This window comes from Burkholderia savannae, assembly GCF_001524445.2.
GTDB lineage: Bacteria > Pseudomonadota > Gammaproteobacteria > Burkholderiales > Burkholderiaceae > Burkholderia > Burkholderia savannae.
In genome coordinates this window covers 4,113,082-4,170,752 of the sequence record NZ_CP013417.1, presented here as the reverse complement: position 1 = coordinate 4,170,752, position 57,671 = coordinate 4,113,082, and the positions used below count along the sequence as shown (strand labels likewise).

The 57,671-nt window shown below is 67.9% G+C and carries 46 protein-coding genes and 4 pseudogenes (1 of these 50 running past the window's edge); 17 read left to right on the top strand and 33 right to left on the bottom strand.

All coding sequences use genetic code 11. The features are described 5' to 3' along the window. The first annotated feature begins 324 nt into the window (after positions 1-324). Positions 325-3,252, top strand: a complete 2,928-nt coding sequence (gcvP, locus tag WS78_RS20420; protein ID WP_038752967.1) for an aminomethyl-transferring glycine dehydrogenase — start codon at positions 325-327, stop codon at positions 3,250-3,252. Here the strand turns inward: gcvP and WS78_RS38255 are convergent. Further along, on the bottom strand, positions 3,243-3,368 hold the full coding sequence (locus WS78_RS38255; protein ID WP_081989990.1) for a ubiquinol-cytochrome C reductase: 126 nt from the start codon (positions 3,366-3,368) through the stop codon (positions 3,243-3,245). The two genes, gcvP and WS78_RS38255, sit on opposite strands and share 10 nt — an antisense overlap. A 35-nt stretch (positions 3,369-3,403) precedes the next feature. On the opposite strand from WS78_RS38255, the gene WS78_RS20410 reads away from it, so the two are divergent. The 5 genes from WS78_RS20410 (at position 3,404) to WS78_RS20390 (ending at position 9,990) form a co-directional block, all read left to right on the top strand. Beyond that, positions 3,404-4,522 (top strand): alginate lyase family protein, encoded by a 1,119-nt coding sequence (locus WS78_RS20410; protein WP_038752971.1) that lies wholly within the window; start codon positions 3,404-3,406, stop codon positions 4,520-4,522. 33 nt (positions 4,523-4,555) lie between these two features. Next, positions 4,556-5,944, top strand: coding sequence for an L-serine ammonia-lyase (locus WS78_RS20405; RefSeq protein WP_038752973.1), 1,389 nt, complete (start codon positions 4,556-4,558; stop codon positions 5,942-5,944). A 452-nt stretch (positions 5,945-6,396) separates the two neighbouring features. Then, positions 6,397-7,095, top strand: coding sequence for an endonuclease/exonuclease/phosphatase family protein (locus WS78_RS20400; RefSeq protein ID WP_197419451.1), 699 nt, complete (start codon positions 6,397-6,399; stop codon positions 7,093-7,095). 95 nt (positions 7,096-7,190) lie between these two features. Further along, entirely contained in the window at positions 7,191-8,894 is a 1,704-nt protein-coding gene (locus WS78_RS20395; protein WP_059578009.1) for a thiamine pyrophosphate-binding protein, read from the top strand. Positions 8,895-8,925: 31 nt separating this feature from the next. Beyond that, positions 8,926-9,990 (top strand): glycosyltransferase family protein, encoded by a 1,065-nt coding sequence (locus WS78_RS20390; protein WP_059578146.1) that lies wholly within the window; start codon positions 8,926-8,928, stop codon positions 9,988-9,990. A gap of 96 nt (positions 9,991-10,086) precedes the next feature. Here WS78_RS20390 and WS78_RS20385 read toward each other — a convergent pair whose 3' ends face one another. Beyond that, on the bottom strand, positions 10,087-11,112 hold the full coding sequence (locus WS78_RS20385) for a helix-turn-helix domain-containing protein (protein ID WP_038752979.1): 1,026 nt from the start codon (positions 11,110-11,112) through the stop codon (positions 10,087-10,089). 306 nt (positions 11,113-11,418) lie between these two features. Here WS78_RS20385 and adh point away from each other — a divergent pair, with 306 nt between their 5' ends. Beyond that, positions 11,419-12,939, top strand: a complete 1,521-nt coding sequence (gene adh / locus WS78_RS20375) for an aldehyde dehydrogenase (protein WP_059578005.1) — start codon at positions 11,419-11,421, stop codon at positions 12,937-12,939. Between the two features lie 40 nt (positions 12,940-12,979). Further along, positions 12,980-13,438 (top strand): annotated as a pseudogene (locus WS78_RS36075) (LysR substrate-binding domain-containing protein); the annotation flags it as partial. A 1-nt stretch (position 13,439) separates the two neighbouring features. On the opposite strand, the gene eutC reads toward WS78_RS36075, so the two are convergent. Genes eutC through eat form a run of 3 tightly spaced genes read right to left on the bottom strand, consistent with a single transcriptional unit; the run spans position 13,440 to position 17,092 of the window. Continuing rightward, positions 13,440-14,231 carry an ethanolamine ammonia-lyase subunit EutC gene (gene eutC, locus WS78_RS20365; RefSeq protein WP_059578001.1) on the bottom strand — a complete coding sequence of 264 codons (792 nt, stop codon included), beginning with the start codon at positions 14,229-14,231 and terminating at the stop codon, positions 13,440-13,442. Beyond that, positions 14,228-15,625 carry an ethanolamine ammonia-lyase subunit EutB gene (locus WS78_RS20360; RefSeq protein WP_038752984.1) on the bottom strand — a complete coding sequence of 466 codons (1,398 nt, stop codon included), beginning with the start codon at positions 15,623-15,625 and terminating at the stop codon, positions 14,228-14,230. Before WS78_RS20360 ends, eutC begins: the two co-directional genes overlap by 4 nt. Before the next feature lie 57 nt (positions 15,626-15,682). Then, a complete protein-coding gene (eat, locus tag WS78_RS20355) occupies positions 15,683-17,092 on the bottom strand; it encodes an ethanolamine permease (RefSeq protein WP_038752986.1) in 1,410 nt (469 codons plus the stop codon). Between the two features lie 529 nt (positions 17,093-17,621). On the opposite strand from eat, the gene WS78_RS20345 reads away from it, so the two are divergent. Beyond that, complete coding sequence (locus WS78_RS20345) at positions 17,622-18,743, top strand: acyltransferase family protein (RefSeq protein WP_059577998.1); 1,122 nt, start codon at positions 17,622-17,624, stop codon at positions 18,741-18,743. Between the two features lie 36 nt (positions 18,744-18,779). On the opposite strand, the pseudogene WS78_RS37700 reads toward WS78_RS20345, so the two are convergent. Beyond that, positions 18,780-18,989 (bottom strand): annotated as a pseudogene (locus WS78_RS37700) (antibiotic biosynthesis monooxygenase); the annotation flags it as partial. 43 nt (positions 18,990-19,032) lie between these two features. Between WS78_RS37700 and WS78_RS38375 the strand changes: the two are divergent. Next, a pseudogene (locus WS78_RS38375) lies at positions 19,033-19,371 on the top strand (aminotransferase class I/II-fold pyridoxal phosphate-dependent enzyme); the annotation flags it as partial. An 88-nt stretch (positions 19,372-19,459) separates the two neighbouring features. Continuing rightward, positions 19,460-19,711, top strand: a complete 252-nt coding sequence (locus WS78_RS38370) for a hypothetical protein (RefSeq protein WP_226377244.1) — start codon at positions 19,460-19,462, stop codon at positions 19,709-19,711. A gap of 133 nt (positions 19,712-19,844) precedes the next feature. Here the strand turns inward: WS78_RS38370 and WS78_RS20330 are convergent, their stop codons facing one another. From WS78_RS20330 to WS78_RS20315, 4 genes are all read right to left on the bottom strand, one after another. Then, a complete protein-coding gene (locus tag WS78_RS20330; protein ID WP_038752990.1) occupies positions 19,845-21,308 on the bottom strand; it encodes a mechanosensitive ion channel in 1,464 nt (487 codons plus the stop codon). Positions 21,309-21,714: 406 nt separating this feature from the next. Then, complete coding sequence (locus WS78_RS37165) at positions 21,715-21,963, bottom strand: hypothetical protein (protein ID WP_059577996.1); 249 nt, start codon at positions 21,961-21,963, stop codon at positions 21,715-21,717. 246 nt (positions 21,964-22,209) lie between these two features. Beyond that, positions 22,210-22,596, bottom strand: coding sequence for a zinc ribbon domain-containing protein (locus WS78_RS20320; RefSeq protein ID WP_059577993.1), 387 nt, complete (start codon positions 22,594-22,596; stop codon positions 22,210-22,212). Between the two features lie 12 nt (positions 22,597-22,608). Then, positions 22,609-25,224: a heavy metal translocating P-type ATPase gene (locus WS78_RS20315; RefSeq protein ID WP_394335883.1), complete on the bottom strand. Its 2,616-nt coding sequence runs from the start codon at positions 25,222-25,224 to the stop codon at positions 22,609-22,611. A gap of 241 nt (positions 25,225-25,465) precedes the next feature. Here WS78_RS20315 and cadR point away from each other — a divergent pair, with 241 nt between their 5' ends. Together cadR and WS78_RS20295 are read left to right on the top strand one after the other, a co-directional pair. Further along, on the top strand, positions 25,466-25,897 hold the full coding sequence (cadR, locus tag WS78_RS20300; RefSeq protein WP_038752994.1) for a Cd(II)/Pb(II)-responsive transcriptional regulator: 432 nt from the start codon (positions 25,466-25,468) through the stop codon (positions 25,895-25,897). Between the two features lie 103 nt (positions 25,898-26,000). Then, on the top strand, positions 26,001-26,621 hold the full coding sequence (locus WS78_RS20295; RefSeq protein ID WP_038752996.1) for a PadR family transcriptional regulator: 621 nt from the start codon (positions 26,001-26,003) through the stop codon (positions 26,619-26,621). 131 nt (positions 26,622-26,752) lie between these two features. Here the strand turns inward: WS78_RS20295 and WS78_RS36070 are convergent, their stop codons facing one another. From WS78_RS36070 to WS78_RS20275, 6 genes are all read right to left on the bottom strand, one after another. Then, entirely contained in the window at positions 26,753-27,019 is a 267-nt protein-coding gene (locus tag WS78_RS36070; protein WP_157131158.1) for a hypothetical protein, read from the bottom strand. A 78-nt stretch (positions 27,020-27,097) separates the two neighbouring features. Continuing rightward, a complete protein-coding gene (locus WS78_RS20290) occupies positions 27,098-28,549 on the bottom strand; it encodes an FAD-binding oxidoreductase (RefSeq protein WP_059578140.1) in 1,452 nt (483 codons plus the stop codon). Between the two features lie 259 nt (positions 28,550-28,808). Then, positions 28,809-29,603 (bottom strand): ABC transporter substrate-binding protein, encoded by a 795-nt coding sequence (locus WS78_RS20285; RefSeq protein WP_059577988.1) that lies wholly within the window; start codon positions 29,601-29,603, stop codon positions 28,809-28,811. Positions 29,604-29,671: 68 nt separating this feature from the next. Further along, positions 29,672-30,826 carry a pyridoxal phosphate-dependent aminotransferase gene (locus WS78_RS20280; protein ID WP_059577985.1) on the bottom strand — a complete coding sequence of 385 codons (1,155 nt, stop codon included), beginning with the start codon at positions 30,824-30,826 and terminating at the stop codon, positions 29,672-29,674. Positions 30,827-31,210: 384 nt separating this feature from the next. Then, entirely contained in the window at positions 31,211-31,366 is a 156-nt protein-coding gene (locus WS78_RS36065) for a hypothetical protein (protein ID WP_156437525.1), read from the bottom strand. 122 nt (positions 31,367-31,488) lie between these two features. Then, positions 31,489-32,172 (bottom strand): TetR/AcrR family transcriptional regulator, encoded by a 684-nt coding sequence (locus tag WS78_RS20275; protein ID WP_059577982.1) that lies wholly within the window; start codon positions 32,170-32,172, stop codon positions 31,489-31,491. 46 nt (positions 32,173-32,218) lie between these two features. On the opposite strand from WS78_RS20275, the gene WS78_RS20270 reads away from it, so the two are divergent. Both WS78_RS20270 and WS78_RS20265 read left to right on the top strand, forming a co-directional pair. Next, a complete protein-coding gene (locus WS78_RS20270) occupies positions 32,219-33,859 on the top strand; it encodes an acyl-CoA dehydrogenase family protein (protein ID WP_059577977.1) in 1,641 nt (546 codons plus the stop codon). Positions 33,860-34,076: 217 nt separating this feature from the next. After that, positions 34,077-35,606, top strand: a complete 1,530-nt coding sequence (locus WS78_RS20265) for a class I adenylate-forming enzyme family protein (RefSeq protein ID WP_059577974.1) — start codon at positions 34,077-34,079, stop codon at positions 35,604-35,606. Positions 35,607-35,769: 163 nt separating this feature from the next. Here WS78_RS20265 and WS78_RS20260 read toward each other — a convergent pair whose 3' ends face one another. Continuing rightward, positions 35,770-36,909, bottom strand: coding sequence for a branched-chain amino acid ABC transporter substrate-binding protein (locus WS78_RS20260; protein WP_038750192.1), 1,140 nt, complete (start codon positions 36,907-36,909; stop codon positions 35,770-35,772). A gap of 84 nt (positions 36,910-36,993) precedes the next feature. Next, entirely contained in the window at positions 36,994-40,923 is a 3,930-nt protein-coding gene (gene putA / locus WS78_RS20255) for a trifunctional transcriptional regulator/proline dehydrogenase/L-glutamate gamma-semialdehyde dehydrogenase (protein ID WP_059577969.1), read from the bottom strand. A 283-nt stretch (positions 40,924-41,206) separates the two neighbouring features. Here putA and WS78_RS20245 point away from each other — a divergent pair, with 283 nt between their 5' ends. Next, positions 41,207-41,377, top strand: a complete 171-nt coding sequence (locus tag WS78_RS20245) for a hypothetical protein (RefSeq protein ID WP_038750187.1) — start codon at positions 41,207-41,209, stop codon at positions 41,375-41,377. A gap of 7 nt (positions 41,378-41,384) precedes the next feature. Here WS78_RS20245 and WS78_RS20240 read toward each other — a convergent pair whose 3' ends face one another. Continuing rightward, a complete protein-coding gene (locus WS78_RS20240; protein ID WP_059578137.1) occupies positions 41,385-43,652 on the bottom strand; it encodes a primosomal protein N' in 2,268 nt (755 codons plus the stop codon). 440 nt (positions 43,653-44,092) lie between these two features. After that, positions 44,093-45,187: a uroporphyrinogen decarboxylase gene (gene hemE / locus WS78_RS20230; protein WP_038750181.1), complete on the bottom strand. Its 1,095-nt coding sequence runs from the start codon at positions 45,185-45,187 to the stop codon at positions 44,093-44,095. Between the two features lie 140 nt (positions 45,188-45,327). Between hemE and WS78_RS20225 the strand changes: the two genes are divergently transcribed. Continuing rightward, the gene (locus tag WS78_RS20225) at positions 45,328-46,107 is read left to right on the top strand and encodes a transporter substrate-binding domain-containing protein (RefSeq protein WP_059577964.1); all 780 of its coding nucleotides are present in this window, start codon (positions 45,328-45,330) and stop codon (positions 46,105-46,107) included. A gap of 188 nt (positions 46,108-46,295) precedes the next feature. Here WS78_RS20225 and WS78_RS20220 read toward each other — a convergent pair whose 3' ends face one another. The 13 genes and pseudogenes from WS78_RS20220 to WS78_RS20160 all read right to left on the bottom strand — a co-directional run. After that, positions 46,296-46,853, bottom strand: coding sequence for a CoA-binding protein (locus WS78_RS20220; protein ID WP_226377177.1), 558 nt, complete (start codon positions 46,851-46,853; stop codon positions 46,296-46,298). A 105-nt stretch (positions 46,854-46,958) separates the two neighbouring features. After that, a pseudogene (locus WS78_RS38250) lies at positions 46,959-47,156 on the bottom strand (hypothetical protein). 41 nt (positions 47,157-47,197) lie between these two features. After that, positions 47,198-48,925: an AMP-binding protein gene (locus WS78_RS20210; RefSeq protein ID WP_059577961.1), complete on the bottom strand. Its 1,728-nt coding sequence runs from the start codon at positions 48,923-48,925 to the stop codon at positions 47,198-47,200. Between the two features lie 197 nt (positions 48,926-49,122). After that, the gene (locus WS78_RS20205) at positions 49,123-49,548 is read right to left on the bottom strand and encodes a F0F1 ATP synthase subunit epsilon (protein WP_038750170.1); all 426 of its coding nucleotides are present in this window, start codon (positions 49,546-49,548) and stop codon (positions 49,123-49,125) included. Between the two features lie 247 nt (positions 49,549-49,795). Further along, a complete protein-coding gene (gene atpD / locus WS78_RS20200; RefSeq protein ID WP_038750167.1) occupies positions 49,796-51,190 on the bottom strand; it encodes a F0F1 ATP synthase subunit beta in 1,395 nt (464 codons plus the stop codon). Between the two features lie 79 nt (positions 51,191-51,269). Then, positions 51,270-52,145, bottom strand: a complete 876-nt coding sequence (atpG, locus tag WS78_RS20195; RefSeq protein ID WP_038750164.1) for a F0F1 ATP synthase subunit gamma — start codon at positions 52,143-52,145, stop codon at positions 51,270-51,272. 71 nt (positions 52,146-52,216) lie between these two features. Then, entirely contained in the window at positions 52,217-53,758 is a 1,542-nt protein-coding gene (gene atpA / locus WS78_RS20190; RefSeq protein WP_038750161.1) for a F0F1 ATP synthase subunit alpha, read from the bottom strand. 48 nt (positions 53,759-53,806) lie between these two features. Next, positions 53,807-54,346, bottom strand: coding sequence for a F0F1 ATP synthase subunit delta (locus tag WS78_RS20185; protein ID WP_059577957.1), 540 nt, complete (start codon positions 54,344-54,346; stop codon positions 53,807-53,809). 2 nt (positions 54,347-54,348) lie between these two features. Next, positions 54,349-54,819 carry a F0F1 ATP synthase subunit B gene (locus tag WS78_RS20180; protein ID WP_038750156.1) on the bottom strand — a complete coding sequence of 157 codons (471 nt, stop codon included), beginning with the start codon at positions 54,817-54,819 and terminating at the stop codon, positions 54,349-54,351. Positions 54,820-54,952: 133 nt separating this feature from the next. Next, positions 54,953-55,222 (bottom strand): F0F1 ATP synthase subunit C, encoded by a 270-nt coding sequence (gene atpE / locus WS78_RS20175; protein WP_025990054.1) that lies wholly within the window; start codon positions 55,220-55,222, stop codon positions 54,953-54,955. A gap of 75 nt (positions 55,223-55,297) precedes the next feature. Next, entirely contained in the window at positions 55,298-56,149 is an 852-nt protein-coding gene (atpB, locus tag WS78_RS20170; RefSeq protein ID WP_038750153.1) for a F0F1 ATP synthase subunit A, read from the bottom strand. 114 nt (positions 56,150-56,263) lie between these two features. After that, positions 56,264-56,791 (bottom strand): ATP synthase subunit I, encoded by a 528-nt coding sequence (locus WS78_RS20165; protein WP_038750150.1) that lies wholly within the window; start codon positions 56,789-56,791, stop codon positions 56,264-56,266. A 270-nt stretch (positions 56,792-57,061) separates the two neighbouring features. Then, positions 57,062-57,671: the 3' portion of an SLC13 family permease gene (locus WS78_RS20160; protein WP_038750255.1), read on the bottom strand. It continues 524 nt past the right edge of the window; 610 of the gene's 1,134 nt are visible here — the last part of the coding sequence; its start codon lies beyond the right edge, outside the window; the stop codon is at positions 57,062-57,064.

The following is a 57,671-nucleotide window of genomic DNA, read 5'->3' as shown; positions in this document are numbered from 1 at the left end:
GGCGCTGACTCTGGTCGATGGCAAAGCATGGGGCCGGGGTGGGCGCTGAAGCGCTGACTCCGGTCGATCGCACAGCGTGGGACCTGAGTAAGCGTTAAAGCGCCAACTTCGGTCAACCGCGAAGCATGGGACCCGAGCAAGCGCTGAAACGCCAACTCGAGTCGACCGCAAAGCATGGGACCCGAGCAAGCGCTAAAGCGCTAACTCTGGTCGACCGCAAAGCATGGGACCCGAGCAAGCGCTAAAGCGCTAACTCCGGTCGACCGCAAAGCATGGGACCAGAGTAAGCGCTGAAGCGCTAACTCTGGTCGACACAGGAACGCCATGAAGCTCGAACACCCGGATCACCTGATGAACCGCACGCCCCTCTCGCTCGCCGCGCTCGAAACGCACGACGCGTTCGCCGAACGCCACATCGGCCCCGACGACGCCAGCCAGCGCGCGATGCTCGACACGCTCGGCTTCGCAACGCGCGCAGCGCTGATCGACGCCGTGATTCCCGCGCCGATCCGCCGCCGCGACGCGCTGCCGCTCGGCCCGTTCGCACAGCCGCTGAGCGAGGCGGAAGCGCTCGCCGCACTGCGCGAACTCGCGGACAAGAACCAGGTGTTCCGCTCGTACATCGGCCAAGGCTATTACGACTCGCACACACCCGCCGTCATCCTGCGCAACGTGCTCGAAAACCCGGCGTGGTACACCGCGTACACGCCGTACCAGCCCGAAATCTCACAGGGCCGCCTCGAGGCGCTCCTGAACTTCCAGCAGATGGTCGCCGACCTGACGGGCCTCGCGATCTCGAACGCGTCGCTGCTCGACGAGGCGACGGCCGCCGCCGAGGCGATGACGCTGCTGCAGCGCGTCGGCAAGCCGAAGTCGAACGTGTTCTATGTCGCCGACGACGTGCTGCCGCAAACGCTCGAAGTGATCAGGACGCGCGCGAAGCCGGTGGGCATCGACGTGAAGACGGGCCCGGCCGCCGACGCCGCCGGCGCGAACGCGTTCGGCGTGCTGCTCCAGTATCCGGGCGCGAACGGCGACGTGCGCGACTACCGCGCGCTCGCCGCCGCGATCCATGCGGCGGGCGGCCACGTCGTCGTCGCGGCCGACATCCTCTCGCTCACCGTGCTCACGCCGCCCGGCGAATGGGGCGCGGACGTCGCGGTGGGCAACACGCAGCGCTTCGGCGTGCCGATGGGCTTCGGCGGCCCGCACGCCGCGTACATGGCGGTGCGCGACGAATTCAAGCGGCAAATGCCGGGGCGCCTCGTCGGCGTGACCGTCGACGCGCAGGGCAAGCCCGCGCTGCGCCTCGCGCTGCAAACCCGCGAACAGCACATCCGCCGCGAGAAGGCGACGTCGAACGTCTGCACCGCGCAGGCGCTCCTCGCGATCATGGCGAGCATGTACGCGGTCTATCACGGCCCGCGCGGCCTGAAGACGATCGCGCTGCGCGTGAACCGCATCGCCGCGCTCCTCGCCGCGGGCGTCAAGCAGATCGGCTACGCGAGCGTCAACGACACGTTCTTCGACACGCTGACGATCGACGCGGGCGCGCGCGCCGCGCAGATCCACGAGCTCGCGAAAGCGAAGCGCATCAACCTGCGCCGCGCGAGCGACACGCAAGTCGGCGTATCGGTCGACGAAACGACGACGCGCGCCGATCTCGCCGATCTGCTCGCGATCTTCGCGCAGGCGGCGGGCGCGACGGCGCCCGACGTCGACTCGCTCGACGCCGCGCTGCCCGCCGTGCCCGCGCTGCCGGCCGGCCTCGAGCGCACGAGCGCGTATCTGACGCACCACGTGTTCAACCGCCATCATTCGGAAACGGAAATGCTGCGCTACCTGCGCAGCCTGTCGGACAAGGATCTCGCGCTCGACCGCTCGATGATCCCGCTCGGCTCGTGCACGATGAAGCTGAACGCGACGTCGGAAATGCTGCCCGTCACGTGGCCCGAATTCGGCCGGATTCACCCGTTCGCGCCGGCCGAGCAGACCGTCGGCTACCGCGAGATGATCGACCAGCTCGAACAGATGCTCGTCGCGGCGACGGGCTACGCGGCCGTGTCGCTGCAGCCGAACGCGGGCTCGCAGGGCGAGTACGCGGGCCTCTTGATCATCCACGCGTATCACGAATCGCGCGGCGAGAGCCATCGCGACATCTGCCTGATTCCGGCGTCCGCGCACGGCACGAACCCGGCGTCCGCGCACATGGCCGGCATGAAGGTGGTGGTGGTCGCGTGCGACGCGCAGGGCAACGTCGACATCGAGGATCTCAAGGCGAAGGCCGAGCAGCACTCGAAGGACCTCGCGGCGATCATGATCACGTATCCGTCGACGCACGGCGTGTTCGAGCAGAACGTGCGCGAGATCTGCGAGATCGTGCACGCGCACGGCGGCCAGGTGTACGTCGACGGCGCGAACATGAACGCGATGGTCGGCCTGACCGCGCCGGGCCAGTTCGGCGGCGACGTGTCGCACCTGAACCTGCACAAGACCTTCTGCATCCCGCACGGCGGCGGCGGCCCCGGCGTCGGCCCGGTCGCGGTCGGCGCGCACCTCGCGAAGTTCCTGCCGAACCAGCGCTCGACCGGCTACGCGCGCGGCGAGGAAGGCATCGGCGCGGTGTCGGCCGCGCCGTACGGCTCGGCGTCGATCCTGCCGATCTCGTGGATGTACATCGCGATGATGGGCGCGAAGAACCTGACCGCCGCCACCGAAACCGCGATCCTCAACGCGAACTACATCGCGAAGCGCCTCGCGCCGCACTACCCGGTGCTGTATTCGGGCCCGGGCGGGCTGGTTGCGCACGAATGCATTCTCGACCTGCGTCCGATCAAGGATTCGAGCGGCATCACCGTCGACGACGTCGCGAAGCGCCTGATGGACTACGGCTTCCACGCGCCGACGATGAGCTTCCCGGTGCCGGGCACGCTGATGGTCGAGCCGACCGAATCGGAATCGCAGGAGGAGCTCGACCGCTTCATCGCCGCGATGGTCGCGATCCGCGACGAAATCCGCGCGGTCGAGGAAGGCCGCGCCGATCGCGAGGACAACCCGCTGCGTCACGCACCGCACACGGCGGCCGTCGTCACCGCGAACGAATGGCCGCACGCGTACTCGCGCGAGCAGGCCGCGTACCCGGTCGCGTCGCTCGGCACGAACAAGTACTGGCCGCCCGTCGGCCGCGCGGACAACGCATATGGCGACCGCAATCTGTTCTGCTCCTGCGTTCCGGTATCGGATTACGCATGATGCGCCGGCGCGGCCCGCTCGCCGCGCCGCGCTCCTTTCAACGGCGACGCGCCGTCCGCAATCCGTCGTTGCGGACGGCGCGCGCGTTCGCATTCGCCCGCAAGTCCGGCTAACATCTCACACCGCGATCCAGCCAACAAAGGAGTTCTGCATGGTGCGTCAGACGTTTCCGGGCCGCGCGCAGGCGATGCGGCGGCGCTTGAGCGCGCTCGCGCCGGCGCTTCTCGCCACCGCCGCGCTGACGGCGGCCGGCCCCGCGCGAGCGGCGATGAATTTCTGCGCCGCACCGGCGCTGCAGAGCAGCGAAGCGACGCACGCCGAACCGGGCGTGCAGGCGCTCATCAAGAGCGTCGACGCGCATCTGAACGACGAGCCGAAGGCGCTGCCGCGCGTGCACACCGAAGGCACGCTGCCGCACGAAGGCATCTACGACCAGAGCGCCGAGGCGCTCAACGACATGGAGCTGATGCGCAACGCGGCGCTCGCGTGGCGCGTGACGAACCAGAGCCGCTATCTGGCGCTCGTCGACCGCTTTCTGTCGGCGTGGGTGAACACTTACCGCCCAAGCTTCAATCCGATCGACGAGACGCGCTTCGAGAGCCTGATCCTCGCGTACGACATGACCGCGAGCGTGCTGCCCGTGAAAACGCGCAACGCGACGGCCGCGTTCATCGCGTCGCTCGGCAACGGCTACGTGCAGCAGATCGACGCGCAGAAGCGCCCGCTCAAGGGCACGTGGCGCAACAACTGGCAAAGCCACCGGATCAAGCTGATCGCGCTCGCCGCGTTCACGCTCGGCGACCGTAGGATGATGAACGCCGCGCAGCGCCTGTTCGTCGAGCATCTCGCCGACAACATCGAGCCGGACGGCACGACGTACGATTTTCTCGAGCGCGACGCGCTGCATTACGCGGTCTACGATCTGCAGCCGCTCGTGACGGCGGCGCTCGCGGCGCGGCGCTTCAACCGCAACTGGCTGCGCGAGCGCGCGCCGAACGGCGCGACGCTCGCCGCCGCGCTCGACTGGCTCGCGCCGTACGCGCGCGGCGAGAAGACGCACGAAGAATTCGTCCACTCGCCGGTGCCGTTCGACGCGAAGCGCCGCGAGGCAGGCCTGCCCGGCTATTCGGGCATGTGGGAGCCGAAGAACGCAACCGAGCTGTTCCACCTCGCCGCGCGCCTCGACGGCCGCTACGCGGGCATCGCCCAGCAACTCTCGCCGATGCCGCCGGCGTGGCTGGCCGCGTGCCTGCCGCTGCCGGCGCGGTGATCCCCCAATACATCCAGCAATTCAGGAAACGAAATGGCAGTCAGCGTGTTCGATCTTTTCAAAATCGGTATCGGCCCGTCGAGCTCGCATACGGTCGGTCCGATGCGGGCCGCGCTGATGTTCGCGCAAGGGCTCGAGCGCGACGCGCTGCTCGCCGCGACCGCGAGCGTGAAAGTCGAGCTGTACGGCTCGCTCGGCGCGACGGGCAAGGGCCACGGCACCGATCGCGGCGTGATGCTCGGCCTGATGGGCGATGCGCCCGACACCGTCGATCCGTCGACGATCGCCGCACGGCTCGACGCCGTGCGCGATTCGAAGTCGCTCGCGCTGCTCGGCGCGCATCCGGTGCCGTTCGTGCCGAAGGAGCACATCGCGTTCTACCGGCAGGCGCTGCCCGAGCATCCGAACGCGATGAAGCTGCGCGCGATCGACGCGACGGGCGCGGTGCTGCGCGAGACGACGTATCTGTCCGTGGGCGGCGGCTTCGTCGTCACCGCGGGCGCGCCGAACACGAAGGTGCTCGCCGCCGTCGAGCAGATGGCGCATCCGTTTCGCACGAGCGCCGAGCTGCTCGCGCTCACCGATTCGACCGGCAAGTCGATCGCGCAGTTGATGTGGGAGAACGAGCGCGCGTGGCACACCGAGGAGGAGACGCGCGCGGGCCTGCTGAAGATCTGGGACGTGATGCAATCTTGCGTCGCGCGCGGCTGCGGCATCGACAACCCGGACGCCGACGGCAACCTGCCCGGCCCGTTCCAGGTCAAGCGCCGCGCGCCGCAGCTCCATCGCGCGCTGACGGACAATCCGGAACGCGCGTTGCAGGACCCGCTGTCGATGATCGACTGGATCAACCTGTACGCGATCGCGGTCAACGAAGAGAACGCGGCGGGCGGGCGCGTCGTCACCGCGCCCACCAACGGCGCGGCGGGCATCATCCCGGCCGTCCTCCATTACTACACGCGCTTCACGCCGGGCGCGAACGAGCAAGGCGTGATCGACTTCCTGATGACGGCGGCGGCGATCGGCATCCTGTACAAGCTCAACGCGTCGATCTCGGGCGCCGAAGTCGGCTGCCAGGGCGAAGTCGGCGTCGCGTGCTCGATGGCGGCGGGCGCGCTCGCGGCCGTGCTGGGCGGCACGCCGCAACAGGTCGAGAACGCGGCCGAAATCGGCATGGAGCACAACCTCGGCCTCACCTGCGATCCGGTCGGCGGGATGGTGCAGATTCCGTGCATCGAGCGCAACGCGATGGCGTCGGTGAAGGCCGTCAACGCCGCGCGCATGGCGCTGCGCGGCGACGGCACGCACTACGTGTCGCTCGACTCCGTGATCAAGACGATGCGCGAGACGGGCGCGGACATGAAGACGAAGTACAAGGAAACGTCGCGCGGCGGGCTGGCGGTGAATATCGTCGAGTGCTGATGCGGGGGCGGCCGAACGCCGCCTCCCGGTTTTCTTCGCGCCGCGCTCGCGGCCATGCGGCCACGCAACTCGCGCGACGCATTGCCGGCTCACGTGCGGCGAAGCGGCGCGCGCTTACGGCATTTTTACGCGTCCACAACCGGTACTCGGCGTATCTCGCTCTTGCCGCAAGCAGCGCTCGGATCTCTCCCCTCCCTCAAGCAACACCCTAACGACAAAAAAACCGCCTGCCGCCCGTGGCACCAGCTCGCGAGCGCGCAATGCCGACCAGGGCGCGACCAGCGCGCAGCGCGTCGACGCCGCCGCGCGCCTACCATTCCTGTCAGTATCGCGCCCGCCCGCCAATCGATATCTTGATCGGCGGGACTACCGTCCGAGCGGCCGCATCGCCCGACGTTCGCCGCCGCGGCCGTGCTCGTCTCCGGCTCCCCATGTCGCTCAAAGGAGAAAAAATGATCATCGCTACGTGGAACATGCTGGGCGCAACCAATGCCGTCTATTTGAACCAGGTACTGCAACAAACCCGCGCAAACGTACTGTGCCTGCAGGAATGCGGGACGAACTTCGCGACGTTGCTGGAGGAAAGGGCGCCGATCATCGGCAACGACGGCGCGATCATCGGCTACACGGGTAACTTCAGAGCCGGCGCGGGCTTCATGGAATGCGTGTACTGGGAAGCGCCGCAAGACCGGCTCGGCCTCGCCGTGCTCAGCAACATCGCCCCGAGCGCGCGCCATATCCTGATGCCCGCCGCCGCGGGCTTCAATCCGAACAGCCCGCGCGCGATGCCGTGGTGCACGGTCACCGATCCCCAAACGCGTAACGCCATCACGATTTATTCGATTCACAGCCCGCCGGTATCCCGCAACGTCACGCTGGCCAATGTCTGCACGTGGAACAATGCGCAGATCGGACAGATCAGTCAGCGCGGCGGAACCTGGGCATGCGTCGGTGACTTCAATGCGCCGCCCAATGCGGCGGGATTCGTTCCACCGCCGCAAGGCGCCGTCGTGAGCAGCAACCGCGCGACGCAACAAGGCGGCGGCATTCTCGACTATGCGATCACCAACGCGCCTGGATTCACCTTTCTTCAGGCCGGAACTCAATTGGTCGGCGCATCGGATCACTACCCGCGGTCGTTCCGCTGGTAATCGCCACCGGGCGCGCCATCGGTAATGGCGCGCCTTCCGCCACCTTCCCTTCCGGCGTAAGCTGTACGTCCCGCCACGAAGGGAGCCCGTCTTATATGCCGATTTCCCCGGACCTCGGGCAGCGCGCCGCCACCGGCGCACGCCTGCTCGTCGACGCCCTGCTCGCGAATCACGTCGAGCGCGTGTTCTGCGTTCCCGGCGAGAGCTTTCTCGCCGTCCTCGATTCCCTCGCCGACGAAACCGAACGCATCCAGACCGTCGTCTGCCGCCACGAGGCCGCCGCCGCGAACATGGCGGAGGCGCTCGGCAAGCTGACCGGCCGGCCCGGCGTCGCGTTCGTCACGCGCGGCCCCGGCGCGACGCACGCGTCGATCGGCGTGCACACCGCATTCCAGGATTCGACGCCGATGATCCTCTTCATCGGCCAGTGCGCGCGTGAGCATCTCGATCGCGAGGCGTTCCAGGAAATCGACTATCGGCGGATGTTCGGCCAGCTCGCGAAATGGGTCGCGCAGATCGACGATCCGCGCCGCATCCCCGAATACCTGAGCCACGCGTTTCACGTCGCGATGTCGGGCCGGCCAGGCCCGGTCGTGCTCGCGCTGCCTGAGGACGTGCTGTCCGAGCCCTGCGCCGCGCAGCCCGTCGCGCCCGCGGCGAAGCGCATCGCCGCCGCGCCGTCCGTCGCGCAGATGGCCGAGCTGCGCGAGCGGCTCGCACGCGCCGAGCGGCCGCTCGTGATCGCGGGCGGCAGCGGCTGGACGCCCGACGCATGCGCGGATCTGCGCACGTTCGTCGAGCGCTGGCGGTTGCCGATCGCGTGCGCGTTCCGCTACCAGGACACGTTCGACAACGAGCATCCGCAGTACGCGGGCGACGTCGGCCTCGGCGTGAATCCCGCACTCGCGCGCCGCATCCAGGAAGCGGACCTGCTGTTCGCGCTCGGCCCGCGCCTCGGCGAGGCGACGACGGGCGGCTACACGCTGATCGACATTCCGAAACCGAAGCAAGTGCTCATTCACGTGCATCAGGGCGCGGACGAGCTCGGGCGCGTCTACGCGGCCGATCTGCCGATCGCGTCGGGGATGCCCGAGATCGCCTCGCAGCTCGCCTCGCTCGAGCCGCCGGCCTCGCCCGCGTGGGCGCAGAGCGCGGCCGACGCGCATCGCGCGTATCTCGACTGGCGCACGCCGAAGCCGATGCCGGGCGACGTGCAGCTCGGCGACGTGATGCTGCAATTGCGCGAGCGGCTGCCGCACGACGCGATCGTCACGAACGGCGCGGGCAATTACGCGGCCTGGCTGCATCGCCATTTCGCGTACCGTCACTTCCGTTCGCAACTCGCGCCGACAAGCGGCGCGATGGGCTACGGCGTGCCGGCCGCGCTCGCGGCGAAGTCGCTGTATCCGCAGCGCACGGTCGTCGCGCTCGCGGGCGACGGCTGCTTCATGATGGCCGGCAACGAGCTCGCGACCGCGATGCAGTATGGTCTCGCGATCATCGTGCTTGTCGTGAACAACGGCCATTTCGGCACGATCCGCATGCATCAGGAGCGCAACTATCCGGCGCGCGTGCACGGCACGGGGCTGACGAATCCGGATTTCGCCGCGTACGCGCGCGCGTTCGGCGCGCATGGCGAGACGGTCGAGCGCACCGCCGATTTCCTGCCTGCGCTCGATCGCGCGCTCGCGAGCGGCCTGCCCGCGCTGATCGAGATCCGCGTGCCAAAGGATGCATGCACGCCCGCCGCGACGCTCGAGCAGGTGCGCGAGCAAGGCCTGCGCGCGCGCCGCGCGTGACGGCGCATCCGGCAGGCCCGCGCTCGCGACGATGACGACGCACGCAGCCCCCGCGCTGCCGCCCGCCGACGCGCTCACCTACCCCGGCACGCTGCTGTCGCCGGACGGCCGGCTCGTCGCGCCCTACGATCTCGAATGCACGGGCGCCGACGCGCGCGGCTACGCCGGCGCGGCGAGCCGCATCGGGCTGTTGCATGCGGCAAGCCGTCCGTTCGCGCTCGATTACGCGACGTTGTCGACCGTTCACGTGATCAATGGGATGGGCGTCGCGCTCGGCGACTCGGTGATCGGCCTGACCGCGCTCGCGGCGATCCGGGCGCGCCATCCGCACGTGCGCTTCGTGCTGTACCGGCCCGCGCATGCGCCCGCGTACGTCGACGCGCTGTATCGGCTCGCGGCCGACGCGATCGCGCCGATCCGCACGCTGCCCTGGCCCGCGGCCGCGCTGCCGGAAAGCGACACGCGGATCGATCTCGGCAATCACCTGTACTGGCCCGCGTTCGCGACGCGGCCGATGATCGACTTCTTCCTCGCGTCGCTCGGCGTGCCGCCCGAATCGATCGCCGCCGATGCGAAGCGCAATCATTGGCTCGCCCGGCTGACGCTTCCGGAGCCGCCGCCCGAATGGCGCGGCCGGCGCTACGCGCTCTTCTGCCCGCAGGCCAGCACGCCGCTGCGCAGCATTCCGCCCGCGCGGCGCGCGGCGCTCGTCGACCGGCTTGCGCGGATCTACCGGCTGCCCGTGCTCGGCTTCGAGCCGATCGATCATCCGGACTACGTCGATGTGAGCGTCCACTCCGGCGATACCGCGCACTTCATCGGCTGGGTCGCGCAGGCGAGCGTCGTAATGTGCGCAGACACGTCGGCCGTGCATATCGCGGCCGGCTTCGACGTGCCGACGCTCGCGTGCTTTTCGAGCATCGCGCCCGAGCTGCGGGTGCGCGATTATCCTTTTTGCACGGCGATCGGGCTTGATGTGCCCGAGATGTTGCGCAATCGCCACAAAAGCGATGCCGTCGACGATATCGCGCTTGTCGACGCCGCGTATCGGCGCATCGATTGGGATGCGCTCGCGTGGCCGCCGGCGCGGGAGTGAGCGCGGCGGAAAGCCGATCGCCATCGCACGCCGCATCGCACATCGCATCGCACGCCGCATCGCGCCGAAGCCGCGGCGGCCGCGTCTTGCGCCGCGTCAGCAGGCCAGCGCGCCGCGCAGCGTTTCCGACGGCCGCGCGCCGAACATCCGCCGATAGTCGGTCGCGAACTGGCTCAGATGCCAGAACCCCCACGCGGCCGCGACGTCCTGCACCGAATCCGCCGCGCGCCCGCGCAGGTCGCGCCGCACGCCGTTCAGCCGCAGCGCGCGCAAATAGGTGGCGGGGGCCATGCCGAGCACGTCCTGGAAGCAGTACTGCAACGTGCGCCGGCTCACGTGCAGCTGCTCGCACAGCTCCGGCACGCCGACGGGCCGCGAGCGGTGCGCGAGCACGTAATCGCGCGCGGCCGCGACGATCTTGCGCCGCCGCGACGAATGCTCGACGGTCGCGTCGGCGGCGGGCGACGCGCACAGGTCGAACAGCGCCGCGAGCACTTCCGCCTGCAGATCGTTGCGCGCGCAGTCGGACAACGGCGCACCCGCCGCGCTCATCGCGTCCGCGTCGTCGAGCCGCTGCGCGAGCAGCGCGCAAAGCCGCGTGAGGCGCGCCTCGCCGACCTTCACGACGGGCATGAGCGGCAGCCGCTCGTCGAGCCCGCAGCGCTCGACTTCCTCCGCATAGCGGCGCAGCACCGCGCCGCGCACGACGACGCCGAAGATCGAGAATTGCGCGGGCGTCAGCAGCTCGAACTCGACGTTGCCGGGGCGAAACGCAAGCGCATCGGCGGCGATCGGCCGCGCGTCGATGCGCGCCGCGCCGTCGCGCGCGACCGGGATGCCGAACCAGTACGCGTCGCCGCGCACCTCGCACGCCTGCCGCAGCGTGTGGCTCGTCGTCTCGCGGAACACCTTCATCGTGTCGAGCGGCAGCTCGGTCAGCGTGCCGACGAAGCGGCCCGCCGCGAGCTGGTCGTAGGCCTGGCGCCAGCCGATCAGGTTGCGCGCCTGCTCGTCGGCGTCGTGCGCGACGCTGACGAGCGCGCGCCCGGCCGTGCCGTCGCCGTCCGCGCTGCGTCCCGTGTCCTCCGCCGTCGTCTCGGCGCCGGTGTGCTCGTGATCCATCGCGCCCCCTTTTTGCGTCGCTGAAGCTGAAACGATCCGTCCGATTACGCAATTCCCATGCCGAAGCGTAGCGTCGCCAAAATCGCCGGTCTCGCCTTCACGCTGTGCCGCAACTGAACAATCGGCGCGCGGCGGCTGTTCAACGGCGGCGCAGCCGTGCGCGCTGTGTCGCGCCGCCCACGCGCCGGGCCCCGCGCCGGCGCGCCGATGCACCGTCTCATGGCCCGCTGGCACGGTTTTGGCGTAAGGAGGCGCGTCGCGCACGTCGCGCGGCGCATCACCGATACCGACATGCGAGGAGCAACGATGAATCACGCGGACATGCAACACCTGAACATCGAATTTCCGTACCGCAAGCAATACGGGAATTTCATCGGCGGCGAATGGGTCGCCCCGGTCGGCGGCGAGTATTTCGACAACGTCTCGCCCGTCACCGGCCAGCCGTTCACCGCGATCCCTCGCTCGCGCGAAGCCGACATCGAGCGCGCACTCGACGCCGCGCACGCGGCGAAGGCGGGCTGGGCCGCGACGGGCGCGGCCGAGCGCGCGAACGTGCTGCTCAAGATCGCCGACCGGATGGAGGCGAACCTCACGCGTCTCGCGGTGGCCGAGACGATCGACAACGGCAAGCCGCTGCGCGAGACCACCGCGGCCGACGTGCCGCTCGCAATCGACCACTTCCGCTACTTCGCGGGCTGCATCCGTGCGCAGGAAGGCTCGATCGCCGACATCGGCGGCGACATGGTCGCCTATCACTTCCACGAGCCGCTCGGCGTCGTCGGCCAGATCATCCCGTGGAACTTTCCGCTGCTGATGGCCGCGTGGAAGCTCGCGCCCGCGCTCGCGGCCGGCAACTGCGTCGTGCTGAAGCCGGCCGAGCAGACGCCCGCGTCGATCCTCGTGTTCGCCGAGCTGGTTCAGGATCTGCTGCCGCCCGGCGTGCTCAACATCGTCAACGGCTTCGGGCTCGAGGCGGGCAAGCCGCTCGCGTCGAGCAAGCGAATCTCGAAGATCGCGTTCACGGGCGAGACGTCGACAGGCCGCCTCATCATGCAGTACGCGAGCGAGAACCTGATCCCCGTCACGCTCGAGCTCGGCGGCAAGAGCCCGAACATCTTCTTCGCCGACGTGATGGACCGCGACGACGGCTACTTCGACAAGGCGCTCGAAGGCTTCGCGATGTTCGCGCTGAATCAGGGCGAGGTGTGCACGTGCCCGTCGCGCGCGCTCGTCGAGGAGAGCATTTACGAGCGCTTCATGGAGCGCGCGTTGAAGCGCGTCGAATCGATCAAGCAGGGCCATCCGCTCGACTCGCAGACGATGATCGGCGCGCAGGCGTCGGCCGAGCAGCTCGAGAAGATCCTGTCGTACATCGACATCGGCCGCAACGAAGGCGCGCAGTGCCTGACGGGCGGCGAGCGCAGCGTGCTCGGCGGCGAGCTCGCCGAAGGCTATTACGTGAAGCCGACCGTGTTCCGCGGCCACAACAAGATGCGCATCTTCCAGGAAGAGATTTTCGGGCCGGTGCTCGCGGTGACGACGTTCAAGACCGAGGACGAAGCGCTCGAGATCGCGAACGACACGCTCTACGGCCTGGGCGCCGGCGTCTGGACGCGCGACGGCAACCGCGCGTACCGCGTCGGCCGCGGCATCCAGGCGGGCCGCGTGTGGACGAACTGCTATCACGCGTATCCGGCGCACGCGGCGTTCGGCGGCTACAAGCAATCGGGCATCGGCCGCGAGACGCACAAGATGATGCTCGATCACTATCAGCAGACGAAGAACCTGCTCGTCAGCTACAGCGAAAAGCCGCTCGGGTTCTTCTGATCCCGCCCGCGGGCAGCGGCGCGCGCCGGTTGCGCGTGATCGCTATCGGTTTCTGCTGCCCGCGTTGCCGGAATTCAAGCGCCGCTATCCGGAAATCGAGCTGGATCTCGACTTCCGGGCTTCAACGATTAGCTCGTCGACGTCGCCGAAGGCGGCTTCGACGCGGTGATCCGAAGCGGCGCGCTCCGCGATTCGGGCCCGATGTCGCGCCGCCTCGGGCCGTTGCGCTTTCTGCTGCGCGCATCGCCCGCGTACGTCGCGCAAGCCGGCGCGCCGCGCACGCTGCGCGACCCGACGCGCACGGATGCGTGCGCTACGCTTTCCGACGACGGGCAAGCTGCAACCGTGGGCGCTGCTGCCCGACGGCGGCGAACCACCGAACCTGCGCGCCGCGATGACGTGCAACGACATGGAAGCGCTGCGCGCCGCGGTGACGGCGGGTTTCGGGATCGGCTACAGGCCGGGCTTCCTCGCGCGCGACGCGCGCGCCGCCGGCGCGCCTACTCCGCCGCCAGACGCTCCGCTTCCGCCCGCGCCGCCGGCAGCAACGCATCGCTGTCGTCCTTGAGCCCGACGCCCGTCAGCCCGAGCCGCCGTGCGTGCGTCAGCAGATAGTGCAGCTTGTGCGCGGCCGCGTCGTGCGGCAGCCCCTCGGCGCGCACGTTCGAGATGCAGTTGCGCTGCGCGTCGTGGCAGCCGACCTTCGGCGCGTACGTCAGATACACGCCGAGGCTATCCGGCGAGCTCAGGCCCGGCCGCTCGCCGATCAGCATCGCGACGAGGCGCGCGCCGAGCAGCTCGCCGATCTCGTCGCCGAGCGCGACGCGCGCCTGCCGCGCGACGACGACCGGCCCGATCCGCCAGTCGTCGAGCTTCGGCCGCACCGCGCTCAGGAGCGGCAGCGCCTGCTTCGCGGCCGCGAACGCCGACAGCCCGTCGCCGATCACGAACACGACGTCGGGCGCGTCGCCGAGCGACGCGCGGTGCGCGGCGAGCAGCGCGCGGCTGTCGTCCGACAGCTTGCGGCCGAGATCCGGCCGGCGCAGGTAATGCTGCCGATCCGGCGCGGCGCTCTGCACGCCGAGCGTCGGCAGGCCGGCCGCTTCGATATCGCACCGCAGCGCGTCGGCGTCGAGCGGCTGGTGAACGGCGTCGCGCGCCTGCGCATGCGACAGGTTGAACGCGAGCAGCGGCGCGGTCGGCAGGCTGTTACCCGCGCGGCCGAGCGCGATCCGCGCGTTCGTGAACGACTTCAGTTGCCCCCACGGGTTCTTTTCGACCGCGTCGCTCATGCGGAAAGCCCCATCCAGTCGTTCGCGCCGGCGAGCAGCGGCACGCGCGTCGACGCCGCGCGCAGCGCGCCGTGCGCGTCCGCGATCTCCATCGTCTCCAGCCATTCCTCGAACTCGGGCGCGCGGCGCAGGCCGAGCACCTCGCGCACGTACAGCTGATCGTGAAACGACGTGCTCTGATAGTTGAGCATCACGTCGTCCGCGCCGGGAATGCCCATGATGAAGTTGATGCCCGCCGCGCCGAGCAGCGTCAGCAGGTTGTCCATGTCGTCCTGATCGGCTTCCGCGTGGTTCGTATAGCAGATGTCGCAGCCCATCGGCACGCCGAGCAGCTTGCCGCAGAAGTGATCCTCGAGCCCTGCGCGAATGATCTGCTTGCCGTCGTACAGGTATTCGGGCCCGATGAAGCCGACCACCGTGTTGACGAGAAACGGCTCGAACGCGCGCGCGACCGCATACGCGCGCACCTCGCAGGTCTGCTGATCCACGCCGTGATGCGCGTTCGCCGACAGCGCGCTGCCCTGGCCCGTCTCGAAGTACATCAGGTTGTCGCCGACCGTGCCGCGCTTCAACGCAAGCGCCGCTTCGCGCGCCTCGCCGAGCAGCGCAAGCGAAATGCCGAAGCTCGCGTTCGCCTTCTCGGTGCCCGCGATCGACTGGAACACGAGATCGACGGGCGCGCCCTTTTCGATCGCCGCGATCGTGTTCGTCACGTGCGTGAGCACGCACGACTGCGTCGGCACGCGGTAGCGCTCGCGAAACGCGTCGATCATCGCGAGCAGCTTCGTGATCGCGGCGAGGCTGTCGGTCGCCGGATTGATGCCGATCATCGCGTCGCCGCAGCCGTACATCAGGCCGTCGAGCATCGACGCGGCGATCCCCTTCACGTCGTCGGTCGGATGGTTCGGCTGCAGCCGCACCGACATCCGCCCCGGCAGCCCGACGGTGTTCCGAAAGCGCGTGACGACGCGGCGCTTCCTCGCCGCCGCGATCAGATCCTGGTTGCGCATCAGCTTCGACACCGCCGCGACCATCTCCGGCGTGAGGCCGGGCGCGATGCGCTCGAGCGCGGCCGCGTCCGCCGCGCTCGACAGCAGCCAGTTGCGGAAATCGCCGACCGTCAGGTGCGAAATCTCGGCGAACGCGTCGCGCGAATGCGTGTCGACGACGAGGCGCGTCACCTCGTCGTCCTCGTAAGGGATCACGGCCTCGTTCAGGAACGCGGCGAGCGGCACGCTCGCGAGCGCCATCTTCGCGGCGACGCGCTCCTCCTCGGTCGCGGCCGCGACGCCCGCGAGCTGGTCGCCGGAACGCAAAGGGCTCGCCTTCGCGAGCAGCGTTTTCAGGTCCGCGAAGCGGTAGGTGCGCGAACCGATCGTCTCCGTATATCGCATCTGGACTCCTTGTCGTAACGGCCGCGCGCCGCCCCCCGGCGCGCGGCGCGCGCGTGGCTACTCCTCGAGCAGCGCGTCGGCGGGCGCGGCCGCGCGCTGCGCGCGCGTCGCGAGGAAGTAGCCGTACCCGAGCGCGACGAACGCGACGAAGATCGACGCGACGAGCGCGTTGAAGTACACCATCGTGCCGAGGCACACGAGCGCCGCGACGAGCGCGAACGCCGGAAAAAACGGATACAGCGGCGCGCGGAACGGGCGCTCCATCTTCGGCTGCACGCGGCGCAGCTTGAACAGCGCGGCCATGCTGACGATGTACATCACGATAGCGCCGAACACGGACATCGTCACGATATTCGCGGTGAGCGTCTGGCCGCCGAACTGAATCAGCTCGTCGCTGTAGATCGCGACGATGCCGACCACGCCGCCCGCGAGGATCGCGCGGTAAGGCGTCTTGAAGCGCGGATGCACCTTCGCGAGCCATTCGGGCAGGTAGCCTTCGCGGGCGAGCGCGAAGATCTGGCGCGAATAGCCGAGGATGATTCCGTGAAACGACGCGACGAGGCCGAACAGGCCGAGCCACACGAGCATGTGCATCCAGCCGCTGTTCGCGCCGACGATGTACTTCATCGCCTGCGGCAGCGGATCGTTGATGTTCGCGAGCTTGGTCCAGTCGCCCGCGCCGCCCGCGAACACCATCACGCCGATCGCCAGCAGCACGAGCGTCAGGATGCCGGCCACGTACGCGATCGGAATCGAGCGCTTCGGGTTCTTCGCCTCCTCGGCCGCCATCGCGACGCCCTCGATCGCGAGGAAGAACCAGATCGCGAACGGAATCGCCGCGAACATTCCGTGGAACGCCCCCACGCTGAAGTGATCCGCGCCCGCCCAGCCGCCCTTCACGAAATTGCTCCACGCGAAGCCCGGCGACACGACGCCCATGAACACGAGCAGCTCGAAGATCGCGAGCAGCGTGACGACGAGCTCGAACGTCGCGGCGATCTGCACGCCGACGATGTTGAGCGCCATGAACACGAGGTACGCGCCCATCGCCGCGTGCTTCGGCTCGAGGCCGGGAAACTGCACGTGCAGGTACGCGCCGATCGCGAGCGCGATCGCGGGCGGCGCGAACACGAACTCGACGAGCGTCGCGACGCCCGCGAGATAGCCGCCAGCCGGACCGAACGCTCGCCGCGCGTACGCGAACGGGCCGCCCGCGTGCGGAATCGACGTGGTGAGCTCGGTGAAGCTGAAGATGAACGTGGTGTACATCGCGGCGACGAACAGCGCGGTGACGACGAATCCGAGCGTACCCGCGCTCGCCCAGCCGTAGCTCCAGCCGAAGTACTCGCCGGAAATCACGAGGCCGACCGCGATTCCCCACAGCTGCCACGTGCCGAGCGTCGGTTGAAGCGCCGGGCGCGCTGCGCCGCCGCCCGCGACGGGGCGGCCATTCGATTCTGTCTGCATGAATCTCTCCTCGAAGGCGGCGGAGCCCGGCGCCGAGATAGGCCCGCCCCGCAACTGAGAATCGATGCTAGTGAGTCATTATTCGACGTGTTATCGAAAATCGGCAAACGTCCGCGCTTTCATTTCGCATACGGAAATGTTTCCGGCTGCCGGCCCGAGCTCGCGCGCGGCGCGGCGGCGTGCGGATCGCATCGCCGAGCGGCGCGCGCATCGGTCGGCGCGTTGCGGCGCCGCGGCGAGCCGCGCATGCGATGCGTGCGAATCGTGCGAATCGCGCGGCGCATTCGGCGGGCGCGCGACGCACGAAACGGCGTCGCGTCGCGCGGCGCGCATGGGCGGGCGCCATCCGCAAGTCGCGTGCGCCGCTCGCCCGTGCGCGCCGCACGACGCGACAGCGAACTTGTGTCGCCCGGCACACAGTTCTCCGCCGCGCCAGCCCCTACATTGGGCGCACGCAGTGAGCGTCCCGCGTGTCCCCTTCGGGCGGCGCGCGGCCCTCCCACGTTCGACCATTCCAATCATTCAGACCATGCGGGATTCCTATCTCGATACCGCTCGGGGCGCGGGCATCATCCTCGTCGTGTACGGCCACGTGCTGCGCGGCCTGTTCGCCGCAGGCCTCGTGCCGGCCGGCTGGCCGAGCACCCTGCTCGCCGCGACCGACTACGTGATCTACACGTTCCACATGCCGCTCTTCTTTCTGCTGTCGGGGCTGCACGTGCCGAACTCGCTGCAGCGCGCGAGCGATGGCTTCGTGCTCGCGAAGCTGCGCACGATCGTCTATCCGTACTTCGTCTGGTCGCTGCTGCAAGGCGCTGTGCAGATCGCGCTGTCGTCGCGCGGCATGAATCACGCGTTCACGCCGAACGACCTGCTCGCGATCGGCTGGCGGCCGTTCGGCCAGTTCTGGTTCCTCTACGCGCTCTTCGTCTGCATGCTGGTTGCGTGGGGATGGTCGAAGGTCGCGCCGGGCGTGCGCGTACGCGGCGGCGAGCGCGCCGAGCGGTCGCGCGCGCCGCTCGCCGCGCTCGCCGCGCTCGCGATCGGCGGGCTCGCCGTCGTCGCATTCGCCGCCGGCTCGCCGACGCGATGGGGCATCGTGTCGATAACGCTCACGTACTTCCCGTTCTTCGCGCTCGGCATGCTGATCGGCGACAAGCTGCCCGCGCTCGTCGAACGCGCATCGAACGGGCTCGCGCTCGCGGCCATCGCCGTCACGTTCGCGGCGGCGTCCGCGTTCGCGCACCGCTTCGGCGAGCCGGACAGCATCTGGGCCGTGCCCGCCGCGCTCGCGGGCAGCGCGCTCGTGCTGCTGCTCGCCTATCGCGCGACGCCGCGCGGCGCGGCGATGTCGCATCGGCTCGCGCATCGCCCGTCGTGGCTCGAAAATGTCGGCTTCGCATCGATGCCGATCTATCTCGCGCATATCCTCGCGACGGCCGCGACGCGCATCGCGCTTGTCAGGCTCGGCGTCGTCGACGTCGATGCGCAGCTCGCGCTCGGCACGCTCGCGGGCATCGCCGGCCCGATGCTGTTCTACGCGCTCGTGCTGCGCGCGGGAATGGCCCGGCTCGTCGGCTTCCCGCCGCTGCCGGCCGGCTATGCGGCGCGGCCGGAGAAGAGCCGCATCGGCAGCGCGGACGCGGCTTGATCGCCGGCACGATCGCGAGCGACGCCAACCGATTCGGCTTCGCCGCGAATCCGGCGCGAGATGCGCAAACGAGCCGCCGCCGTACGCGCGCTCGACCTTCGGCACGACGACGTGATAGCCGTCATGCCACTTGCGAAACCGGCGTTTCGCGTCGAGATGCTCGTGATGCGTCGCGAACGCGCGCAGCGTCGCTTCGTCCCGCCGGTGGCAGCTCGCGTTGAACAACGAGCCGTCGGCCGAGCGGAACCTCGATCTCGACCGTGTCGACGCGCTCTGCAGAAAGCACCCGGTGCGCGCGGTCTACGCGGTGCCGACACGGCGCAACCCGCTCGGCTCCGTGATGTCCGCGTCGAGCCGCGCGCGTCTTGCCGAGCTCGCCGAACGTCACGATCTGCCGGCGATCGAGGACGGCGCCTATGCGTTTCTCGCCGAGCCCGCGCGTAAACCGGTGTTCGCCCATGCGCCCGATCGCACGGTCTACGTGTCGGGGCTGCCGAAGAGCGTCGCGTCGGGCCTGAGATTCGGCTTCGTCGCCGCACCGGAGCGCCTCGTGCCGGCGCTCGGGCGCACGATTCGCGTGTCGACGTGGAATACGCCGTCGCTGACGGTTGCGCTGGCATGTGCCAGTGGATCGAAGGCGGAATCGTCGACTCGCGCGAGGATCGCAAGCGCAAGGATGCGATGCGCGGCGCCGGCAGACGCTCGCGCGACGGATATTGCGAGACGGCGACGCCGTCTCGCATCCGGCTTCGTACTATCTGCGGCCCGCGATGCCCGAAGCGTTGCGCGCGGACCAGGTCGCGGCGGCGCTCGAGCGCGACGGCGTGCCCGTGACGACGGCCGAGCCGTTCTCGAGTGCGCCGGGCACGCCGAGCGCGCCGCACGCGCGGCGGATCGCGCTCGGCTCGGTTGCGCCGGAATCGCTCGAAGGCGCGTTACGCAAGGTCCGGCGCGCCGTGCTGGGTTGACGCGCGCCGCAACGCCTCATGCGCGAGCGGCGAGCGCGGGACGCTCGCGGCCCGATCCCGTCGACGCCGCGAAAGCGACAAAGACAGCGCGCGGGCGATCGTCGCGCGATTCGCCCGCGCGCCGCCCGCGGCATCACTCCTGCTTGCCGCGCTGATTGAACCAGCGATCGAGCAGCTTGCCCGCCGCTTCGCGGCCGCCGAGGCCGAACGACAGCGCAACCGCAACCGCGATCGCGCCGAGCACGAGGCCGAACGCGAGCTGCACGATCTCGTTTGCGATGCCCATCGCGCGCAGCCCCATTGCGAACACGAGGCCGAGGATCGCGAACTGCGCGATGCGCGACAGAAGCCGGCTGTGCTCGTTGTCGGCCTGCTCGATCACGCGGCGCGCGAGGCCCGCGAGCCAGAAGCCGATCACGAGGATCACGCCGCCCGTCAGCACGTGCCCGCCGAATTCGATGAAGAGCGTGACGACGTCGCGCACCTGCGTGAAGCCGAGCCGGTTCGCGGCTTCCACCGCCGCGAACAGCATCGCGAAGAAGACGATCAGCCGGCCGGCGAGCACCGACGGCTGCAGCATCCCGGAGAACACGCGCCCGACGCCGAGAATCGCGGGCAGGCCGTCGACGCCCGCGGCGACGAGCAGCTTCTGCACCAGCGCGCCGACGAAGCGCGCGACGTAAAACGTGACGAGCAGGATCACGATGGCCGCGACGATGTCGGGCACCGCGTTGAGGAACTGGCCGAGCAGGTCGGTCGCGGGCCGCGAGATCGCCTCGATCTTCAGCGCGTCGAGCGCGGAGATCAGCGTCGGCACGAACACGAAGATGAACACGACCGTGCCGATGAGGCTCGAGATCTTCACGGGCGTCGGGCTGTCGACGCTTTGCGTGAGCCTGTCGGCGCCCGCCGCGACGAGCAGGTTCGTGACGAGCCCGCGCAGGATGCGCGCGACGAGCCAGCCGACGAAGCCGATCACGGCCGCGGCGAACACGTTCGGCACGATCGCGAGGATCTTGTCGATCATCCCTTGCACGGGCGACAGGAGGCCGTTGAGATCGAACGCGGCGAGGATCGCCGGAATGAACATCAGGATCACGAGCCAGAACAGCACGTCGCCGAGATACGAGCTCATCGGCCGCATCCCGGCCGTCTCCGACAGCTTGCTGTCGATCTTGCTCGCCTTCAGCGTCTTGTCGGCCAAGCTGCGCAAGAGCGACGCGATCAGCCACGCGACGAGCGTGAGCGCCCCGCCGCCGAGCAGGTTCGGCAGATAGTTGATGATCTTCGTGACGAGAAGCGAGAACGGATTCGAGATCGCGTAGAGATTCAGCACGTTGAAGATGCCGACCGCGGTCACGAGCAGGATGAGCCAGAACAGGCCGCCCGCGATGATGCTCTCCACCTGCGCGCCCTGGCCCGTGCTTTCGGCGATGCGCGCATCGACTTTCAGCGCGCTCAGCAGGCGGCGCACGCCCGCGCGGACGATCACGGCGATCAGCCAGCCGATGATCAGGATGCCGAGCGCGCCCGCGATCTTGGGCAGATAAACGCCGAGCGTGCTCTGCATCGACGTCAGGAAACTGGATGAATCCATATGTGCTCTCCCGAAAAGCGTGATGTTGCGTTGGACCTCGACGAACAACCTGCGGACTCCGAAGAAAAAACGGGCTCCGCAGCCGGCGACCTTACACGGGGAACGATGACGGCTTCAATCGTGCTTCACTGTACTCGAACTTTAATCTAAGGGAACGATCCTGCTGATAAAAATCGCATGTCGAGATGGCGTGGCGATGCATGGCGTGCGCTCGCGCAATGAAGCGGGCGCGATAGCCGCGTGGTCGGCACGATCCGTTGGCGGAATGAAGGCCGCGCGCGGCGCGCATTCTCGCCGGCATGTTGCAAGCATGAAACGGACCGGGCGATTGCTGGAAGAATGTGAACCGATGCGCGTGCGCCGCGATTTGCCGCCGCGCCGCGTCGACGCGAAAGGCCTCTGTTCGTTAGGCGCGCCAGGCGCGGGAATTGCAGGGCGATTCGACGCGTCGGGTAGCGGTTGCGGTCCTGCGCGCATCGCGCGGACACGCCAACGACATTTGCGCGGCATCGGCGCGCCGTCGTGTGAATGAAGGGTTCGCGTCGTTCGTCTGCGCGCCGGGGCGCGAGCATATCGGCAGGTATGCGCGCCGTGACTGCGATTGCGATTGCATCTGCATCTGCATCTGCATCTGCATCTGCATCTGCGTCTGCATCTACGTCTGCGTCTGCGTCTGCGTCTGCGTCTGCGGTTGCGGTTGCGTCTGCGGTTGCCATCGCGAATATGACAACGCCGCGCCGAATGCCGCGATGCCTCTGCTCCCGGCGCGCGCCTCGACTCGATTGCGTCGATTCGCACGCGAAGCGCGAAAGCCGCCGCGCACGCGGCTTCCGGTTTGCTTGGCCGCGCTTCGGAGCGTGCCGGCCAGTCAGCGGGCGGCCGGCCCGACGCCGGCCGCCGATCACGCTCGCGCCTGCGAGACGGCGGCCCCGCATTGCGGGCAGAAGCGCGCGGACGCATCGAGCAACGCGCGGCAAGCGCCGCACGCGGCCGGCGCTTGCGATGCGCCGCACTGCGCGCAGAACTTCGCATCCGCGCCGTTGATCGCGCCGCACTTCGCGCACGCGGCGCTCTGCACGGGCAAGCCGGCTTCGCGGCGAGACGAAACGCCGTCGCGCCCCCAGCCGTCTTGGCGCCGCGCATCCTGCCGGCCCCAACTGTGGCCGCCGTGACTTCCGTGGCCGCTGCCATGGCCACGCCCGTCACCGCCCATCCCGCCGCCGTGATGGTCGCGACTGCCGCCATTTCCGTGATGCCCTGCGCCGACGATCCGCTTGAGCCAATCCATTGCCGCCTCCGTTCATTGACCGCGGCGCAGCAGCCGCAAGCCGTTGCCGACGACGATGAGGCTCGCGCCCGCGTCGGCGAACACCGCCATCCACATCGTGCCCATTCCCGCGATCGTCAGCCCGACGAACACCGCCTTCACGACGAGCGCGAACGCGATGTTCTGCACGAGCACGCGATGCGTCGCGCGCGACAGCCGCACGAACGCCGGGATCTTGCGCAGGTCGTCGTCCATCAGCGCGACGTCGGCCGTCTCGATCGCGGTGTCGGTGCCCATCGCGCCCATCGCGAAGCCGATGTCGGCGCGCGCGAGCGCCGGCGCGTCGTTGATCCCGTCGCCGACCATCCCGACCGCATGGCCGCCCGCCGCGAGCTCGTCGACGACGGCGAGCTTGTCCTGCGGCAGCTGGTTGCCGCGCGCGTCGTCGATGCCGACCTGCTGCGCGATCGCTTCCGCCGTGTGCGGGTTGTCGCCCGTCAGCATCGCGGTCTTGATGCCGAGCGCGTGCAAGTCGGCGATTGCGGCGCGGCTCGTGTCCTTCACCGTGTCGGCCACCGCGAAGAGGCCGAGCACGCGCGTGCCGTCGATCAGCATCACGACCGTCTTGCCCTGCCGCTCGAGCTCGTCGAGGCGCGCCTCGAGCGCGGGCGTGCAGCACTCGAGCTCTTCGACGAGGCGGTGATTGCCGAGCCAGTACGGCGCGCCGTCGATGTTGCCGCGCACGCCGCGGCCGGGAATCGCCTCGAAGCCGGCGACGTCGAGGAACGACGCGCCGTTTGCGCGACCGGCATCGCTCGCGCCGGCATCGGCCGCGCCCGCCGCCGCGACCGCCTGCGAAACCGGGTGGTCCGAACGCGCGGCGAGGCTCGCGGCGAGCCGCCGCACGTGCGCGACGTCGACGTCGGCCGCGCGCATCTCGAAATCGGTCTGCACCGGCTTGCCGCGCGTGATCGTGCCCGTCTTGTCGAGCGCGAGCCACGCGAGCCGGCGCCCCTGCTCGAGATATACGCCGCCCTTCACGAGGATGCCGCGCCGCGCGGCCGCGGCGAGCCCCGAGACGATCGTCACGGGCGTCGAGATCACGAGCGCGCACGGGCACGCGATCACGAGCAGCACGAGCGCGCGATAAATCCAGTCGCGCCACGCGCCGTCGAACACGAGCGGCGGCGCGATCGCGACGACGAGCGCGATCGCGAACACGATCGGCGTGTAGATGCGCGCAAAGGTGTCGACGAAGCGCTGCGTCGGCGCCTTCGCGCCCTGCGCCTCCTCGACCGCATGGATGATCCGCGCGAGCGTCGTGTTGCTCGCGACCGCCGTCACGCGATACTCGAACGAGCCGGCCTCGTTGATCGTGCCCGCGTACACCGGATCGCCCGCGCCTTTCTCGACGGGCAGGCTTTCGCCCGTGATCGGCGCCTGGTTGACGGTCGAGCGGCCGGCGACGATTTCGCCGTCGAGGCCGATCCGCTCGCCGGGCTTCACGCGCACGACCGCGCCGAGCGCGACCTGCGCGGCCTCGACGGCCGCCCACGTGCCGTCGGGCTGCTTCACGGTCGCGGTGTCGGGCGCGAGCCGCATCAGGCTCTGGATCGCGTTGCGCGCGCGATCGAGCGAGCGCGCCTCGATCAGCTCGGCGACGGTGAAGAGCACCATCACCATCGCGGCCTCGGGCCATTGGCCGATCGCCATCGCGCCCGTCACCGCGATGCTCATCAGCGCGTTGATGTTCAGGTTGCCGTTCGTGAGCGCGATCCAGCCCTTGCGATACGTGCCGAGGCCGCAGGCCGCGACCGCCGCGAGCGCGAGCGCGGCGGCAAGCCACACGGGCAACTGCAGCCACGTGGCCGCCTCCGACGCGGCCGCCGCGACGCCCGCGACCGCGAGCGGCCACCACGGCCGCGGCGCTTCGGCCGGCGCGGCCGACGACGAACGGCCGGCTGCGCCGTTATCCGCCTGCTCGGGCGTCATGCCGAGCGAGCGGATCGCGCGGGCGATGCCGGCTTCCGCGCCCGGCGCGTGCTCGACCGTCAGCATCCGCTGCATCAGATTGAATTCGAGCGCCGCGACTTCCGCCATTCCGCCGAGCTTCTTGCGGATCAGCGTCTCCTCGGTCGGGCAGTCCATCTGCATGATCCGGAACGCCGAACGCACGCGGCCGTCGGCGGCCGTTTGCGCGCCGGGCAGCGGCGCGAATGCGACCGGGGCGGGCGCGCAGCAGGCGGCGCCGGCGTGGGCGTGGGCGTGGGCGTGGGCGTGGGCGTGGGCATGATCGCCGCCGGCGTGCGGGCCGTGATCATGGCCGCGACCGCACGAATCATGAGCGCGCGATCCGGATTCCCGGCTTGCATCCAAGTCGATGCCGCCGCGCCGATGATCGTGAGAACAACAACCGTCCGCATGCGGCCGAGCCTGGCCGTCGCCACGAAGCAGCGCTTCGCTGGTCGCTTGGGCCTGTGCCTCGCGCCGATCGGCGCGGCGATCGTGCTCGCGGGAATCGGCGTCGGCATGCGCATGGCCGTCGGCGTGATCGTGCGCGCAACCCGCATGCCGCGCATCGGCTTGGCGGCCTGAATCGGCTGCGCTCGTCAGCTCGCGTTCGCGCGCATGCCCGCTCCGGCCTTCCACGCGCGCCGCGTCGTTCCGGGCTTCGCTCCGCGCGCCGCATTCATGCGCATCCGAGTGCGCTTCGGCGCGCGACGGCTCGCGCACGTCGTGCGAATGCGCGCGAACGTGTTCGGATTCGAGCGTACGCGGCCGGTCTTCGGCCCGAGTGGCCTCGGTCATGGCAACCTCCTCAGTAACTGACGGTGTACAGTTAACACCCTGAAGTCACTACAAGGTCAACCCTTTTTGTAAGGAGATTCGAATGAAGATCGGCGAACTGGCGAAAGCGGCGCGATGCACGCCCGAGACGATTCGTTTCTATGAAAAAGAGGGGCTGATGCCCGACGCGGAACGGACCGACTCCAACTACCGCAGCTACACCGACGCGCACGTCGAGCGGCTGCGCTTCATTCGCAACTGCCGCGCGCTCGACATGACGCACGACGAGATCCGCGCGCTGCTGCGCTTCACCGACGATCCGGCGGACCGCTGCGATTCGGTCAACGCGCTGCTCGACGAACACATCGGCCACGTCAACACGCGCCTCGCCGAGCTCCAGCACCTGCGCGCGCAGCTGATCGAATTGCGCGAGCGGTGCCAGGGCGAGCACGCGGTCGAGGACTGCGGGATCGTGCATGGGCTCGCGACGATGGAAACGCCGGACATGCCGGGCAAGCGCTCGCACGTCGGCTGACGCGCTGCGCCTGCCGCCGCTCCTTTGGCCGTGGGCATTACACAGCTTGCGTTAATTTATATCTAGTCATAACATTACTAGAAATTAATTAACTATTCATGGTATGGCTCGATACTCACCGCTGGCGCTCGTCGTACTCGCGATGCTCACCGAAGCGCCGATGCACGCGTACCGAATCCAGCAGCTCGTGAAGCTGCGCGGCAAGGACGAGGTGGTCAACGTCAAGCAGCGCAATAGCCTTTATCAGACGATCGAGCGCCTGCAACGCGACGCGCTGATCGCCGTGCGCGAAACCGAGCGCGACGGCGCGTTCCCGGAGCGCACCGTCTACGAAATCACCAGCGCCGGCCGCGACACCGCGCGCATGTGGCTGCGCGAGCAGCTCGCTCAGCCGGCGCGCGAATATCCGTCGTTTCCGGCTGCGCTGTCGGTGCTGCCGCTGCTGTCCGCCGACGATGCGCGCCGCCAGTTCGAAGCGCGCGCCGCCGCGCTCGAGGCCGAACTGGCTCGTCTCGACGAAGCGCACGACGCCGCGCTCGCGATGCAGATCCCACGGCTGTTCCTGCTCGACGGCGAACTCATGCGGGTGACGCTGGAAGCCGAGCTCGAATGGGTGCGCCGCGTCGTCGAGCATCTGAAGGTCGGCGCGCTCACGTGGAGCGAAGCGTGGCTGCGCGAGGTCGCCGCCCGGTTTGCGCAGGCGGATGCGTCGGATTCGGAATGAGCGGGCCGGGCGCCGACGGGGAACCGGGTGAGAGGCGCGCCATTCGCTGCAGGCGATGCCGCCATGGCGGCTGTTGGGCGTTGGGCCCGCCATGTTCGGCTGGTGACGTTCCGGTTGTGACGCTCGGCCTGTCACGCGCTGCTCGCTGCGTTCGATCTGCGTGACTTGGCGTTTTGGCGGTTGGCGTTTTGGCGGTTGGCGTTTTGGCGGTTGGCGTTTTGGCGTTTTGGCGTTTTGGCGTTTTGGCGTTTTGGCGTTTTGGCGTTTTGGCGTTTTGGCGGTTGGCGTGCGGCGTGCGGCGTGCGGCGTGCGGCGTGCGGCGTGCGGCGTGCGGCAGCGATGATACGAAAGATCGCTGCGCCCGCAACGACGATCACGATCGCGAAGGCGCCCACCATCGGCTGCAACGCGGGCCAGCGCCGCGCCCTCAGGCGGAAGACGCTCGCACACACGGGGCAACGCCTGCCCCGATCGCGCTACAACACCTTCCCGGGATTCAGAATCCCGAGCGGATCGAGCGCGGCCTTCATCGCCCGCATCACGCCGATCTCGGCCGCACTGCGCGAATACGCGAGAAACGGCCGCTTGTGCACACCGATCCCGTGCTCGGCCGATATCGATCCGCCCATTTCACGCACGACCCCGTAGACGGCGCGCTCGACGCTATCCGCGCCATGCGCGGGCAGATCGGCGAGCGACACGCCGACGTGCACGTTGCCGTCGCCGACATGCCCGAAGCACAGACACACCGCATGCGGCCAACGCGCGCGCAGCGCGGCGTTGCAACGTTCGGCGAACGCGTCGAGTTCCGCGACCGGCAGGCTCACGTCGAAATTGAGCAGATGCGGCAGCGCATCGATCGCGAGCCCTTCGCGCAGCGTCCACATATCGCGCGCCTGCCGCTCCGACGCGGCGAGCGCCGCATCGGTCACGAGGCCGGCGTCGAAGCATGCGCCGAGGCATTGCTCGAGCGCGTCGCGCGCGTCGGCATGCGCGCCGCTCGCCGCGCATTCGATCAGGATGACGAAATCGCCGTCCGCGCCGAACGGCGCGGTCAAGCCCAGCGTGTTCTCGGCAACGTAGCGATAGAACGCCGGCCACATCGCCTCGAAGCTGACGACGCCCGGCAGCGCCGCGCGCACGTCGCGCCAGAGCCGCACGAGCGTGCCGTAATCGGGCACTCGACACAGCGCCGTCGCGTGCCGCGCGAGCGGCGGATGCAGCCTCAGCACCGCGCGCGTGACGATGCCGAGCGTGCCTTCGCTTCCGATGAAGAGCTGCTTCACGTCGTAGCCGGCATTGTTCTTCAGCACCTTGTTCAGCGACGTGACGATCGTCCCATCCGCCAGCACGGCTTCGATGCCGAGCGTCTGCTCGCGCATCATTCCGAAGCGGATCGCGCGCGTGCCACCCGCGTTGGTCGCGAGCATGCCGCCGATCTGGCACGAGCCGCGTGCACCGAGATCGACGCCGAACGCGAAACCCGCCGCGTCCGCCGCTTCCTGAACCGCTTGCAGCGTCGTGCCCGCGCGCACGGTCATCGTGCCGGCCGCCGCGTCGATCTCCTCGATTCCGGCGAAGTGCTCCATCGAGAGCACGACTTCGCCGCCGAGCGCGACGCCGCCGCCCGCGAGCCCCGTCAAGCCGCCCTGCGGCACGACCGGCTGCCGCAGCCGCGTGCAAAGCGCGAGCGCGCGCGACACGTCGTCGACGCAGGCCGGCCGCACGAGCGCGAGCGGGCGGACGCCGGGCGCTTCGTTATACGCGGTGAAATAGCGCGGCTCGATCGCGGCCGAGCGCGTGACGAGCGCGGCGCCGAGTTCGTCGACGAGCGCTGATTCGATCGCGTGCGCGCGAGCGGCAGCTTCGGTGGCTTCGGTGGCTTCGGCAGCTTCGGTGGCTTCGGTGGCTTCAGCGGCTTCGGCCATCTCCGCGGCAGCGGCAATCGCAACGCTTGCCGCTGCGCGCAGCGCCCCGCCGCTCACGCCGGCGCCCGCGCTCGCGCCGGATGCCGCGCCGATTCGACATGCATCGGATAACGAAACGGCTGTAGCTGTAATCGATGCATCCGGCGCGACGCCGGCAGCAACGCCATCGCCATTGCCATCGCCCGCCGCATCGGCACCGATCGCATCCGTGCCGGCCGACGAATCGCGCGTCGCCCGCTCGCTCATCGCGCCGCCTCCGTCACTTCGTCGAGATGTCGATGTCGCCGAAATACTTCCGGCCGAGCGCCTTCACGGTGCCGTCCGCTTTCAGCTTGTCGATCGCGGCGTTCAGGCGCGTCTTCAGCGCATCGTCGCCCTTGCGCAGCCCGAATGCGATGCCGCCGCCGAGAATCTTGTCGTCGCGCACCGGCTGCCCGACGAACGCGAAACCCTTCGCATCCGGCCGCGACAGGAACCCGCGCTGCCCCGCCGGCGCAAGCACGAGCGTGCCGTCGAGGCGGCCCGCGGTGAGATCCGCGTACGCCTGGCTCTGGTCCTGATACGCGACGATCCGCACGCCCGAGCCCGCCCAGTGCGCGTTCGCGTACGCCTCCTGGATCGAGCCCTGCAACACGCCGATCCGCTTGCCCTTCAACGATTCCGGCGCCGGCGCGAGGCCGCTGTCCGCACGCGCGATCAGCTGCGTCGGCACGCGGTAGATCACCGTCGTGAAGTCGATCGCCTGACGGCGCTGGTCGGTCGCGTTCATCGCCGAGTTGATCGCGTCGAACTTGCGCCCCTGCAGCGCGGGAATCAGCCCGTCGAACGACGTCTCGACCCACTTGCACGCGAGCTTCGCCTCCTTGCAGACGGCGTTGCCGACGTCGATGTCGAAGCCCTGCAGCTCGCCGTTCGCCGCCTTCGATTCGAACGGCGGGTATTGCGCTTCGAGACCGAAGCGCAGCGTTTGCGAAGCCTCGGCGCGCGCCGCGCCGCAGCCCGCGACGACGCCCAACGCGCATGCGAGCGCCAGCCAGATTTGCAGTCGTTTCATCGATGATTCTCCTTGAGGTCGGGATCTTGTCCGGTCGGGGTCTCGCCCGGTCGCGCGCGCCGCGCGCGTCAGAGGCTGCGCAGACGGCGCGCGCCTTCGATCAGCGTCGCGTCGTCCTTCGAAAAACTGAGGCGGATGCAGCCGGTGTTCGCGCCGTCCGCGTAGAACGCGGACAGCGGGATCGTCGCGACGCGCGCGTCGCGAATCGCGCGCAGCACGAAATCGGCGTCGGACTCGCCGGAAAAATGCCGAAAGCGCGCGAGCATGAAGAACGAGCCCTCGCTCGGCAGCAGCTCGAAACGCGAGCCGGCAAGCTCGCGCACGAGCAGGTCGCGCTTGCGCTCGTAGAACGCGCCGAGTTCGAGATAGCTCGACGGCTCGGCGAGCGCGTCGGCGAACGCGTGCTGCATCGGCGTGTCGGCCGCGAACGTCATGAACTGGTGCACCTTGCGCAGCTCGCGCGTGAGCTCGACGGGCGCGAGGCAATAGCCGACGCGCCAGCCCGTCACGTGATACGACTTGCCGAACGACGACACGATCACGCTGCGCTCGGCGAGCGCGCGATGACGCGCCATGCTGTGATGGCGCGCGCCGTCGAACACGACGTGTTCGTACACCTCGTCGGACAGGATCACGATGTCGGTGCCCGCGGTGAGCTGCGCGAGGCGCGCGATGTCGGCGTCGCCGAAGATCGTCGCGGTCGGGTTGTGCGGCGTGTTGACGATCAGCATCCGTGTGCGCGGCGTGATGTTGGCGGCCACTTCGTCCCAGTTCACGCGAAAGCGCTCGGGCGAGAGACTGATCGCGACGGGCGTTGCGCCCTGCAGGCGCACGATCGGCGCGTAGCTGTCGAACGACGGCTCGAAGTAGATCACCTCGTCGCCCGGATGCACGAGCGCGCTGATCGTCGCGTAGAGCCCCTCGCTCGCGCTCGCGACGACGGTAATTTCGGATTCCGGATCGTAGCGCGCGCCGTACAGGCGCTCCGTCTTGACCGCGAGCGCCTCGCGCAGCGCGGCGACGCCCGCCATCGGCGCGTACTGGTTGTGTCCGTCGCGCATCGCGCGCGCGACGCGCTCGACGAGCGCCGGATCGGGCGCGAAATTCGGCGCGCCCTGCGACAGATTCAGCGCCTGGTGCTCGGCGGCGAGCTGGCCGATGACCGTGAAGATCGTCGTGCCGACGTCGTGCAGCTTCGAACGGGGCGCGGCGGCGCTCTGCATGGCTCCTCCTCGTTTCGTGGACAGGCGCGCCGGCCGTTGCCGATGCGCGGGGTAACGGTGCCGATTTGGCCCGAGCCAATATCCGGCGACAATCGAAAGTTCGTCATGGAAGGCATGACGAAAACTCATGCATTGGATTGATAGCGGAGGCTGGACGCGAGGAACGGCTCGATTGCTCCGTGCGGCCGGAGTGCCGCCGAGGGCCTTCGGGCGGAAGATGCGGGCGGTTGGCGAGCAGCAGTCTCGGTAATAGGGTCGAAACTTTCGATGGATCGATGGATCGATGGATCGATGGATCGATGGATCGATGGATCGATGGATCGATGGATCGATGGATCGATGGATCGATGGATCGGCGGATCGGCGGATCGGCGGGTCAGCAGGTCAGCAGGTCAGCAGGTCAGCAGGTCGGCAGGTCGGCAGGTCAGCGGATTGTCCATTCAGCCGCTCGGCCATCCAGCAGCCCGACGGTTCAATGGCCCGGAAGTTGAAGGACAGCGCAACAAAACAACCGGGAAATTCGCAGATCGAGGCAAACATTCACCCAGCGAGAGACTTCGCAAAACCCGCCGAAATCGCCCAATCGCCCGCCGCCGCGCACCACGCCCGATGCCGCTCGTCGGAGCGGCATCGGCAACACATCCCACTCATCCGGCAGCCGCCTACCCCGCCGCCTCGTCATCGGCCTCGGCCGCGAGATACGCGTCCACCGCCCGATGCAGCTCGCCGCGCAACTGCGCGACGTCGACATCCGCCCCTTGCGTGAGCAGCGACTGCGACACCCACCCGTAGCACAGCGCATGCACGACGCGCGCCGCCACGCCGAGCCGCGCTTCAGCCGGCGCATCGCTCGCGCCGGCGAGCGCATCGCGCCACAGCGCGACGTAGTCGTCGTAATGCCGGCGATACGCGTCGATCGGCGAGACCTTGCGCTCGAGCGTGAACATCGCGGCCCACACCCGCGCGTCCTGCTCGAGCGCATCGATCTGCGCGTCGACGAGCGCGGCCGCGATCGCCCGGCGGCGCGCGCCGCGCCGCGTATCGACGACGCCCCGCATCCGCGTCGCGATCGTCTTCACGTAATGATGGATCGTGAGCGCGGCGAGACTCTCCTTGTCGCCGAAATACTCGTAGAACGTGCCAACGCTCACGCCTGCAACCGCGGCGATCTCGCGGATCGTCGCCTTCGCGTAGCCGCGCTCGAGCAAAACCTGAACAAACGCCTGCTGCAGCGCCTCCGAGCTCGCGTGCGCGCGACGCTGCCGCGGACGGCGGCGCAAGGCCGGCTGCGGCTGAGCGATCGACCGCTCGGCGGGCGCGGAAACCTGAACATGTCGCGAAGTCATCTTTGCTAACCTGATCGAGCCGAACACCAACACGGAGACGCCCATCATGGCCTGGTCGACCCACGAGGTGAGCAACCAGTTCGACGAATTGACCGACTATAACCTCTTCGCGACCGACGCCGCGCTGGGTGAAATGCTCGAACGCGCGGGCGCGTCGTGGGCCGCGCCGCGGCTCGGCGCATACGGCGCGCGGCTCGGCGCGCGCGACACCGCGCAACAGGCCGAGGACGCGAACCGCCACGCTCCGGAGCTGAACGCGTTCGATCGCCGCGGCCGCCGGATCGACCGCGTCGATTTCCACCCGAGCTGGCACGCGCTCCTCGGCCTCTATCGCGAGCAGGGCCTGATCTCGCTTGCGTTGCGCGAATCGCGCGCGGGCCGCTGGGCGGCGAACGCGGCGGGCTTCTATCTGCACGGCCAGATCGAGGCGGGCACGCTGTGTCCGGCGACGATGACGCAGGCGAGCATCCCGGTCCTCCGGAAAGATCCCGCGCTATGGGCGCAATTGAAAGACAAGCTCTACAGCGACGTCCACGACCCCCGCGACGTGCCGATCGACGCGAAGCAGTCGATCTTGATCGGCATGGGGATGACCGAAAAGCAGGGCGGCTCGGATGTGCGCGCGAACACGACGATCGCGGTGCCCGTCGGCGCGGGCGGCCGCGGCGGCGACTATCTGCTGCGCGGCCACAAATGGTTCTTCTCCGCGCCGATGTGCGATGCGCACCTTGTCGTCGCGCGCACCGAATCGGGCGGCCCGTCGTGCTTCTACTTGCCGCGCTGGCGGCCGGACGGCACGAAGAACGCGGTGCTGATCCAGCGCCTGAAGAACAAGGTCGGCAACCGCAGCAACTCGAGCAGCGAGATCGAGCTCGGCGACGCGTGGGGCGTGATGCTCGGCGAGGAAGGCCGCGGCATTCCGACGATCATCGAAATGGCGACCTACACGCGCCTGAACTGCGTGCTCGGCAGCGCGGCGATCCTGCGCCAGGGGCTCGTGCAGGCGATCGCGTACACGCGGCAGCGTCACGCGTTCGGCCGCGCGCTCGCCGAGCAGCCGCTGATGCGCGCGGTGCTCGCCGATCTCGCGCTCGAAAGCGAAGCGGCGCTCGCGCTCGCGATGCGGCTCGCGCAGGCGTTCGAGCGCGACGAGCACGCGTGGACGCGCATCGTCACGCCGGCCGCGAAATTCTGGGTCTGCAAGCGTGCGGTCGAGGCCGCGGGCGAAGTGATGGAAGTATTCGGCGGCAACGGCTATGTCGACGACGGCCCGATCGCGCGGCTGTTCCGCGAGGCGCCCGTCAATTCGATCTGGGAAGGCTCGGGCAACGTGATGTGCCTCGACGTGATGCGCGCGATCGCGCGCGAGCCCGACGCGGCGCACGCGCTCGTCGACGAGCTGCACGCGCTCGGCGGCCGCGATGCGCGGATTCGCGCGGAGCTCGACGCGCTGCGCGCGCTGCTCGGCACGCCGCCCGACGCGCTCGAAGCGCTCGGCCGCGTGCTCGCGCAACGCATCGCGCTCGTCGCGCAGGCGTGTCTCCTGCTCGACGCGGCGCCCGCCTTCGTCAGCGACGGCTTCATCGCGACTCGCTTCGGCGAGCCGGCCTGGGGCCGCGTGACCGGCGCGCTCGATTCGCGCCGCGTGGACGTCGCCGCGCTGCTGCAACGCGCATACGCCGCGTGAGTGTGTGAGTGTGTGAGTGTGTGAGTGTGTGAGCCTGTGAGCCTGTGAGCGTGCGACCGTGCGACCGTGCGCGGCGCGCGCTACGCCGCGCCGGCATTAGGCCCAGCCGGCTCCGCCGGCACGGCGCGACATGCGGCGCCTCGCCCGAAGCCGACCGCCGCATGTCGCGCCGCATCCGCCCGAACGATCGCCCGCAGAACGAACGGAGCCCGAAGCGATGAACCTGATTGCCGCACTCGATCGCGCCGCGCGCGCGACGCCCGACAAACCGTTCCTGCGCTACGACGGCGCGACGATCACGTACCGGCACATGCAGCGGCGCTCGCGGCGCGCGGCCGAGGTGCTCGCCGCGCTCGGCATCGCGCCGGGCGAGCGCGTCGCCGCGATGTGCTTCAACACGCCCGCGTTCTTCGATCTGCTCTTCGGCGCGTGGCGCATCGGTGCGGCCGTCGTGCCGATCAACCACAAGCTGCAGGCGCCGGAAGTCGACTACATCCTCGGTCACAGCGCGAGCCGCGCGGTGCTGTTCGACGCCGCGCTCGCGCCCGTGCTCGCGAAGGTCGAGCACGGCGCGCAACGTCTCGCGACCGAGGGCGAGGCGAACGGCGCCGCGCCGTTCGACCGCCTCGTCGCGGATGCGGCCGGCATCGCGTCCGGCACGCCCGACGACACCGCGCTCGCCGAGATCCTCTACACGTCCGGCACGACGGGACGCCCGAAGGGCTGCATGCACAGCCACCGGACGGTCGCGCTCGCCGCCGCGACGAGCGCGCTCGCGCTGTCGATGACCGAGCGCGAGCGCACGCTGACGGCGATGCCGATCTGGCACGCGTCGCCGCTCAACAACTGGTTCGGCGGCACGCTCTACGTGGGCGGCACCGTCGTGCTGATGCGCGACTATCATCCGCTGCGCTTTCTTCAGACGGTCGAAGCCGAGCAGGCGACGCTGTACTTCGGCGCGCCCGTGTCGTACACGCTGCCGCTCGATACGATCGCCGATTTCGCGTCGTTCGACCTGACGAGCATGCGCGCCTGGCTGTACGGCGGCGGGCCGATCGGCGCGGAGCTCGCGCGCCGATTGATGCATGCGTACCGCAGCGAGGCGTTCTATCAGGTGTACGGAATGACCGAGACGGGGCCCGCCGGCACCGTGCTGTACCCGTTCGAGCAGACCATGAAGGCCGGTTCGATCGGCCGTCGGGGCACGCCGGGCGTCGACGTGCGGGTCGTGACCGCGTCGGGCGGCGACGCGCGGCCGGGCGAGATCGGCGAAATCCTGCTGCGCGCGGACAGCATGATGCTCGGCTATCTCGACGCCCCCGACGCGACGCGCGCCGCGTTCGCGGACGACGGCTGGTATCGCAGCGGCGACGTCGCGCGCATCGACGACGACGGCTATCTGTTCGTCGTCGACCGGATCAAGGACATGATCGTGACGGGCGGCGAGAACGTCTATTCGAAGGAAGTCGAGGACGTGCTGACCGCGCATCCGGCCGTCGCGGAGGCGGCCGTGATCGGTCGCGCGCATCCGGAATGGGGCGAAACCGTGGTCGCGCACGTCGTGCTGCGCGCGGCCGGCGGCACGAGCGGCGCCGAAGGCGCGGTCGATGCCGACGCGCTGCGCGCGTTCTGCGAAACACGCCTCGCCGCCTACAAGATCCCGCGCGAATACGTGTTCGCCGAGCGCCTGCCGCGCACGCCGACGGGCAAGCTGCAGAAGTACCTGCTGCGCGCACGCGGCGCGTGACGCGACTGCGGCGCACCGTCTGCGCCGTCTTCTTCGCCGCCCCCGTGCGTCCGGAAAAAACGAAGCCCCGAGTCCGCTTGCGCAGCCTCGGGGCCCGTCGTGATCCACATCGATGCGCGCCGCGAACGCCGCTAGGCGACGCCCGCGTCACGCCGCACGGCGCTTACTTGCCGCCGATGCTCTTGAGCGGCTTCCACTCGCCCTTCTCGACCTTGTACATCGTGATGCCGCCGTTGCGCAGGTCGCCCTTCGTGTCGTACGCGATGTGCGTCGACGTGACGCCCGCCATGTCGGTCTTCGCGAGCAGCGGCAGGTACTTCGCCGGATCGGTCGAATTCGCCTTCTTCATCGCGTTGAACATCGCCATCGCGCCGTCGTAAGCGTACGGCGAGTACGTCTGCACGTCTTCGCCGAAGCGCTTCTTGTACTTGTCCGCGTACGACTTGCCGCCGGGCATTTCGTCGAGCGGCAGGCCGGCGAGCGAAGCGATCGAGCCTTCGGCCGCGTCGCCCGCGATTTTCAGGAACGTCGGCGTGTGCACCATTTCGCCGCCCATCAGCGGCGCCGCGACGCCGAGCGACTTCATCTGCTTGGCCATCGGCGCGGCCTGCGAATCCGCGCCGCCGTAGTAGACGAGATCCGGCTTCGACGCCTTCAGCTTCGTCAGGATCGCCTTGAAGTCGACAGCCTTGTCGTTCGTGAATTCGCGATCGACGATCGTCGCGCCCGCCGCCTTCGCCGCCTTCTCGAACTGGTCGGCGAGACCCTGGCCGTACGCGGTGCGATCGTCGACGATCGCGATCTTCTTCATGCCGAGATCCTTCACCGCGAACGCGCCCGCGACCGAGCCCTGCTGCGTGTCGGACGTCATCATCCGGAAGGTCGTCTTGTAGCCCTGCGTCGTGTACTCGGGCGCGGTTGCCATCGCGATCTGCGGGATGCCCGCGTTCGCGTAGATGCGCGAGGCCGGGATCGTCGTGCCCGAGTTGAAGTGGCCAAGCATGCCCTTGATGCCGTCGTCGACGAGCTTCTGCGCAACCGTCGTGCCGGTGCGCGGGTCGGCCTGGTCGTCCTGCATGTCGAGCACGAACTTCACCGGCTTGCCGCCGATCGTGGGCTTCGTCGCATTGAAGTCCTCGATCGCGAGCACGATGCCGTTCTGCATATCCTTGCCGTAGTGCGCCTGCGCGCCCGTCATCGGCGCCGCGAAGCCGATCTTGACGTCATCCGCGTGCGCCGTCCCCGCGAGCGACATGACCGCGACGAACGTCGCGCCTGCCAGCTTTTTCATCGTGTGTTGCATATCTTCTCCTAGTACCAGGGTAAATGGAGCGACTTCGGGTTCGCCTTGCCGCTTCCGTTTCATGAGGCGAAGGGCAAGGATTGCTCAGCCAATCGTCATCAAATTCGCATTGCCGCCTGCCGCCGCGGTGTTCACGCTCACCGAGCGTTCGGTGAGAAGCCGCTCGAGCGCGTAATCTTCGTCGTCGCCGTTCTCGAACGCGCCCGCCGCCACGCCTTGCACCGATACGATCGGCCCGGGGCGCTGCGCAACCTCCTTCACGAGCGCGAGCAGCTCGTCGCTGTCGCCTTCGAACAGCGCCGCGTCGAACGCCGCGTCCGCCTGCTTCCTCACGCCCGCATGCGCCTTCAGCGACGCCGGCAGCGCCGCGGCGAGCGCCTCGCCCGCCGCGCCCGCGAACAACGCGCGGTTGCCGGTCGCGAGCACCGCCGCGAACTGCGCGCGCGCGCCGCTCGGCGTCGCCGCGATGCACAGCACGGTGCCGCGCGCGCCGAGTGTATACGTATTGCGTTCGCCTGTCGGCCCCGCGAGCACCGCGGTCGCACCGGCCAGCACGTGCGCCAGATAGCCGTCGCAGCGCGCGGCGAGCGCCGGCTCGCGCTGCTCGAGCAGCCAGTCGCGCAGCGCGGTCAGCGCGGCGGACGGATTATCGCGCGTCTCGCCGTCCTGCGGCGCATCGGCGACGAGCGACGCCTCGAGCGACCTCGGCAGCCCCGCCGGGCGCGTCGCGAGGAGGCGCTGCAGATACAGCGCGCCGCCCGCCTTCGGCCCCGTGCCCGACAGCCCTTCGCCGCCGAACGGCTGCACGCCGACCACCGCGCCGATCACGTTGCGGTTCACGTAGATGTTGCCGACGTGCGCGCGCGAGATCACGTGCGCGATCGTCTCGTCGATCCGCGTGTGGATGCCGAGCGTGAGGCCGTAGCCCGTCGCGCGGATCTGCTCGAGCAGCTTGTCGAGGCCGCTGCGGCGATAGCGGACGACGTGCAGCACCGGGCCGAACACTTCGCGCTTCAGCTCGTCGACGTTGCTGATCTCGATGATCGTCGGCGGCACGAACGTGCCTTGCGCGCAGGCTTCCGGCATCGCGAGCTGCGTGACCGCGTGGCCCTTGTCCTTCATCGCCGCGACGTGCGCGTCGATCGTGCGCTTCGCGTCGGCGTCGATCACCGGGCCGACGTCCGCCGACAGGCGATCCGGGTTGCCGAGCGCGAGCTCCTGCATCGCGCCCTTGAGCATCGTCAGCGTGCGATCCGCGACGTCGTCCTGCAGACACAGAACGCGCAGCGCCGAACAGCGTTGGCCGGCCGAGTCGAACGACGACTGCATCACGTCGGCGACGACCTGCTCCGCGAGCGCCGACGAATCGACGATCATCGCGTTCTGGCCGCCCGTCTCGGCGATCAGCGGAATCGGCTTGCCGTCCGGATCGAGGCGCGACGACAGCGTCTTGTTGATGAGGCGCGCGACTTCGGTCGAGCCGGTGAACATCACCGCGCGCGTGCGCGGATCGGCGACGAGCGCCGCGCCCACCGTCTCGCCGTTGCCGGGCAGGAGCTGCACCGCGCCCGCCGGCACGCCGGCGTCGCGCAGCAGGCGCACCGCCTGCGCGGCGATCAGCGGCGTCTGCTCGGCGGGCTTCGCGAGCACCGTGTTGCCGGCCGCCAGGGCGGCGGCCACCTGGCCCATGAAGATCGCGAGCGGGAAGTTCCACGGGCTGATGCAGACGACGGGGCCGAGCGGACGGTGCGTATCGTTCGAGAACTCGTCGCGGATCTGCGCCGAGTAGTAGCGCAGGAAATCGACCGCCTCGCGGATTTCGGCGATCGCGTTCGGCAGCGACTTGCCCGCCTCGCGCACGATCAGGCCCATCAGCGTGTGCATCTGCGCTTCGAGCAGGTCGGCCGCGCGCGCGAGGCAGTCGGCGCGCGCGTCCACGGGCGTCGCCTGCCAGATCGGCGCGGCCGCGACCGCGTGCGCGAGCGCCGCGCTCACCTGCTCGGGCGTCGCCTCGCTGACCGTGCCCACGACGTCGCGCAGATCGGCCGGATTGCGCACGTCGCGCGGCGCGGCGTGCGCGAGCGCTTCGTCGGTGAGCATCGGCGCGGCGCGCCACGGATGATGCGCGCTCGCGAGCAGCGCCGACGACAGCGACGCGAGCCGATGCTCGTTCGACAGATCGAGGCCCATCGAATTGAGGCGCGCGGCGCCGTACAGCTCGCGCGGCAGCGGGATCTTCGCGTGCGGCGCGCCGAGCGGCACGACTTTCCCGGCTTCCTCGACCGGATCGGCGACGAGCTCCTTCACCGACACCGTCTTGTCGGCGATGCGGTTCACGAACGACGTGTTCGCGCCGTTCTCGAGCAGGCGGCGCACGAGGTAGGCGAGCAGCGTCTCGTGCGTGCCGACGGGCGCGTACACGCGGCACGGGCGGTTCAGCTTGTCGCGGCCGGTGACTTCCTCGTAAAGCGGCTCGCCCATCCCGTGCAGACACTGGAATTCGTACTGGCCGGGGTAGTAGTTCTGGCCCGCGAGGTGATAGATCGCGGCGAGCGTGTACGCGTTGTGCGTCGCGAACTGCGGATAGACGGCGTCGGGCGCCGCGAGCAGCTTCTTCGCGCACGCGAGGTACGACACGTCGGTGTAGATCTTGCGCGTGTAGACCGGATAGCCTTCGAGACCGTCCACTTGCGCGCGCTTGATCTCGGAATCCCAGTACGCGCCCTTCACGAGGCGGATCATCAGGCGATGGCGGCTGCGGCGCGCGAGGTCGACGAGATAATCGATCACGAACGGGCAGCGCTTCTGGTACGCCTGAACGACGAAGCCGATGCCGTTCCAGCCGGCGAGCTCCGAATCGAAGCACAGCGCCTCGAGCAGATCGAGCGACAGCTCGAGCCGGTCCGCCTCCTCGGCGTCGATGTTCAGGCCGATGTCGTAGCGGCGCGCGAGCAGCGCGAGCGAGCGCACGCGCGGCAGCAGCTCGCTCATCGTGCGCTCCTGCTGCGAGCGCGAGTAGCGCGCATGCAGCGCCGACAGCTTGATCGAGATGCCCGGGCCCTCGTAGATGCCGCGGCCGCCGGCCGCCTTGCCGATCGCGTGGATCGCCTGTTCGTACGACGCGTAGTAGCGCAGCGCGTCCTCTTCGGTGGTCGCCGCCTCGCCGAGCATGTCGTACGAGTAGCGGAAGCCGCGCGCCTCGAACTTGCGGCTGTTCGCGAGCGCTTCGGAAATCGTCTCGCCCGTGACGAACTGCTCGCCCATCAGGCGCATCGCCATGTCGACGCCCTTCCTGATCAGCGGCTCGCCGCCCTTGCCGATCAGGCGCGTGAGCGCCGATGAGAGGCCGGCTTCGCTGTTCGTCGTGACGAGCTTGCCCGTGATCATCAGGCCCCAGGTGGCCGCGTTGACGAACAGGGACGGCGCGTGGCCGACATGCGAGCGCCAGTCGCCCTTGCTGATCTTGTCGCGGATCAGGGCGTCGCGCGTCGCGCGGTCGGGGATGCGCAGCAGCGCCTCGGCGAGGCACATCAGCGCGACGCCTTCCTGGCTCGACAGCGAGAATTCGTGGATCAGCCCTTCGACGCCGCCGCCCGAGCTCTTCTCGCGCAGCGCCTCGACGAGGCCCGCGGCCATCGACTGGACATCCGACGCGAGGCTCGCCGGCAGCCGCGCCTCGCCGATCAGGAACGGCACGCATTCGGGCTCCGGACGCCGGTACGCGGCCGTGATCGCCGCGCGCAGCACCGACTGCGGCTGCACGTTCTGCGCGAATTCGAGGAACGGATGCGGCGCGCCGTCATCGTCGCCGTCGGCGTGGCCGTCGGACAGATCGGCCGCGCCCGTGTGACCGGAGAGCTCCGGCGGCAGCTGCCCGTGCTCGATCCGCTCGAGATAAGCGAAGATCGCCTGCTTGATCAGCCAGTGAGGAGTGCGCTCGAGGCGCGACGCCGCGTCCTTCAGACGCGAGCGGAGCAGATCGTCGACTTTGACGCCCAGTGTGGTGCTTGCCATGATTTTCTTCTAGCGCCGACCCGATGCCGGCCAAGGACTTTAAAAGATCGCAAAATCCTAAGACACCCAATAAAAAGGTGCAACCATATCGCGCACCTGGTTGCACCCGCACAAATTCCTTTGTTATCAATGAACTAGATGAAAACCCGCGGCGCGCGCACCACTTTGATCGATCGGTATTTTCCCTGATCCTGTCAGTTTTACTGGCTCGCTTTCCGTGGCAATCTGGCGTGATATCGGATTCGCGCGCACCCGCTGCCCGCGGACGCGAAGGAGAAAGTGGATGGACGGATGGGTAGTGATCGGCATCGTGCTCGCCGCGTGGATCGCGGGCGCGATCGTCTTCGTGCACCGCGCGTCGGCGGTGTTCTTTCAGGCGCTAGGCTGCACGCACGGCACGAGGAAAAGCAAGCGCGACACGCCGCTCGCCGGGCTGCGCCAAGCGCACGAATGACGCGCCGTCAGATGTCGAGCGGATCGACTTCGACGCTCCAGCGCAGCACGCCTTTCAGCTCGCGCAGCAACGGCGGCCAAGCGCGCAGCGTGTGCTGAAGCACCGCGCGCGACGCGCTCTCGATCAGCAGTTGCGCGCGATGGACGTTCGCCACCTTGACGATCGTCATCGGCACGGCATCGTAGACGGTCACGCGGTCCGCGCCCGGCAGCGTCGAAAACGCGTCGGCCGCCTGCTGCAAAAACGCCAGCGCCGCATCGAGCGTGCGCCCCTCGGCGCGCAGCAGCGCCTGATAGACGAACGGCGGCAGATGCGCGTCGCGCCGCTCGCCGAGCGTCGAGCTCGCAAACCCGACGTAATCTTGCCGCGCGAGCGCGTGATAAAGCGCGTGACGCGGGTAGCGCGTCTGGATCAGCACCTCGCCCGCCAGCCCCGCGCGCCCCGCGCGGCCGCTCACCTGCATGAGTTGCGCGAACAGCCGCTCGCTCGCGCGGAAATCGTGCGAGAAAAGCGCGGTGTCGGCGTTCAGCACGCCGACGAGCGACACCCGCTGGAAATCGTGCCCCTTCGCGATCATTTGCGTGCCGACGAGGATGTCGACTTCGCCCGCATGCACGTCGGAGAAGAGCGCCTGCGCGCTGCCCTTGCGGCGCGTGCTGTCGGCGTCGATGCGCAAAATTCGCGCGCCCGGCACCGCGAGCGCGAGCGTCTCCTCGACGCGCTGCGTGCCGCGGCCGAGCGGCGCGATGTCGACGTTGCCGCATTCCGGGCACGACCGCGGAATCCGCGCCTCCCAGCCGCAGTGGTGGCAGCGCACCGCGTGCTCGGGCTTGTGCATCACGACGTACGCGCTGCAACGCGGGCAGCCGGCCACCCAGCCGCACGCGTCGCACGCGAGCGCGGGCGCATAGCCGCGCCGGTTCAGGAACACGAGGCTCTGCTCGCCGCGCTCGAGACGCGCCTTCAGCGCGGCGACGAGCGGCCCGGACAGCCCGCCCATCGACGCGCGGCCGCGCCGCCGCTCCTCTTCGAGATCGACGAGCCGCACCGTGGGCAGCGCCGCGTCGGCGACCGCGCGCTTCGTCAGCGTGAGCCGCTTGTAGCGGCCCTGCTCGGCCTGCCACCAGGTTTCGAGCGACGGCGTCGCCGAGCCGAGCACGACCGGAATCGCGAGCTGCTTCGCGCGCCAGACGGCCAGATCGCGCGCCGAATAGCGCAACCCTTCCTGCTGCTTGTAAGCGGGCTCGTGCTCTTCGTCGACGACGATCATCGCGAGCGCCGGCAGCGACGCGAGCACCGCGAGCCGCGTGCCGAGCACGATCCGCGCGCGGCCGGTATGCGCGGCGAGCCAATGGCGCGCGCGCTCGCCCTCGGCGAGGCCGCTGTGCAGCGTGACGATCGCGTCGGCGGGCAGCGTCGCCGCGAAGCGCGCGCGAAACGCCGCCTCGAATTGCGGCGTCAGGTTGATCTCGGGCACGAGGACGAGCGCCTGCGCATCGGGCCGCCGGTCGAGCAGCGCGGCGAGCGCGCGCAGATACACCTCGGTCTTGCCGCTGCCCGTCACGCCGTGCAGCAGGAACGGCGCGAAGCCGTCCGCCGACGCGATCGCGTCGAGCGCTTCGGCCTGCTGGTCGGTCAGTTGCGGCGGCGTCGCGACCGCGCGCCGCTCGGCTGGGATCGCCGGGTTATCCACACGCTGCGCGCCAGCGTCCGTGATCGCAATTTCGTCGCACGCGGCCCATCCTTGCGCCTGCCAGTCGTCCAGCACCGCAGCAGCCTTCGGATGCAGCGCGCGAACCTCGGCGAGCGACAGCGCGGGCGCATCGGCGAGCGCCTGCGCGAGCCGGCGCAGCGCGGCGCCGCGCGCGGGCAGCGCGTCCGGCAGCGCCGCGCGCCCGGCGTCGAGCAACCGGTAGCGCAATTCGGGCGCGAGCAGGCGCCCCCAGCGCGGCACGTCGCGCAGCGCCTGCGGCAGCGCGGGCAGCGCGACCTCGCCCAGTCCGCGCTGGTAATAGTCGGCCGCGAACGCGGCGAGATCGAGCCATTGCCGCGACAGCGGCGGCAACTCAGCGCACACGGCGTCGACGGCCTTCAGCTTGCCGGCCGGCACGTCCGTGTGAGCGGTCACTTCGCAGACGAGCCCGACCGCGCTGCGGCGGCCGAACGGCACTTGCACGAGCATCCCCGGCACGGCCGGGGCGTCGGCGCGATAGCGGTAGTCGAACAGCGTCGGCAGCGGATGGTCGAGCGCGACGCGCACGAACGCGTCAGCCATCGGTGCGGCACCGCCGAATGCCGCCATGCGCGGCAGGCCAGGCATCCGCGACGCCCGCGAAGTTAAAGTGAAACATCACTTTCGGCGCTAAGTTTTGGATTCTCATTAAGAATCGCGGCGCGTCCGCCGATCCTGTGGATAACTTTGTTGAGAACTCGCCCTCGAGGGCCGCGAAAAGCCGCTGCGCACGGCGATCCACTGCTTTTTCGCGATACGGCGGGCCGGCCGGGAAGCCTTATCCCGCAAGGCTGCTATCCAATTTCCGGCGTCATAGCGCGGCCCGTTCGTCGATATAGCCCTCTACCGCGCTGCAACGAGGGAAATGTGCATAAGTCAAGTCTTGACAAGCATGAGAACGCCATCGGACGGGCGCTTGCGCCCTGTTTAGCCGCGTTTGCGCAAACTCGCCCCACCGCGCCGCAGCATCGGGCCGCTTGCGATCACGATTCTGATCCGCTACGGATCGCGCGGCTATGGCGATGCACTTCGTCGACGAGTTCCGCGACATGCTCGGGCGGCGTGAACTGCGAGATGCCGTGACCGAGGTTGAACACATGGCCCGGGTGATTGCCGTAGCTGTCGAGCACCGCGCGCGCTTCGGCGCGGATCGTCTCGGGCGGAGCGAAGAGGATCGTCGGATCGAGGTTGCCTTGCAGGGCGACGCGCCCCGCGACGCGCTCGCGCGCGCGGCCGAGGTTGACCGTCCAGTCGAGCCCGACCGCGTCGACGCCCGTCGCCGCGATGTCCTCGAGCCAGAGCCCGCCGCCCTTCGTGAACGCGATCGCCGGCACGCGCGCGCCGTCGTGCTCGCGTTTGAGCTGCGAGACGACGCGCCGGACGTAGTCGAGCGAGAAGCGCTGGTACGCGCCGTCGGCGAGCGCGCCGCCCCATGTGTCGAAGATCATCACGGCCTGCGCGCCCGCTTCGATCTGCGCGTTCAGATACGCGGCCACCGCCTGCGCGTTGACGTCGAGAATCCGGTGCATCAGGTCGGGGCGCGCGTACGCCATCGACTTCACCGTGCGGAAATCGTCCGAGCCGCCGCCTTCGACCATGTAGCACGCGAGCGTCCACGGGCTGCCGGAGAAGCCGATCAGCGGCACGCGCTGGCGGCCCTCGCCGTCCGTGAGCGCGCGGCGGATCTCGCGCACCGCGTCGGTCACGTAGCCGAGCGTCGCGCCGATGTCCGGCACCGCGAGCCTCGCCACGTCGGCCTCGGTGCGCACCGGACGCGCGAACTTCGGCCCTTCGCCCGCGGCGAAATCGAGGCCGAGCCCCATCGCATCGGGGATCGTCAGGATGTCGGAGAACAGGATCGCGGCGTCGAGCGGGAAGCGCTCGAGCGGCTGCAGCGTGACTTCGGTCGCGTAATCGGGCTGCTTCGCGAGCCCGAGGAAGCTGCCCGCGCGGGCGCGCGTCGCGTTGTATTCGGGCAGATAGCGGCCCGCCTGGCGCATCAGCCAGATCGGCGTGTAGTCGGTCGGCTCGCGCAGGAGCGCGCGCAGGAAGGTGTCGTTGATGAGAGTCTGGGCCACGATGAATGCGACGAAGCGGGAACGCAAAGCGGCATTTTACCGGACGCGGCGCTTCGCTCGGCGTTCGCGGCCATATGACGCTCGCCGCCGCTCCGTTATGATCCGGCGTTCCAACCAGCCGTCCGTATCGAGGAGACACGATGAACAAGACGTTGCTCGCGCTCGCCTGCTGGGCGGGCTTCGCCCATGCGCAAACGGCGCCGCAGCCCGCCGCCCCCGCGTCGCGGCTCGACGACGTGCTCGCGCGCGGCACACTGCGCATCTGCACGACGGGCGACTACAAGCCCTATACGTACCGGCGCGAGGACGGCGCATTCGAAGGGATCGACATCGACATGGCGGCATCGCTCGCGAAGTCGCTCGGCGTGAAGACGGAATTCGTGAAGACCGCCTGGCCGACGCTCACGAACGATTTCGTCGCGAAGTGCGACATCGCGGTGGGCGGCATCTCGACGACGCTCGAGCGTCAGAAGCGCGCTTTCTTCACGCAGCCGTACGTGACCGACGGCAAGACGCCGATCGTGCGCTGCGCGGATGCCGCGCGCTACCAGACGATCGAGCAGATCGACGAGCCGCGGACGCGCGTGATCGTGAACCCGGGCGGCACGAACGAGCGTTTTGCGAAGCAGCATTTCACGCGCGCGAAGATCACCGTCTTCCCGGACAACGTGACGATCTTCAAGCAGATCCTCGCGGGCAACGCCGACGTGATGGTCACGGACGCGTCCGAGACGCTGCTGCAGCAAAAACTGAATCCGGGCCTTTGCTCGGTGCATCCGGACAAGCCGTTCCAGTTCGGCGAGAAGGCGTACATGGTGCCGCGCGGCGACGTCGTGTTCCAGCAGTACGTCGATCAGTGGCTGCACCTCGCGCGCGAGACGGGCGAGCTTCAGGCGATTTCGGACAAGTGGCTCAAGTAGCCGCCGTAGTCGCGAAGTCGCGACGGATGCGCGACGAGAGAAGCGCGTGCGGCGGCGGCATTGCGCTGCAGCACGCGAGGTTGCATGCGAACGCGCCTAGCTTGCACGGATGAGCCGAAGCCGCGATGACGCGCCGCGGCCGCGCGCATGCGGCTCGCGGCTCGCGCCCCGAATCGCGCGGCGCGCGGCTATGCGAAGAGCCGCCGATGCTCGATCTTCACGCAGCGATCAGCAACGAAGTCGAGCCCCGCCGCCCGCGCTTTCCCTGCATCCGCGCCGTGCACGACGCCGAGTTGCAGCCAGACCGAACGCGCGGCGATCTTGATCGCCGCATCGGCGACGGGCGGCAAGTCCGCGGACTTGCGGAACACGCCGACCATGCCGATCTCGACGCCTTGCGCCGCGAGCGCCGCGCGCGCGTCGGCGAGCGACGCATGGACGGGCTCGCCGCGCACCGTCGTTGCAGCGAGGAGCGAATTGAGGGGCACGATCCGATTGCCGTTTTGCTGCATGTACGCAGCGGCTTCATAACTGGGCCGATATCGCTTATCCGAAAGGCCGACTACCGCGATCACGCAATCGCGTTTCAAAATCTTTCTCAGTACTTCGTCAGTCGATATCGCCGTCATTTCAATGCATGTTTGATCGTGCCCGAAAATCGGAGCAATCAAGCCTAGCCCATCGTAAAAGGGGCCTGGCCGGCCCGGAAAATGCCATATTTTGAGACGGTAAAAATGACTTTCCACTCCCTTTCAAAACAGTAAAAAATCCCGCAAAGCCTTATCTGACGGGGGTTACAACCTGAAACACTTTGTTACCGCGATACTTGGTCAATTCGCCCAAAATGCCTCTCACGGTTTCAACACGGATGCGGTCTCTCGTGTGCGGCGTGTGAGCGGACACAAGCACGAATAAACGAGCCCGTCGGTCTCGTACCGAATCCCTTCTCAGGGGCATCCTTGTTGGAGTCGTTGTCGGCCCACGCCGATGCACTCCATCTTTGGTCTCCTCGCGCTAACCCCGTAGCGTGTGGTTTTTAGCGGGCTCATCAGCCCGCTTTTTTTCGTCCATCGAAAACGTGCGCGGCGCATCACGCCGTCTTCTGCACGGTCAATCCCAGTTCGTCGATCATCCGTTCGCGCATCACGAATTTCTGAACCTTGCCGGTCACGGTCATCGGCAGTTCGTCGACGAAGCGCACGAAGCGCGGCACCCTGTAATGCGCGATCTGATCGCGGCAGAACTCGCGCAGCTCGTCCTCCGTCATCGTCTCGCCCGCGCGCAGCACGATCCACGCGCACACTTCCTCGCCATATTTCGCATCGGGAACGCCGAACACCTGCACGCTCTGAATCTTCGGATGCCGAAACAGAAACTCCTCGATCTCGCGCGGATAGATGTTCTCGCCGCCGCGAATCAACATGTCCTTCAGGCGCCCGACGATGTTGCAGAAGCCCTCTTCGTCGAGCGTCGCGAGGTCGCCCGTGCGCATCCAGCCGTCGACGACGGCCTCGCGCGTTCGCGCTTCGTCGTCCCAGTAGCCGAGCATCACCGAATAGCCGCGCGTGCACAGCTCGCCCGTCTCGCCGACGGGCACGATCGCGCCCGTCGCGTCGACGATCTTCGCCTCCAGATGCGGCTGAATGCGCCCGACCGTCGTCGTGCGCTTTTCGAGCGAGTCGGTGGTCGAGCTCTGGAACGACACGGGGCTCGTCTCCGTCATCCCGTAAGCGATCGTCACCTCGGACATGTGCATCTTCGCAACGACGCGCTTCATCGTCTCGATCGGGCACGGCGAGCCCGCCATGATGCCCGTGCGCAGCGCGCTCAGATCGAAGCGATCGAAGTCGGGATGATCGAGCTCGGCGATGAACATCGTCGGCACGCCCTGCAGCGCGGTGCAGCGCTCGCCGGACACCGCGGCGAGCGTCGCGCCCGGCTCGAACGCCTCGCCGGGAAACACCATCTTCGCGCCCACCGACACGCATGCGAGCACCGAGAGCACCATCCCGAAGCAGTGATAGAGCGGCACCGGAATGCACATCGCGTCGGCCTCGGTAAGCCGCATCACGCTCGCGATCGAGCGCGCGTTGTTGACGACGTTGCGATGCGTGAGCGTCGCGCCCTTCGGGCTGCCCGTCGTGCCGCTCGTGAACTGGATGTTGATCGGATCGCGGCAATCGAGCGTCGCGCCGATCGCATCGAGCCTCGCGTGATCGAGCGCGGCCCGGCCGCGCGCGAGCACGTCGACGAAGCTCAGCATGCCCGCCGGCGCGGCGTCGCTCAGCGTGACGACCGTGCGCAGGCTCGGCACGCGCGCCGCGTGCAGCGCGCCGCTCGCGTGCGTCGCGAGCTCCGGCGCGATCTCGGCGATCATCTCGGTGTAGGCGGACGTCTTGAAGCGCTCCGCCGCGATCAACAGCTTGCAGCCGACCTTGTTCAGCGCGTATTCGAGCTCGGCGAGCCGATAGGCGGGATTGACGTTGACGAGCACCGCGCCGACGCGCGCGGTCGCGAATTGCGTGAGCAGCCATTCGGCGCGGTTCGGCGACCAGATGCCGACGCGCTCGCCCCGTTCGATGCCGAGCTCGATCAGCGCGGCCGCGAGCACGTCGACTTCGTGCGCGAACTCGCGCCACGTCCAGCGCACGCCCTGCTCGCGGAACACGACCGCGGGCCGTTCGGGAAAGCGCGCGACCGTGTCGCGCAGAAACCGCCCGATCGTTGCGTCGCTCAACGGAACCTCCGTCGAGCCGCGCACGTACGAAAGCCCGCCCTGCGGCGCAATCAGCGCGCCGACGCCTGAATCTGCTGCCATGAGAGTGTCTCCGCCATTGGAACGTTCCAGGAACGTTTCGTCGTTTTGGATGTGCTTCTGTAAATTATTCTGCCATCCGCTTACGACACTCTGACATCAAGTGTTACCCGCAACGCGCGGTGCGCCGGAAAACGAAAAAGCAGCCCGAAGGCTGCCTTTTCGATGCAAAACGCGAACCGAACGCGCGATCGCTTCTTTCAGTGCTTGCCGCGGATCTTCGCGAGACGCTGGATCGCTTCGAGCTGCGCCATCGCGGTCGCAAGTTCCGACTGCGCCTTCGCGAGATCGATGTCCGACTTCGCGTTCTGCAGCGTTTCCTCCGCGCGCTTTCTCGCGTCCTCGGCCTTCGCCGCGTCGAGATCCTTGCCGCGAATCGCGGTGTCGGCGAGCACCGTCACGGCGCCCGGCTGCACTTCGAGAATGCCGCCCGCGACAAACACGAACTCCTCGTCGCCGCTCTCGGCCTCGATGCGCACCGCACCCGGACGAATCCGCGTGATGAGCGGCGTGTGGCCCGGCAGAATGCCCAGCTCGCCCGCTTCGCCCGGCAGCGCGACGAACTTCGCCTGGCCCGAGAAGATCTGCTCTTCCGCGCTGACGACGTCTACTTTGATGGTTGCCATATCGACTCCTGTCGACGGGAGTTAGCGCTTTAACGCTTACTCCCGTCCCATGCCGCGGTTGGCAAGAGTGAGCGCTTCAGCGCTTACTCTTGCCCCGCGACGGTCGATCGGAGTGAGCGCTTCAGCGCTTGCTCCGATCCCATGCAAGGGGCACGGTTGAGCGTATTACATGGGCGCCCGCCCGCGATACGCCACCGAACGGATAGCGTTCGCGCACGCGAGGCGCCCGCTGCGTTACACCCGACCTTTACTGGATCTTCTTGGCCTTCTCGAAGGCTTCGTCGATCGTGCCGACCATGTAGAACGCCTGTTCCGGCAGATGGTCGCACTCGCCGTCGACGATCATCTTGAAGCCGCGGATCGTTTCCTTCAGCGGCACGTACTTGCCAGGCGAGCCCGTGAACACTTCAGCGACGTGGAACGGCTGCGACAGGAAACGCTGGATCTTACGCGCGCGCGCGACCGACAGCTTGTCTTCCGGCGACAGTTCGTCCATGCCCAGAATCGCGATGATGTCGCGCAGTTCCTTGTAGCGCTGCAGCGTCTGCTGAACGCGGCGCGTGATCGTGTAGTGCTCTTCGCCGATCACGTTCGGGTCGATCTGGCGCGACGTCGAATCGAGCGGGTCGACCGCCGGGTAGATACCCAGCGAGGCGATGTCACGCGACAGAACGACGGTTGCGTCCAAGTGGCCGAAGGTGGTGGCCGGCGACGGGTCGGTCAAGTCATCCGCAGGGACGTACACGGCCTGAACCGACGTGATCGAGCCCTTCTTGGTCGACGTGATGCGCTCTTGCAGCTTGCCCATTTCTTCAGCCAGCGTCGGCTGATAGCCCACCGCCGACGGCATACGGCCGAGCAGTGCCGACACTTCGGTGCCGGCCAGCGTGAAACGGTAGATGTTGTCGACGAAGAACAGCACGTCGAGGCCTTCGTCACGGAAGTGCTCGGCCATCGTCAGGCCGGTCAGCGCGACGCGCAGACGGTTGCCCGGCGGCTCGTTCATCTGGCCGTACACCAGCGCGACCTTGTCGAGAACGTTCGAGTCCTTCATTTCGTGGTAGAAGTCGTTCCCTTCACGGGTACGCTCGCCCACGCCCGCGAACACGGAGTAGCCGCCGTGTTCCTTCGCGATGTTGTTGATGAGCTCCATCATGTTGACGGTCTTGCCCACGCCAGCACCGCCGAACAGGCCAACCTTGCCGCCCTTTGCGAACGGGCAGATCAGGTCGATAACCTTGATACCCGTTTCGAGCAGTTCGGTCGACGGCGACAGTTCGTCGAACGCCGGCGCCTTCTGGTGGATCGAGCGCTTGTGTTCGCTCACGATCGGGCCGGCCTCGTCGATCGGACGGCCGAGCACGTCCATGATCCGGCCGAGGGTCGGCTTGCCGACCGGCACCGAGATCGGCTGGTTCGTGTTCTTCACGACCAGGCCGCGGCGCAGGCCGTCGGATGCGCCCAGACAGATGGTGCGGACCACGCCGTCGCCCAGTTGCTGCTGGACTTCGAGCGTCAGTTCCGAGCCGTCGAGAATGAGCGCGTCGTAGATCTTCGGCATGCTCTCGCGCGGGAATTCCACGTCGATAACGGCGCCGATGCACTGTACGATCTTGCCTTCTACCAAAGCAGCAGTACTCATCGCTTTTCCTTTAAATACCTGATTCTTTACTCGCGCAAAGGCGCAGTTTCGAGCCGCAGCAGGCGTCGCGCGTTCCGCGTTACACCGCGGCGGCGCCGCCGACGATCTCCGACAGTTCCTTCGTGATCGCTGCCTGACGGCTCTTGTTGTACGACAGTTGGAGCTCGCTGATCACCGTCTTCGCATTATCCGAAGCGGCCTTCATCGCGACCATCCGCGCCGATTGCTCCGACGCCATGTTTTCCGCGACGGCCTGGTACACCAGCGCTTCGACGTAACGCACGAGCAGCTCGTCGACCACCGCCTGCGCATCCGGTTCGTAGATGTAATCCCACGACGAGGCGGGCATGCCGTCGCTGCTGTCGAAATGTTCGGTCGACAGCGGCAGCAATTGCTCGATCACCGCTTCCTGCTTCATCGTGTTGATGAAGCGCGTGTACGCGAGATAAACGGCCGACAGCTTGCCTTCCGAATAGAGATCGAGCTGCACCTTCACCGCGCCGATCAGCTTGTCGAGGTGCGGCGTATCGCCGAGATGCACGACTTGCGAGATCACCTTGGCGCCGAAACGGTTCAGAAAGCCGAGGCCCTTGCTGCCGATCGCGGTGGCTTCGAGCTTCTGGCCCTTGTCGTCGAGCTCCTTGAACTTCTGAATCGACGCACGCAGCACATTCGTGTTCAGACCGCCGCACAGACCCTTGTCGGTCGTGACGAGGATGATGCCCGCGGTCTTCGCGCCGTCGTTCGCCACCATGAACGGGTGGCGGTACTCCGGGGTCGAACGGCTCATGTGCGCGGCGATGGCGCGGACCTTGTCGGCATACGGGCGAGCAGCACGCATGCGTTCCTGAGCGCGGCGCATCTTCGATGCCGCCACCATCTCCATCGCCTTCGTGATCTTGCGCGTGTTCTGCACGCTCTTGATCTTGCCGCGAATTTCCTTCATTCCAGCCATTGCTTGCTCCTTGACCGAAGCGGGGCGAGCGCTTTACGCAACCCGCACCACTTCAAGGCGTCCCTCGCGGATCAATAGGCACCCGACTTCTTGAAGTCCTTCAGAGCGGCGTGCAGCGCGCTCTCGTCGTCCTTCGACAAGTCTTTCGTGTCTTCGATACGCTTGATGAGGTCAGCGTGGCTCGTCTTCAGATATTCGCGCAGGCCTTTTTCGAACGGCAGGACGTCCTTGACGTCCAGATCGTCGAGGTAGCCGTTGTTCGCCGCGAACAGCGACACGGCCAGCTCCCACACCTGCAGCGGCTGGTACTGCGGCTGCTTCAGCAGTTCCGTCACGCGGCGGCCGCGCTCGAGCTGCTTGCGGGTCGCTTCGTCGAGATCCGACGCGAACTGCGCGAACGCGGCCAGTTCACGGTACTGCGCGAGGTCGGTACGGATACCGCCGGAGAGCTTCTTCACGACCTTCGTCTGAGCGGCGCCACCGACGCGCGACACCGACACGCCCGCATTGATCGCCGGACGGATGCCCGCGTTGAACAGGTCGGTTTCGAGGAAGATCTGGCCGTCGGTGATCGAAATCACGTTCGTCGGAACGAATGCGGTCACGTCGCCCGCTTGCGTCTCGATGACGGGGAGTGCCGTCAGCGAACCGCTCTTGCCCTTCACTTCGCCGTTCGTGAACTTCTCGACGTACTCTTCCGACACGCGAGCCGCGCGCTCGAGCAGACGCGAGTGCAGATAGAACACGTCGCCCGGGTACGCTTCACGGCCCGGCGGGCGGCGCAGCAGCAGCGAGATCTGACGATACGCCCAAGCCTGCTTGGTCAAGTCGTCGTAAATGATGAGGGCGTCCTGGCCGCGATCGCGGAAGTATTCGCCCATCGTGCAGCCGGCGTACGGCGCGAGGTATTGCATCGCGGCCGATTCCGAAGCCGAAGCGGCGACGACGATCGTGTATTCGAGCGCGCCGGTTTCTTCGAGCTTGCGCACCACGTTCATGATCGACGAAGCCTTCTGGCCGATCGCGACGTAGATACAGATGAGATCCTTGCCCTTCTGGTTGATGATCGTGTCGATCGCCACCGCGGTCTTGCCGCACTGACGGTCGCCGATGATCAGCTCGCGCTGGCCGCGGCCGATCGGCACCATCGAGTCGATCGACTTCAGGCCCGTCTGCACCGGCTGCGACACCGACTTACGCCAGATCACGCCCGGGGCGATCTTCTCGATCGCGTCGGTCAGCTTCGCGTTGACCGGGCCCTTGCCGTCGATCGGGTTGCCGAGCGCGTCGACCACGCGGCCGACGAGCTCCGGACCAACCGGGACTTCCAGAATGCGGCCCGTCGTCTTGACGATGTCGCCTTCGGAAATGTGTTCGTATTCGCCGAGAATCACCGCGCCGACCGAGTCGCGCTCGAGGTTCAGCGCGAGGCCGAACGTGTTGCCCGGGAATTCGAGCATTTCGCCCTGCATCACGTCGGACAAACCGTGGATGCGCACGATACCGTCGGTCACGGAAATCACGGTGCCCTGGTTGCGAACGTCTGCGCTCGCTTCAAGGCCCTGGATCCGGCTCTTGATCAGCTCGCTGATCTCAGAGGGATTGAGTTGCATTATTCGCTCCTGATATTCAATTCTGTTGCGTGCCGGCTGCGTAGGCGCTCAGGCGGTCAAAGCCACCTGCATGCCGGCGAGCCGCGCGCGGACCGAGGTATCGAGCACTTCGTCGCCAACCGTCACGCGCACGCCGCCGATCAGCGACGAATCGATTTCGACCGTCGGCTTCAGCTTGCGCTTGAACCTGCGCTCGAGGTTTTCGACGAGTTCGGTGAGCTGCGCGCCTTCCAGCGGGAACGCGCTGACGATCAGCGCATCCGCCGCGCCTTCGCGCGCATTCTTCAGCTCGTCGAACTGCGCGGAGATTTCCGGCAACAGCGCGATACGATGATTTTCGACCAGCATCCCCACGAAGTTCTTCGCTTCCGCAGTGGTCGCGAGCGGCGCCTTCACCGCGGCGAGCAGCAGCTCGCTGACTTGCGCGCGGCCCACCTTCGGACTCGACGCGACGGACAGCACTTCGGGCAGGTGCGCAACCTGAGCCAGCTCTTGCACGAGCGTGGACCAGGCGGCGATGTCACCACCCTCGGCCACGCGGAACAGCGCTTCTGCGTAAGGGCGGGCGATGGTTGCAAGTTCGGCCATGATCAGAGCTCGGCTTTCAGTTGATTCAGCAGTTCGGCGTGGGCCGCATGATCGACTTCGCGCTTCAGGATCTGCTCGGCGCCCTTCACGGCCAGCGAGGCGACTTCGCCGCGCAGCGTTTCACGGGCCTTCACGATTTGCTGATCGGCATCCGCCTTCGCCTGAGCGATGATGCGGGCCGCTTCGGCCTGGGCGTTCGCCTTGATTTCTTCGGCGACAGCCTGCGCGCGCTTTTCGGCTTCGGCGATGCGCTGCTGGCCGTCGTTACGGGCCTGCGCGAGTTCCTGGTCGACGCGCTTGTGCGCCGCTGCGAGTTCCGCCTGCCCCTTTTCCGCAGCCGAGAGGCCATCGGCAATTTTCTTCGAGCGCTCGTCGAGGGCGTTGATCAACGGCGGCCACACGAACTTCATCGTGAACCACGCGAGGACCAGGAACACGACCATTTGCGCAAACAGGGTTGCGTTGAGATTCACGGTGTTTCCTTAATCTGCTATTCCGGAAAAATGAAACGACGAGGAGCGCACCGAAAAAAGCTTTCGAGTCGCGCTCACTTTCCGTTCCGCCCTGCGCCGGCAAGCCTGGCGCATTGGTATTTCCGAGGAACCCTTAGCCCGCGAGCTTCGACAGGAGCGGGTTCGCGAATGCAAACAGCATGGCCACACCCACGCCAATCAGGAACGCCGCATCGATCAGACCAGCCAGCAGGAACATCTTCGTTTGCAGCGGGTTGATCAGTTCCGGCTGACGTGCGCAAGCTTCGATGTACTTGCCGCCCATCAGGCCGATACCGATACAGGCGCCGATTGCACCCAGGCCGATGATGATACCGATACCGATAGCGGTCAGACCTTGGATGTTGGCGATGAAAGCTTGCATGATCACTCCTTTGAGAAAAGACTTGGAACTGGAATTAAAAAACTGAAAACAAACCTGCTTGATTGTCCGGCACGCTTAGTGCGACTCGTGCGCCTGACCGAGATACACCAGCGTCAGCATCATGAAAATGAACGCTTGCAGCAGAACAATCAGAATGTGGAAGATCGCCCAGATACTGCCTGCGAGGACATGACCGATGAAGCCGAGTATCGTTGCGTCCGCACCGAAGCCCCACATGCTGCCGAGGAGGGCGATCAGCAGGAACAGCAACTCACCCGCGTACATGTTGCCGAACAGCCGCATGCCGAGCGACACGGTCTTCGCGACATATTCGACGATGTTCAACGCAAGGTTCGGAATCCACAGCAGCGGATGCGCACCGAACGGGGCCGACAGGAGCTCGTGCGCGAAACCGCCCGGGCCCTTGATCTTGAGGCTGTAGTAGATCATCAGCACGAACACGCCGAGCGCGATGCCGAGCGTGCCGTTCAGGTCGGCCGTCGGCACGATGCGATGATGCGAAATGACTTGCGACAGGCCCAGCAAGCCGATCACGCGGCCCGGCAGGTCGACGGGGAGGAAGTCGAGCGAGTTCATCAGCGCGACCCAGACGAACACGGTCAGCGCGAGCGGCGCGATAAAGGTACGATTGCCGTGAACGACCGCCTTCGACTGGTCTTCGACCATTTCGACGATCATTTCGATCAGGCACTGGAAGCGCCCCGGCACGCCCGGCGTCGCCTTGCGCGCGGCCAGGCGCAGGATGAGGATGGTGACGAGGCCGCAGACGATCGACCAGAACAGCGTGTCGAGATTCCAGACGTGGATATCGAAGATCGACGTCTGATGCGCGGTGGAAAGGTTTTGCAGGTGGTGCGCAATGTACTCGGACGGGTCCAGAGCACGCGTTCCTTCGCTAGCTGCCATAATCGTTGATGTCACCCAAATTGTCGAAAATCGGTTATCCGCTTCGCCGCAATAGCGCATTGCGGGAACGGGCCCACGCGAGAACTGTCGAATCCACGCGCGGCACTTGATGCCTTATCGCCAGGCGAGCGCAATCCAGTACGTCTTCAGCACCAGCAGATACGTGACGAGCAGCGGCACCCAATGCGCGTCGGGGTACCCCCAGGCGACAGCAACGAACATCGCAATCGTCGCGCCCATCTTGAGTACTTCGCCGATCACCCAACCCATCACGGTATCTGCGCCTTTTTGCTTCAGACGCGCCGCGAACAACGCACTCGGCACCCAGCCGATCGCTCCGCCCAGAAATGCCGATTGCGCAGCGGCGCCCGGCGACTTCGAAAACAGCCACCACGCCAGCGTTGCAACCAGGGACAAGACCATTTGCGCGATCACCACCCGGTAAGGCGTGACGCGCGATGGCCGGCTCACTTCGGGACCGAACAGCGCTTGCGCCTCGGCCCGCGTGAGCGGAACGACATCATTTTCTTGCTGCTCGGCATCCCAGTCGTCCGCGGCGGATTCGCGCCGCTCGACGGCCCCCGAAACGGTGCGTTGCGCTCGCCGATCTTCGTGCCATTTACCCGGCGCTCGATCCGCCATCGCAGTTGTTTCCGCTCAATCCCTGTTCGGCCCTAAAGCTTTCCGAAAGCTTTCAGGGGTGCCTAACTAACAAATCCGGGCGATTGTAAGCGATAGTTGCAGGTGATTCAAGGCTTTAGACGCGACAAAAATCCGTATGAAACGGCGCTTCATGATGCGAAAAGTTCGTGAATTTTTGGCGTGCGGCGGCAGTTGGAAGGCATGTGTTTCTCATTGGTCGCGCGCCGCGCGACGCCCCCTCCCCCGCCCCTTTCCGGGGCGTGCGGCTGCTCAAAAATGATGCAGCATCAGCACGCCGAGCATGGCGCTCGCAATGCCGAACGGGATGCTCACGAGATGGAACGGCAGCCACATCCCGCGCGCGCGCGATAGCCGGATCGCGATCAGATTGGCGAGCGAGCCGATCGCGATGCCGAAGCCGCCGACACTCACGCCAAACGCGAGCGCGCGCCAGTCGCGCGTGAACTCGGACAGCAGGATCGCAGCCGGCACGTTGCTGATGCCTTGCGAGAGCAACGCGCCCGCCGCGTATGCGCGCAGCGGCGTGTCGAGACCGATGCCGGCGATCGTCCGATGGACCGCCGGCAGCGAGGCCGCACTACGCAACACGACGAACATCAGCACGAAGATCAGCAGCAACAGCCAGTCGATCTTCAGCACGGCATCGCGCCGCACGACCAGAAAAATCGCGGCGACCGCGCAAAGACCGACAGGCGCACGGTGCGCGTCGGCAAGCAGCACGAAGCCCGCGAACATCGCAACGGCCGCGAACGCGTGAGTGCGATCGACCGGCCGTTCGGCGCGGTCCTTCGACAAATCGAGCGGACGGCCGTCGAACGCGCATGCTGTCATCGCGAGCAGCAGCGCCATCAACACGAGC

Excerpts from the sequence above, each read along its gene's own strand:
- WS78_RS36065 (WP_156437525.1), bottom strand. The coding sequence starts at position 31,366 with ATGTTTGCCTCGATCTGCGAATTTCCCGGTTGTTTTGTTGCGCTGTCC.
- atpE (WP_025990054.1), bottom strand. The coding sequence starts at position 55,222 with ATGCAAGCTTTCATCGCCAACATCCAAGGTCTGACCGCTATCGGTATC.
- atpG (WP_038750164.1), bottom strand. The coding sequence starts at position 52,145 with ATGGCTGGAATGAAGGAAATTCGCGGCAAGATCAAGAGCGTGCAGAAC.
- WS78_RS20185 (WP_059577957.1), bottom strand. The coding sequence starts at position 54,346 with ATGGCCGAACTTGCAACCATCGCCCGCCCTTACGCAGAAGCGCTGTTC.
- atpD (WP_038750167.1), bottom strand. The coding sequence starts at position 51,190 with ATGAGTACTGCTGCTTTGGTAGAAGGCAAGATCGTACAGTGCATCGGC.
- WS78_RS20165 (WP_038750150.1), bottom strand. The coding sequence starts at position 56,791 with ATGGCGGATCGAGCGCCGGGTAAATGGCACGAAGATCGGCGAGCGCAA.
- WS78_RS20400 (WP_197419451.1), top strand. The coding sequence starts at position 6,397 with ATGATCATCGCTACGTGGAACATGCTGGGCGCAACCAATGCCGTCTAT.
- WS78_RS20385 (WP_038752979.1), bottom strand. The coding sequence starts at position 11,112 with ATGGATCACGAGCACACCGGCGCCGAGACGACGGCGGAGGACACGGGA.
- WS78_RS20265 (WP_059577974.1), top strand. The coding sequence starts at position 34,077 with ATGAACCTGATTGCCGCACTCGATCGCGCCGCGCGCGCGACGCCCGAC.
- WS78_RS20320 (WP_059577993.1), bottom strand. The coding sequence starts at position 22,596 with ATGGATTGGCTCAAGCGGATCGTCGGCGCAGGGCATCACGGAAATGGC.
- gcvP (WP_038752967.1), top strand. The coding sequence starts at position 325 with ATGAAGCTCGAACACCCGGATCACCTGATGAACCGCACGCCCCTCTCG.
- WS78_RS20360 (WP_038752984.1), bottom strand. The coding sequence starts at position 15,625 with ATGCGATATACGGAGACGATCGGTTCGCGCACCTACCGCTTCGCGGAC.
- WS78_RS20405 (WP_038752973.1), top strand. The coding sequence starts at position 4,556 with ATGGCAGTCAGCGTGTTCGATCTTTTCAAAATCGGTATCGGCCCGTCG.
- WS78_RS20205 (WP_038750170.1), bottom strand. The coding sequence starts at position 49,548 with ATGGCAACCATCAAAGTAGACGTCGTCAGCGCGGAAGAGCAGATCTTC.
- cadR (WP_038752994.1), top strand. The coding sequence starts at position 25,466 with ATGAAGATCGGCGAACTGGCGAAAGCGGCGCGATGCACGCCCGAGACG.
- eat (WP_038752986.1), bottom strand. The coding sequence starts at position 17,092 with ATGCAGACAGAATCGAATGGCCGCCCCGTCGCGGGCGGCGGCGCAGCG.
- adh (WP_059578005.1), top strand. The coding sequence starts at position 11,419 with ATGAATCACGCGGACATGCAACACCTGAACATCGAATTTCCGTACCGC.
- eutC (WP_059578001.1), bottom strand. The coding sequence starts at position 14,231 with ATGAGCGACGCGGTCGAAAAGAACCCGTGGGGGCAACTGAAGTCGTTC.
- WS78_RS36070 (WP_157131158.1), bottom strand. The coding sequence starts at position 27,019 with ATGGTGGGCGCCTTCGCGATCGTGATCGTCGTTGCGGGCGCAGCGATC.
- WS78_RS20330 (WP_038752990.1), bottom strand. The coding sequence starts at position 21,308 with ATGGATTCATCCAGTTTCCTGACGTCGATGCAGAGCACGCTCGGCGTT.
- WS78_RS20240 (WP_059578137.1), bottom strand. The coding sequence starts at position 43,652 with ATGGCTGACGCGTTCGTGCGCGTCGCGCTCGACCATCCGCTGCCGACG.
- WS78_RS20285 (WP_059577988.1), bottom strand. The coding sequence starts at position 29,603 with ATGAAACGACTGCAAATCTGGCTGGCGCTCGCATGCGCGTTGGGCGTC.
- WS78_RS37165 (WP_059577996.1), bottom strand. The coding sequence starts at position 21,963 with ATGCAGACGCAGATGCAGATGCAGATGCAGATGCAGATGCAGATGCAA.
- atpB (WP_038750153.1), bottom strand. The coding sequence starts at position 56,149 with ATGGCAGCTAGCGAAGGAACGCGTGCTCTGGACCCGTCCGAGTACATT.
- WS78_RS20390 (WP_059578146.1), top strand. The coding sequence starts at position 8,926 with ATGACGACGCACGCAGCCCCCGCGCTGCCGCCCGCCGACGCGCTCACC.
- putA (WP_059577969.1), bottom strand. The coding sequence starts at position 40,923 with ATGGCAAGCACCACACTGGGCGTCAAAGTCGACGATCTGCTCCGCTCG.
- WS78_RS20275 (WP_059577982.1), bottom strand. The coding sequence starts at position 32,172 with ATGACTTCGCGACATGTTCAGGTTTCCGCGCCCGCCGAGCGGTCGATC.
- WS78_RS20280 (WP_059577985.1), bottom strand. The coding sequence starts at position 30,826 with ATGCAGAGCGCCGCCGCGCCCCGTTCGAAGCTGCACGACGTCGGCACG.
- WS78_RS20395 (WP_059578009.1), top strand. The coding sequence starts at position 7,191 with ATGCCGATTTCCCCGGACCTCGGGCAGCGCGCCGCCACCGGCGCACGC.
- WS78_RS20290 (WP_059578140.1), bottom strand. The coding sequence starts at position 28,549 with ATGGCCGAAGCCGCTGAAGCCACCGAAGCCACCGAAGCTGCCGAAGCC.
- WS78_RS20295 (WP_038752996.1), top strand. The coding sequence starts at position 26,001 with ATGGCTCGATACTCACCGCTGGCGCTCGTCGTACTCGCGATGCTCACC.
- WS78_RS38255 (WP_081989990.1), bottom strand. The coding sequence starts at position 3,368 with ATGTTAGCCGGACTTGCGGGCGAATGCGAACGCGCGCGCCGTCCGCAA.
- WS78_RS20270 (WP_059577977.1), top strand. The coding sequence starts at position 32,219 with ATGGCCTGGTCGACCCACGAGGTGAGCAACCAGTTCGACGAATTGACC.
- WS78_RS20345 (WP_059577998.1), top strand. The coding sequence starts at position 17,622 with ATGCGGGATTCCTATCTCGATACCGCTCGGGGCGCGGGCATCATCCTC.
- atpA (WP_038750161.1), bottom strand. The coding sequence starts at position 53,758 with ATGCAACTCAATCCCTCTGAGATCAGCGAGCTGATCAAGAGCCGGATC.
- WS78_RS20260 (WP_038750192.1), bottom strand. The coding sequence starts at position 36,909 with ATGCAACACACGATGAAAAAGCTGGCAGGCGCGACGTTCGTCGCGGTC.
- WS78_RS20410 (WP_038752971.1), top strand. The coding sequence starts at position 3,404 with ATGGTGCGTCAGACGTTTCCGGGCCGCGCGCAGGCGATGCGGCGGCGC.
- WS78_RS20225 (WP_059577964.1), top strand. The coding sequence starts at position 45,328 with ATGAACAAGACGTTGCTCGCGCTCGCCTGCTGGGCGGGCTTCGCCCAT.
- WS78_RS20245 (WP_038750187.1), top strand. The coding sequence starts at position 41,207 with ATGGACGGATGGGTAGTGATCGGCATCGTGCTCGCCGCGTGGATCGCG.
- WS78_RS20210 (WP_059577961.1), bottom strand. The coding sequence starts at position 48,925 with ATGGCAGCAGATTCAGGCGTCGGCGCGCTGATTGCGCCGCAGGGCGGG.